The following is a 57,671-nucleotide window of genomic DNA, read 5'->3' on the forward strand; positions in this document are numbered from 1 at the left end:
TATGGGGAAGCTTTTAGGCATGCTATGGAGCAAGGGGATTGGGATTTGCGTAAGGTAGATCCGCAAGCATTAAAAACTTCGCAAGCTACGTTGGTGTTTGGACAGATGAATGAATCACCAGGTGCCAGAGCACGCGTAGCGCTTACGGGTCTTTCTATTGCAGAGTATTTCCGTGATCAAGAGGGCAGTGGCAAGGATATTCTTTTTTTTATTGATAATATTTTTCGTTTTACGCAAGCTGGTTCAGAGCTATCTGCTTTATTAGGCAGGATGCCTTCTGCAGTAGGGTATCAACCTACATTGGCTACAGAAATGGGTGCTATGCAGGAGCGTATTACTTCTGTTAGAGGCGGCTCTATTACCTCTGTGCAAGCTATTTATGTACCAGCAGATGACCTGACGGATCCTGCGCCTGCAACTACTTTTACTCATTTGGATGCTACTACAGTGCTTTCTAGAAAGATAGCTGCCTTGGGTATTTATCCGGCAGTAGATCCTTTAGATTCTACTGCTAGGGTGTTAAGCCCGGAAATAGTGGGGCAACTGCATTATGATACGGCACATAGGGTAAAAAAAATGTTGCAGCGCTATAAAGAGCTACAAGATATTATAGCTATTTTAGGCATGGATGAGCTTTCAGAAGCGGATGCACAGCTGGTTTATCGGGCTAGAAAAGTACAGCGTTTTTTATCGCAGCCTTTTAATGTAGCAGAAAAGTTTACAGGCATTAAGGGAGCGTCTGTGCCTATAGCGGATACCATTAAAGGCTTTACGATGATCATGGATGGCACATTGGATCATCTGCCGGAAACTGCTTTTAACTTGGTGGGTGGCATTGAACAAGCTATAAGCAAAGGAGAAAAATTGCTATCAGAAGGGAATAATGTGGTTGGTTTATAAATCCTACTTGCTGTTTAGGGGGAGTGTTTTTGCATATATTTTTTTTCTTTATTAAATTTATTCGTAAATTTCGAAGGATCATTGAATTTTACATTAGGATATAGCAACAGGCAAAAGAAGGATAGCTGAATGGCAATAGCTTGGGAAGTGGTGGGGGTGTTTATTGTTTAGGTCTTAAAATGACTATTTTAATGTTAACTTAACTATTTAAATTACATCGGAATGAATTATAAATTTTTATCTTTTTTAGTGCTGATTATTTGCATGCGGACAAGCGTAAAAGCTGACGTGGCTCCTGAAGCTGCTCCTAAGGCAGCGGCTGTTTTAAAAATTGGCTATGTAGATGTGGGTTATGTTTTGGAGCAGTTACCAGAAGCTAAGAAGCGTGTAATGGATCTTACGAGTTTTGACAAACAAATGGAGAATCAAGTTAAATCGAAACATAAAGAATTTCAGGAAAAAATGGCTTCTTTTCAAGAGGAAAAGGATAAGCTTACACAAGCGCAGCAGAATCAGAGGCATGCAGAGCTAACTAAGTTACAAGAGGCTGTTCAAGAGCTTTGTATGACTGCTTCCCATAAAATTCAGCAGAAGCATCATGAGCTCATGGAGCCACTTCATGCACGTATGCGAGAGGTTATTCGTAAGGTTGCAGAGGAAGGTTCCTATACCTTTGTTTTTTCTAAAGAAGCTTCAGGAATAAAGGAGTCTGTGTTACTTTTTGCTCAAAAATCTTTTGATCTTTCTGAGCTTGTGTTGGAAAGACTAAAAAAAGAAGCGCCCCTTGTAGTAGAAGCCAAGCCACCTGTAGTAGGCGATCGAAAGGATACGAAGGCCCCTGCTAAGGCTGCTACAGAGAAGAAAAAGTAAAAAAACAATTCCTAAGGAGTAGAAGAGGGCATTTTGTGGTGCGTAAGTTGTTTTTTTTTGGGTTAATTTTAGTGGTAGGTTGCGTGTTTATACGCTCTTATTACAGGAGTAAGAGGTCTATGCCCTATATGCAGTCATCTTCTCTGGTTGCTCAGGTAAGTAAGCAATGCTTATATGCTGCTGATGTGGAGGAAGGGTTGCCTGCTGATTCTTCTGAAAGGAATATAGCTATAAACCGATATGCTGAAGCATGGGCGTGTAAGCAGCTGTTGGTCGCAGAAGGTATGAAGCATTCTTCTTTTCAACAGCAGCTTATGCCGGCAATAGAGCAGCAAGTGGCTACCTATAAGGAAGATCTATTGGTACATCATTTCTTAGATGATCGGGTCAAGCGTGCTTCGCATAATGAAGTATCTTTGGAAGAAATCACAGCTTACTATAAGGGCAAGCAGGATGATTTTATGCTTAATCATGCTATAGTAAAAGGTCTTTTCCTGGTTATCCCTAAACGAACCCGTGGTGTTAATGCTGTCAAGTCTTGGATGCTATCATCCAGCGCTGCAGATCGTAAAAAATTAAAGGATTATTGCAAGCGTCATGCTCAGGTGGCTTTATTAGAAGAAGATAAATGGGTTTCATGGGAATCCATTTTAGCACGAATGAACTATTATCCCTTGGGCAGTAATGATCCCACTAGAGTGGTAAAAACTAATAAATTTATTCATGCGGCCGATCGAAAATGCCTCTATTTACTAAAGATAAATCAATATAAGCTAGCAGAAGAGAAGGCTACCGCGCCATTAGAAGTAGTGGCTGATCGAATCAAAGCAATTATATTGCATAAAAGAAAGTTAAAGCTTATTAAAGAGATTAAAGCTAATCTTTTACGAGAAGCTAAAAAAAACCATACATGTGTTATTCATGTTCAGTAAAAAGAAATTACGTTGTTTAGTTGTATATTTTTTTGCTTCTGTGTTACTATTCATGCAGGGGCATGCTTCAACGCTATTATTGGATAAAGTGATTGCTACTGTGGACGAAGAGCAGATCTTATATTCTGATTTAGAGGGGCTATGTGCACAATTAGAGCTTGAAGGAAAAGCAACAGATCCTGCTGCAAGAAGAAATCTATTACATCAGTTAATTTTGAGTAAATTGTTTTTAGCGAAAGCACGTATAGAGGCGATCAAGGTAGAGGAAGCAGTTATTCAGCGGCAATGTGATGCTTATCTAGCAGTTTGGATCAAACAAGCAGGTTCTGAAGAGAAGCTTGTAGCGCATTTCCATAGGCCTATTAAGCAGATTAGGGCGATGTTAAAAGGTGATTTGGAGGAACGTGCTTTAATGGCTGAAGTAAAGCGCAAGCTTATAGAGCCGGTGGTAGTTACACCCTCTGAAGTGAAGGATTATTTTGAGAGATTACCCCTAGACAAGCGTTCTTACTATCCTACTGCTTTTGAGCTATTGCAGCTGGTTATTTACCCGAAGGTAGCACCCGCTAATTTGGAGGCGGCCAAGCAGAAGCTTTTGGCCATAAAAAAGAAATTAGTTGCAGATCCTACTGCTTTTGCTGCTTTAGCCAAGGCACATTCAGAGGATCCTATTTCAGCTTCTAATGGAGGGGCATTAGGCTGGGTAGCCATGGGTACATTAGATCCTGCTTATGAAGCAGCAGCTCTTTCGCTTAAGGTCGGTGCCATAAGCGATCCTGTATGGTCTTCTTTTGGGTGGCATCTCATAGAGTTATTAGGACGTAATACAAATCAATACAATACCCGTCATATATTGCATATGGTACACCCTACGCAAGAGGAGATTGATCTTACTGAGGTAGAATTGAATCAAATTAGAGAAAAGATCGTACAGGGTACATTAACCATGGAAGCTGCCATACAGCAATATGCAGAAGACAAAAATAACCCGCATGTACCTAGTTTAACAGACCCTAGCAAGGAGCAAGAGCGGATTTCTGCTGCTTTGCTGCCTGTTGATTCCTTGGACCCAGCAGTATATTTTGCTGTTGAAGGACTTCAAGTGGGTGAAGTAACCAAGCCCCAATTTATCCATAACTATCGTAAGCCAGCTTGGCGGTTGCTTTATGTAAAACAAAAAGTGGAAGCACATGCGATGAATTTAGTACAAGATTATGCCATAATCCATGATCGTTTGCTACAAGAAAAGCAGCAACAAGTACTTCAAAAATGGGTTCAAGATGCGCAATCAACTTTTATTATTGATATTGACCCAGCCTATCAGTTAAGTGATGGGTTATAGCTACTAAGGGGTTTAGGTCATCATGGGCATATGCTATGCCTCATCAATGTGCGATTGTTAACCTTTAATAGCAGCAGCTTAGTTCTTTAGTTATTAGGGGTGAGCTCAGTTCTTGCTTATAAACCCAGTAGCCGTAATCTTTCGCGCTCATCTTTGCTTATAAACTTATCAGCTGGAAAAATGGAAGGTATGGAAGGTATGGAAGGTATGGAAGGTATCCCCCTTTTGCTTGTATAGCAAAGAGGGATACCTTTACTTCGTGTTGCCCATTGCAATGGTTAATTAGGTATTAAACCTATCTATAATAGTGAGTAGTTCGTCCCCATAGGTTCTAGTAAGTTTTCTGCCTGGTACTATACTTTTTCTTTCGTATAGAGCAGTGATCTCTCTTCTTATCTCTTCTTTTCTCTCCTCATTGAGCTCCCCTCCCATATACGTTAATAAATCGGTGAAATGTTTTTTAGCTTTTTTGCCCTGTAGTGGCAACACCCCCTCTAACACACAAGCACCTAATACACTCTCCCCATTTGAATCTTTTTCAAAGAGTTCCTTAATGACTCTGCTTTTATCTTTTTTTAGATAGGCATGGCTCAATACGGTATTTAGCTGGTTGGAGCTGGCGGCTGTATGCAAAAATGTCCTATTTTTTGTGTCCTTTGACCACAACTTATCTATATTGCTACTATTTCTGTCTAGTATTTTTTTTACGATTGCCTGCTTATTGGTTTCAATAGCCAGCTGTAGGGGGTTCTGCCTTGTTTTAGGCAATGCTGACGTACTATCTAATTTCTGCGCCTCTACATTGTCTAACAAATATTGGACTATCTCATGTTTCTTATTGCTAAGAGCATAGGCCAATGATTTACCCTTGTTCCCCGCCTCATTGACGTTAATGTATGGACATGCTAAGAGTTTCTGTAGTATGTTAAGCCTCCCTTGTTTTATAGCTAAACCTACTGCTGTTAACCCATCCTTTGCTATATTGTTTGGGAAATCACCATAGCGATCTGCCTTATTATTCTTGTTTTCCTGAATGATCCTTTCTAAGATCGCCTCAACTTTTTCCATATCTCCTTCATTGACCGCTTCATATAAGTAATTGTTTTTTTTGGGCGTAGTTTGGCTAATATCTGGAATTTTCTCTATCTGGTAGCGAGCGCTTGCTAGTTTTATTGCTGATGTTTTAGGTGAGCCTTCCCTGGTACAGGTTCTTGCCTGTAGCAGACAAACCAAAGATGCTATCCACAATACGCGCGTGTAGTGCAACCAGCCAGTAAGTTGTCCTATGAAAATAAGTCCTTTCCTATCAACTTTTTTATTATCTTTTGTCATTATCAATTGTTATTTAAAATTGTATATTTTTTTGATATTGTGTTATTAAACGTTTTTTTGAGACAGGCAGAGCCCTCTTTTCAGTTTCATCGCTTCTCTATAAACGTGTCCCATTCCTATTTTGGATTGGAATAACTTGTATATTTTTAAATCATATGGATTAACTGTTTAAAATGTTAGAAGAAGCATTATAAATCCTACTTTGCGTCTTATGCGTCTTATTTTTAATATATCAATATTGCTGTATAAAACAAATCTTACTTGTGGTTAGAGCTATTATCCATTATATGGAGCTATTTTTTATCTGGATGAACGTTATTTATGTCTAAACCTATTGTATTAACGCCGTTGATGCGGCAATATTTAGCTATTAAAAAAAAGTATCCCCATACTTTATTGCTTTTTCGTGTAGGGGATTTCTATGAAACTTTTTTAGAAGATGCCGTTAAAGCCAGTAAGATTTTAGGCATTGTACTAACCAAGCGATCTAATGGTTCGGCAGCTGGTGTAGATTTAGCAGGGTTTCCCTATCATTCCTTGGATCTTTACTTACCCAAGCTGGTAAAGGCAGGTTGTCGGGTGGCCATTTGTGATCAGCTAGAAGATCCAAAGCAAGCCAAAGGCATTGTCCAAAGAGGAGTAACAGAATTGGTAACCCCTGGTCTTTCTTTTCATGATGCTGTTTTAGATAAAAAATCCAATAATTATTTAGCTGCTATCGCTTTTGGAAAAAAGCTATGGGGTGTTTCTTTTTTAGATCTTTCTACAGGGGAATTCTTTGCAGCGGAAGGTTCACGTGATTACGTACGGCAATTATTACAACGTTTTGCTCCTTCTGAAGTGCTTTTTAATAAAAAGCAGCAAAGCATATGGGATGATTTTGCGCAAAATGATTTTGCCGCCTATGGGATAGAAGAATGGGTATTTCAAATTGATTATGCCTATGATTTGCTCAATACACATTTTGGAACCCTTTCCCTAAAAGGTTTCGGTATGGCAGACTATGCTACGGCCCCTATCGCAGCAGGTGCCATTTTATACTACCTAGCAGAAACGGAACATAAAGAAACCAAGCATATTACCGCTATAGTACGGCTGGATGAGCAGCAGTATGTTTGGCTCGACCCTTTTACTATTAAGGCCTTGGAACTACTTGTACCGCAGCAGCCCAATGGCACAGCGTTGATTGATATATTGGATCAAACCGTTACCCCTATGGGGGCACGGTTGTTAAAAAAATGGTTGCTATTCCCGCTTAAAGAGGTGAGCGCTATTCAAAAACGATTGGATACAGTTGCCCATTTTGTAAATAATCCAACTATAACAGACTTATTAGTAGATACGCTCAAGCAAATAGGTGATCTAGAACGGCTTATAGCGAAGGTAGCAGTAGGGAGGGTTAATCCACGTGAGCTCATTGCTTTGAGCAAGGCGTTAGCGCAGCTACCACCCATACAAAAAGCCTTGCAGCAAACCTCCTTTTCGGAGCTAGCGCAATGGTCCATTCAGTTTCATGATTGTCAAACTTTGGTACAAAAAATTCAGCATACCATCGAGCAAAACCCACCCCTCCTTACGAATCAAGGCGGTATCATTAAACAGCATGTGCAAGATCAGTTGGATCGTTTGCGTGCCATGGTGCATACAGGTAAAGATTACTTGGTGCAATTGCAGCAGAAAGAGAGTCAGCGAACCCATATTCCCTCTTTAAAGGTAGCTTACAATCGTGTATTTGGCTATTATTTGGAAGTCCCTCATGCCCATCAAGATAAGGTCCCAACAGATTGGATACGCAAGCAAACATTGTCCAATGCAGAACGCTATATTACAGAGGAATTAAAACAATACGAAGAAAATATTCTAAATGCAGCGGAGCAAGCACAGCTTTTAGAGCAGCAGCTCTATCAAGCATTGGTAGAAGAGACAGCCACATATATGCTCCCTATTCAACAAAATGCCAAATTGCTAGCTGAATTGGATCTTTACCTTTCTTTTGCTAGGCAAGCTTGTGCCCACCGTTATAGCAAGCCTATAGTAGAAGATAGCGCGTTGCTCATGCTGCAGGGAAGCCGACATCCTGTTATTGAGCAGCGGTTGCCAGTAGGGACTTCCTATGTGCCTAATGATGTCTGCTTAAATCAGACAGATCAGCAAATAATGATTATTACAGGACCTAATATGGCTGGTAAATCAGCCTTATTACGTCAAGTTGCGTTGACGGTATTAATGGCACAGATAGGTTCCTTTGTACCAGCTACTTTGGCTCAGATTGGTCTGGTAGATAAATTATTTACTAGGGTAGGCGCATCAGATAATCTAGCACAAGGCGAATCTACCTTTATGATGGAGATGACAGAAACAGCCAGCATTATGCATAATCTCAGTGACCGTAGTTTACTACTCATGGATGAAATAGGAAGAGGCACGAGTACGTATGATGGGATGGCCATTGCTTGGACGTTGGTGGAATATTTACATAACCACCCACGCTATAAAGCTAGGACTCTTTTTGCAACACATTATCATGAATTAAGCTCGTTAGCGGAGGAACTTCCTGCTGTAAAAAATTACACCGTAACGGTAGAAGAAATAGCAGGAAAAATATTATTTTTACATAAATTAACTCCAGGAAGTAGTGCGCATAGTTTTGGAATTCATGTAGCGCAAATGGCAGGTATGCCTCTTCGCATTGTGGAACGTGCTACGTTACTACTGCAGCAGTTATCGACTAGGAACGAAAGAAAGCACCCACAAAAGGAGAGAGAGGAGGATCCTTTGGCGCACACAATAGGCAAACAGCCACAAGAGGGAAGCGCCTATTTGCATCAGCTGGAAGCTGTATTGGCCGCAACCGATATCGATGCGCTTACACCATTAGACGCGTTGTTAACGTTAAGAGATCTTAAGGGTATGCTTAAAAAGTAAAAAATAGCTGTAAAAAGGAACAATTATTTTGATAAAAATGGATGTTTGATTAAATTGGCTTGAGTTACATAAATAGAGATAAGCGAGAATAGCTCAGTTGGTAGAGCACGACCTTGCCAAGGTCGGGGCCGCGGGTTCGAGTCCCGTTTCTCGCTCATCATTCATGAAAGCTCGCTGTATAGTCTTTGCCAGGATGGTGGAATCGGTATACACGCAAGACTTAAAATCTTGTGGCTTTGGCCATGCGGGTTCGACCCCCGCTCCTGGTACGTTAGTAGCTACTACTCCACCGTGTGGGCTTTTAGATTTTACCTTTGTATTTGTTAAACGGCTATCCTTGGTGCTATAAGGAGAGGTATAAGCTTTAACATTACGTTTGTCCTATTTTCTTACGGTAAGATAGTATGGTTTATATATAAAAATAATGTAAATTTACCCCAGCAAGGTCTTTAGATTTTTATTTAATCGTTATCCTTATCATGCAAAACCTATCAAACATGGTCAGTAGGGTGGGTTCCATTTATTTTAAATTAGTATAGTCGTGAATGTAGTAGGAACAAAGGCTCCTATTTTTAAAGCAGCTGCTGTTATAGAGGGGAATGCTATTGTAGCTGATTTTTCATTGGAGCAGTTTTTAGGGAAGCAGGAAGTTATTTTCTTTTTTTATCCCAAGGATTTTACTTTTGTTTGTCCCACTGAGCTACTTGCTTTTCAGCAAAGTTTACCGCAGTTCCTAGCGCGTGGAGTAGCATTGGTTGGTTGTTCTACCGATACAGAAGAAACGCATCTTGCCTGGTTGCGTACCCCTAAAGCTAAAGGTGGCATTGCGGGTGTAACCTATCCTTTGGTTGCTGATACAAGTAAGACGATTGCCGCTAATTACGGTGTCCTGGGAGGAAACTGGTATTGCGATGAAAACAATCAATTGGTTTATACAGGATTGCCCGTGGCATACCGTGGTGTATTCTTAATTGATAAAGGAGGTATTATACGTTATGTAGCGGTGAATGATCTGCCACTAGGTAGGCAGGTAGAGGAAGTGCTTCGTATAGTAGACATGTGGCAACATGTACAGCAGTTTGGCGAGGTTTGTCCGGCCAATTGGGTAAAGGGAAGCCAGGCGATGAAAGCTACGCCGGAAGGCGTAGCCAATTATTTGGCTTCGCATATAGTGTAGGATGTTGTTTGCACTTTTAATACTTATTTTTTAACTAAACTTAGAAATTTTAATGAGCTCTAAACAAGAATTCGGTACGGTACGTGGGTTGTTATGGCCTATTCATGGCCATGAATTGCGTAAGTTTTTCCCGATGGCTTTTATCTTTTTGTTGATATCTTTTTGCTATGCACTTACACGTTCCCTTAAAGACATGAATATGCTTTCAGGTGTTAGTGCTACCACTATGTATTTCCTAAAAGGGTTGGGCGTTATGCCTAGTATGATTCTCTTTACGCTTCTTTATGGTAAGGTTAGTCGTTCCATGGACAGAGATGGTAGATTCAATGCTGTTATGCTCTATTTTTTAGTGTTTTTCGTTTTTGCGCTTACCTATCTACTACCTAATAAGGAGCTCTTACAGCTGCAATTTTCAGAATCCTTTCGGGCGCAGTGGCCCAGACTTAAGGGCGTATGGGAAATGCTTGCCCATTGGCCTATTGGCCTATTTTATATCCATGCTGAAGCATGGGGAACTTTTGCCATAGGCGTCGTGTTTTGGACGTTTGCAAATGAAATTACTGCTATAAATCAAGCCAAAAGGTTTTATAGCTTTTTAATTATTTTTGCTGCGTTAGGAAGTATTGTGGCTGGATTAGTGTTAAAACTAGAGTCTGTTCGCGCTAATTTTGACCAAGGGTTAAAGTTCGTAATTGGGGCCATTTGTTTGATTTTGATAATGTATAGATACTTTAGTGCTGCTATCAAGGCCAATCCAGCTTACTATCAAGTTGAAAAAAAACCTAAAAAAACAAAAATCAAGATGCCCTTTATGGAATCTATGAGATTTTTAGCTCGTTCTAAGTATCTTATGTTAATTTCTGTATTGGTAATAGGATATGGTTTGGTTATTGCTCTTTTTGAAGGTGTATTAAAGTCGCAAATGCAGAAATATGTTGCTACAACCGGTGATCAGTCTCTTTATTCTGGCTTTTATGCGGATCAACAGATTGCAGTAGGTTTGGTTTCTATTTTGTTTACCTTTTTCTTTGCTCGGCCTATTTTAAACAGAGGATGGACTTTTGCTGCCTCCACTACACCGGTTGCCGCATTGGGGATGACATTTTTATTTTTTACCTTTCTCTGTTTTGGTGATTTCTTAGATAAGTTTCTGCAAAAATTTCATATAACGGCTTTGTACATGTCTGTGCTGGTTGGGATTTATAATGTAGTATTTGTGAAGTCAGTCAAATATGTTTTATTCGATCCTACTAAGGAAGCGGTCTATATCCCGTTGGACGAAGAAACCAAAGTTCGTGGAAAAGCGGCGGTAGATGGGGTAGGGTCTCGTTTGGGAAAAACGTTGGCATCCTATTTAATTATGGGGATGTCTGCGCTATTTGGAGGGGGGGATATTGCGAATATTCGTATGCCTATTGTGCTTATGATTATAGTTGTTATTATGATTTGGTTAACGGCTGTAAAAGCTTTAGGAAAACTAAAAGCAGAAGCTGAAGTAAAACATGAGGCAGACCGGACAAAGGCATAGGAGGATATGGCTAGGCTATGCTTCCTTTATGGAAAGGAAGCATAAATGTGGGCGGCCTTTGTAATTAAACTTTTTGTTTGGCTAAACAAAGAAAAATATAGTATACTTTTAGCTACTAGGAATCAATTTAGCTTCAAGTTTTATGGCTTCTTTAACCGCACAGTATCATTTTTTAGAACGCGAAAAGTATTGGCAATGTTTTTGGGAAGAACAAAAAATTTACAATTGGGATCCAAAAATTGACCGGCAGAATACTTTTGTGGTAGATACGCCACCCCCTACCGTATCAGGCCAGCTCCATATAGGTCATATTTGTAGCTACTCTCAAGTTGATTTTATCGTTCGATTCCAGCGTATGATAGGAAAAAATATATTCTATCCAATGGGATTTGACGACAATGGGTTGCCTACAGAAAGATTGGTAGAAAAGCAATCAGGCATTCGTGCCGTAGATATGTCCCGTGCAGATTTTATTGCTTTATGCCACAAAGTCATTACCATAGAAGAGGATAAATTTAAAAAACTCTTTAAAGCTATGGCCCTTTCTGTTGACTGGAGCTTAGCCTATCAAACCATTAGTCCGCTATCTCGTAAGCTTTCTCAGCTATCTTTCTTAGCGCTCTTAGCTAAAGGTGAAATATACCGGAAAGAGCAACCCATATTATGGGACCCTGTGGATGGGACAGCTTTATCTCAAGCTGATATAGAGGAAAAAGAACGGAGCTCCTATATGCATCATGTTCTGTTTTACCAAGAAGGTACGCAAGCAGTTTTACCCATTGCTACTACCAGGCCGGAATTGCTGCCTGCTTGTGTGGCGCTATTTTATCATCCTGATGATTCACGTTATCAATATTTAGCGGGTAGCTATGCCATTACCCCTATTTTTGCCATACGTGTTCCTATTTTAGCAGATAGTCTGGTACAGCCTGATAAAGGAACCGGGTTAGTGATGTGCTGTACTTTTGGAGACCAAACGGATATGCTATGGTGGCAACAGCATCAATTGCCTACCTCTATTATCCTCAATAAGCAGGGTATTATTACGGCAGACCATGCTGGTCCTCTTCGAGGGTTATCGGTAGCAGCGGCACGGGAAAAAATAGTTCAGATTTTAAAAGAGCAGCATGTATTAACCCATCAAGCCGCTATCCAACAAACCGTAAAATGCGCAGAACGTTCTGGTGCTCCGCTAGAGATTCTGACCACTCCCCAATGGTTTGTACGCACTATGGTACATAAGGAGGCTCTACTCGCTAAGGCGCATGCGTTGCAATGGCATCCTCCTATTATGAAGGATAGGTTAACGACATGGATTAGTAATCTCTCATGGGATTGGTGCATCAGTCGGCAGCGTTATTTTGGCGTTCCTATTCCTGTTTGGTATTCCAAACGGCCAGGGGAAGAAGGCAAGATTTTGCTACCCACTATAGACCAGTTACCAGTAAATCCATTGGAAGATTTGCCGGTAGGCTATAGTAGGGCAGAAGTAGAACCAGAGTATGATGTGATGGATACGTGGGCTACCAGTAGTATTTCGCCTCAACTTTCCACGCACGCCATTGATAAAACATTTAACATAGATTATAGCAGACATAACCAGCTATTCCCCATGGATGTAAGGCCACAAGCCCATGAGATCATACGTACTTGGGCTTTTTATACCCTGCTCAAGGCCTATTTGCATGAAAATACGATCCCTTGGAAAAATATCATGATTCATGGCTGGTGCTTAGCGCCAGATTTAAATAAAATGTCTAAATCCAAAGGCAATACTATATTGCCCGAAGCAGTATTGGCTCACTATGGTGCCGATGCCATACGCTATTGGTCTGCTACCGTTCGGCTCGGTGCCGATACTTGCTACGCGGAAAATATAGTAAAAAATGGAAAGAGGCTCGTTACTAAATTGTGGAATGCCGGTAAGTTTATTGCCCAACATTTTAACAACCTATCGGATTGCTTCTTTACCGATCCGTTGTCTGCCCATTCCATTACCCATACGCTAGATAAATGGTTATTGGAATCCCTTTCTCTATTAATCAAGGAGGTAGCGCATTGCTTTCTTACGTATGATTACGCGGCCGCACTTGCCCTAATGGAGGCGTTTTTTTGGTCTCTTTTTTGCGATGATTACTTGGAGATAAGTAAAAAAAGAATTTATAATGAGATAAAAGATGATTCAGCGGGTCAACAAAGCGCCCTGATTACCCTTTATCATACTTTTTATAGCTTGTTGCAGCTTTTTGCGCCTATAATACCGCATATTACAGAAGAACTTGCCCAGGGAATCTACCCTCATAAAGGATCCATTCATCAAAAAGGCAATTGGCCGATTCTATCGTTCAATGATCTTTTAACGCAGGAACAGCGCAATCAAGTTCAATGCCTGAGGGAAATAGTTGGCCTAGTACGTAAGGCTAAAGCAAATCAACAATTATCCATTAAAGCACCTATTCAGCTATTGGCTATTGAAGGAATGGATTTAGCAAGCGATTTATGCCAAGAGCTTACAAACGTTACCAACTCCCAAGAAATAATAGAACATCGTAACTTACCCGATAATAAGGGCCTATCTTTACAAGGAGAAAGCTGTAGGATACAGCTCATTTTTGCATAACAAGGATACTTACTGTTTAAATCTGTTCGTAGCATAAGTATTGTTTTTACTTTTTTCTATATTTTATTTTAGCTCGTTTAACTAACTTCATTTATTTACAGTTTTACAGTAATGTAAAGCGTTAAGCAGGAGCATCAAGCAGCATGGATCATAGTAGTATTCCAATGCGTATGTACAAGAGCCCTTTTTTTGCGGTTGTGCTTTTGCATGGATTAGGCGGGCCTATAGATGAATTATCGGCTATTGCAGCTAACATGCACTCTGCTTTTGGCAGTGGTATACTGATCATACAACCTTCCTGCCGGGCAAGGCAGCTTTCTGTTTATCTGTCTACTGTCCAGCAGGCTAAAAAAGTATTTCTCTATATACAAGCTTCGATTAAATACCATCAACAAAACTATAGAAACTTTCCACTTATCATCATTGGCTATAGCCATGGAGGGGTCTTAGCAACCATTTTAGGAAAGTATTATAGAGAGCATCTAAATATCAATGGTATTGTGCTCATCAATGCGCCATTGCGTGGGGTTTCCCTTTTAACACGTACGCTTGTGGAAGTCAAAGGATTCCTATCTGAGGCAAAGGAGGGATTACAGCTTGTTGGCTATAAGCCAAGCTGGATACATAGCGTGCTCATAGCAAGAGGCCTATGGCCTTTGTTATTAACCTGTTTAAAGCCCTCTTTTTATATTTCCTTTCCCTTGTATGGGTTAAAAGATCTACATCCAGAAAGTAAATGTATAGAAGCAGTGCATGATTTTATATACAATGGGGCTTATGGGATCCCTATTGTATTGCTTAGCAGTTATCAGGATAATTTTGGAAAACTATTTAACATGCATCCCTCTATGCAAAAGCATATCGAAGCAGTGGAAAGACTAAACCATGCCTTTGCCCAATACGTAACCGGAGATCCATTGGGCAAACACGATACCTTAATTGCCCTATCTAGCCAGCTGTGTAATAATTCAGATAGGGAGTCTGTTATTTCCCCCTATTCTTCTCGTATGCCTATCAAAGGTAAGGTTTATAAGGACCTTATTCATGCCCATAACTTAGTGGCCATACACCCTGCACTATTTGTACAATGTGGGGAAAGAATAATTTATGCGCATCAAGTTTTAGCTGATATTATAGTATTTATTAAGGATACAATAGAAGCACTATAAAATGGTACTATTTTCGCTATCCTTTTCGCTACTCAGCCTGAAACTGGCAATAAGTTTTTGGAACGTAAAAGGCCCACGTTCTAGTCATGACCATAGAGCTATTTAACTTCACCACAATGCTATTCCAGAACGCATGTTAACTAACAGGATCTTTTACGTGGTGGTATGGTCTCATATAGCGTGAAATGTGTTTCTCTAAACTTTCTATATCCTTCCATGTAAACGATTTCTTCTGGAGTAGCTAATTTACCTGTTTTAATTTTTTTTGCCATTTCTTTTAAGCCACAGGGAAGTGTAGGTAGTGCAATAAATTCATCCAAGGCGCATTGTACACACTCTTTTCTATAGTCTAATATAAAAAAAGGGTATTTGAAACGAGTAGAGCAACTGCGATTACAGTGCAGTAAATCTTCCATTAATCTTACTGAAACGTGACCCCAATAATAAGCGCCACAAACGCTTCGTATAAAATGGGCATATGCTTCAGGGGAAAGTTGATGCATAGCAAAAACAACTAAGCGTTTCTCCTCTTCATTATGAGAGGCATCTGTTATAAATCCTATTGCATCATCCTTGGAACCCTCTATTCCAGTCTCATAGTAATAATCTGGATGATCTAAAATCATTAAAAAATCAGGAATATAATTAGGATGAGGCATACTTCCACCATAGAAATCAGGCCTTAACCTCTTCTGCTCTCTATTTGCTTTATGGATAATCTCAGGAATGGGAATAGGATAACGGTAATTGTAATAAGTACTTAATCCTTTTTTCTTCCACTCTTTTAGCAATTCACCAGATAGGATTCTTTTAATTTGAAGTGCAATAGGCGTGGTAGTACCTATTTCTAACTGAACTCTCTTTAAAAAAGATTCAATTGCACCATTCTGATACCCTATAACTAGTGGATGTATCCGTAAAAACTCAAAACACAATACCATTTGAAATAGGGAATCGCTAAATAGTTTTTGTTTATAAAGTTTATAACATGCTTTTGCAAAAGATAAATAATGATCCTCTCCTAATTTTTCTAGCCCATATATAGCTATTTTCTTTTGTTTTTCAGAATGATTACTATCACTCAAGTAAGCTATTGCGTTTTTCCAGTAGTAACAGGGATGATTGTATATAGCTGCAAAATCCTGAGACTGAAATAGATCTTCCGGTTCCTTCCAAGAACCAACTTTTGCTTCTATGGCCAGCACTTTATTTGAAAAGTGAATGCATGTTCCCCACTTACATCCATTCACTGCAATATCAACAGGTTCTTGATGTTTTTTATAATCAGGACAATGACATAAGTAATCTCGCCAGTTTATAAAATCCTCTCTGCCAATAGCATGGTATATAGGAAAAAGAATGCTCATATAATACAGTACAGAAAGGAAAGAGATTTTTTTTATTTGCATAACTAATTAATTAAATCCGTCATAATCATTTACTTAGTCTTGCTCTCTTACGCAAGCACAGCATTTGATTCATAAAAGCATCAAAAGCATCAAATAAACATGAGACCTTATTGATCCATATACCTTCTTACAGTAGCCTCGCCTCTAGGGAGATTAGGGTCATTAGCCCGTAGGTAAACCTTTTCTCTACCTGCTGCCACAACTTCATAACTACTGACAGCAATGCCACAATGCCCACTAGCATTTTCATTGGGTTGATCAAACGCTTTTGCTATAACGTCTCCAGGTTGCCAAGTCTCGTTACTGCCTTTATATTCCCAATTTTTAATCCTGCTAGAACTTGCCCAATCTGCAGCTCTTATAGGGTAGGTCCCAGTAGAGTCTGTTCTTGTAGGTGGCGTTATGCCTGATTCTTCCAATACGTCATGTACAAACTTATTACATTTCCAACAGTTAGCTGGAAAGTTATCTTTCTTTTCACCATAAGCCCAATCTGTATCTCCCACGTGACTTTTTGCAGTAGTAGCAAGCTTATCGCTTTTTATACTGAAATTACGCTTATCATCACTAAAACTGGATCTTATTGTCCATTTAGTATTCATATCCATATGAATACTCCTCTTATTACAAGCTGTAAGAACAGCTGAAATAACAATCGCATTTATTATTCGAAATATTGAATGACGCTTCATAGCTTACTATATATTTAAATTGTTAACGTGAATTCGGAATTATAGAAGCCTTTTCTATTGATAATAGAACTTCATAAAAACCATAATAAAAATAATTTTTTATAAAAATTAAATATTTAAAAATCAATGCATTTAAAAATACGCTCCGCTAAAATAATGATTTAAAATTTGGGGAAATATAAATATAAACGTCTTTTAATTAGTTATTATTTGATATATTTTTAATTTTGAACGCACGTTGTTGGGTCATTTAGAATGCTACCCTATAGTTGGTAATATATAACAAAATATAAGTATAATGCAAGATTAGCTTAACCTATTCCGTTTTTAATAATAAGCTAAATTCGGGATGGTTTTGTTGTGTAATATATATATTTATAAGTTGACTCTAAAGAGGAATAACTCCTGGTCTAAAAGAAGCACTAAAAAGAAGATCTGCTATTGAGCCACTACTGCTATGGTGATCCCAAAGCTATCACTACTTTTATTATATAAAATAATTTCATACAATAAGAGCTTTGCTACTTAAGAGGATCTATAAAATAGCTGTTTTCGTTTAGGTTAAATGGCTAATCCAGCAAAGGCTAAGTTATGGTGGTGGGTAGCAATAGGTGGATATTTCTTAAACTTTCATAAAATAAAAAGATTGTGCGGAGCAAGATAATGCAATTAGGGAGATATGGGGTTATGCTATTTGGTATGCTAATGTTCATTGGCTGTAGTAAGCTCAATAATCAGGCAAGCAGACAAACCAGAAAAGCAGAAAGCACAGAGGAAAGAGAAAGCTTAAGATCTCAAGGAAAAATAACAGTTCAAAAAAATAAAAAAAGGCAAGTGCAGTGGCAGAAAATGTTCCGCTAACAAAACCATCAAGAAAATTACACCTAAAACCCAAAAATACAATTGTTCAAACAATAAGCATAACGCCAATACCATTACTAATGACGTCAGTAGCATTACTAATGACGGCTGGATTGGTATATAAAACATATGACGACTGTAAACAAGATTTAGCACAAAATATTACAAGGACAATAAATAAATATGAAAAAGAAGTAGCAAAATGGAAGAATTTGTATGAGGGGGAATCACAGAAAGTAAGCACAATGAAAAGGGAACTAGCAGCGTGCAAACAGCAAGGGGAGTCCGCATCAAAAAGGGATATGGGAAAAGAAGAAGCCTTACATATGCACCTAGAAAGAGAAGCACAGAGAAAAAGGGAGGAAGAAAATAAAATTTTTCCGTTAAAAAAGAATTAGATATGTGTCTGGAGGAAAAGGAAGAATTCAGAGAAGCGGAATTGGTATATCAAGAGAACGCCTCATTCTTCGCAATAAAATTAGCAATGTGCGTAGAAGAAGTACATATGTGCCTAGAAAAAGAATCACAGAGAATAAGAAAGGAAGAAAAAGAAACGGAATTAGCAAGCCGAGGAGCTACTCTAAATGAACCCTTTGCCGTTAAAAACACATCACAACATATGTTCTTAAAAAGCGAGGGACTACATTTGGAACAGGAAAGACAACTAACAAAGGTTATGCTGCGTCATCAAACTGCAGAAAGGAAAGTAAAGGCAAAGCAAGAAAGGTACAGACAACAGCCGAGGAAGTAGTAAATAACTTGTATGCCTTTTAATTTCTCTCTAAATTGCATTGAGTTATAATTTAATAGATCTATACCTAATTTATATATTGTATATCTATGTGTTCAGTAATCTTTAAGCGATGGATAGGAGTTTTGTTATTTTGCTGTGTAGGGGGAAGGGGGCTCTGTTTGCATGCCCACACTATAAAGAAAATAAAGACGCCTCATTTTAGTTTACTATTTGATGCAGGCATGACGCATACTGCGCAGCGTATAGCCAATACGTTGGAAACCATTTATTGGCCGATATCTAAAACGTTAGGGGGGAGTCCTTCTCCTATACGTGTGTGGTTTGATACAGCGTCTACCTACAGCAATGGTTACTTTGCTATAGGGCCCCGTCATATAAGATTGTATACTCATTACACTGCTAATCCCTATTTTGTAGGGAATCTAGATTGGATAAGCTTCTTAAGCTTACATGAATTTAGGCATGCAGTTCAATATAATGTGCAATACCATAGCATCCCTTGGTTGCTTAAGCCGGTATATAGCTTAATGAATATGGTTCCATTTGTAGGGGTACCTCGTTTTTTTAGTGAGGGGGATGCGATTGGCATAGAAACGGCTTTTTCCAAGAGCGGGCGTGGGCGTTTACCTGGGTGGGACGTATGGTATAAGCTCCATTTGCTGGAGGATAGCAATCCAGTTAGTTTGGATCAGTTCTTGTTTGACTCTGTTCGCCATAGGTTACCGGATTATTACTGTTTAGGGTATTATTTAACCACGCATATCCGGCGTCACTATGGTCCAGAAGCCATACAAAAAGTGTATAAAAAAAGTATACGTGTACCTTTTTTTGGTTTTTACAGTGCGATACGGTCAGCTACCAATCGCTCCCTATTTAAAATATATAGGGAAATGACCGAAGAGCTGCGTCTAGGTTGGCAAAAACAGGTAAAAGGGTTACCTATTACACCTGTCACGCAGCTTACCGTTAAGAAACCAACAGATGATTTTGATTATATCAATCCATTTATGGATGCATCAGGGAATCTGCTAGCATGGAAGTCTGGTAGGGATATCCGCAATCAGTTGGTTTTGCTACGCCCCTCTGTTGCTACAGGCGCCAATGTGCCTCCTCATTCGCTGCCTACTTTGCGAGAGCAATCATTGTGTTACTGTCTTGCTTCTGAGCTTCTTGCGGCTGCTTTTGCGGTAGGAGCAGGTTGTACAGCTTGGTTAGAACCCTGGAAGCATGCCCTGACTTTAGCAGATTTAACAGGAGAACCATCGGATACCCCTTGTAGGATGCGTTTACAATATTATGACTGTAAGACAAAGAAAATAAAAACAATTGTAAAAAATTGTAGCTACAATGCTTTAGCCATTAGTCCCGATAAGCGTTGGCTGGTAGCGGTTGAGCCCAGTAGCAATGGGCAGCATCATTTGGTTATTTTAAATAGGGAAAATGGCAAGGTAATTAAGAAAATAAGCCATCCAGATGGGCGATATTATTTAACCCCTAGTTGGTCTGGAAACACCCATATAGTGGTTGCCTCAACCAAAGACCAACAAAACGCCATTATACAGGTAGAGGTGGCTACAGGTACAACAGAGACTCTTTTACCTAATGCCTATGAGCATAGGAATTCCCCTATAATTTATAAAGATTATTTGCTTTATAACAGTTCTTATAATGGCATAGATAATATCTATGCGCTGCATTTACCTACCAAAGCCTGCTTCCAGGTAACTTCAAGAAAGTATGGAGCCTATTTAGGGATGGTAGATCCTGTAAGGAATCAGCTTATTTTTAGTGATTGTGCTAAGGGAGGGATGGATATAGTTTCCATGCCTTTTGATCCGCTGTCGTGGCTTCCCTTAGAAAAGGTGGAGGACAGATCCGTTCATTACTATGCCCCATTGGTTATCCAGGAGAATGGAGCGGATCTATTATCTAAAGTACCGCATTCCCATTATCCTGTGCAGCCCTACCGTTTTGGTTCGGACAGCTTAAGTTTAGATGGCGGGAAAAGAGAAAGGAATAAAGTGATTCCGTTTGAGTTAAAAAGTTTACAGGAGCATTTCAAGTTATCTCCTTATTTCTATTATAATATTTGTACGCTAGCATGGATTGGAAATAAGTTTTCTCTTATAGGTATAGAGGATAATGGCAAACTGGAAGGCAAAGTAGGTATAAACGTCATATATAAGACTTCTTGGCCTTTATTATCCCTAGACATGGGTTGGCTATGGTACAAGCAGTCACTCGAAAAAAAGGTAGATGGAAAGCGATTGGAATTAGCTATCGGCTTTCCCTTCTATTTTTCGTTAGCTACTTCTAAAGCTAGCTTAATACTACGTGCTGCTGCTATCCTCAGGCCCCTACGAGAAGCGGTAAGAAAAGGAGAAGCAATAAAGTACCCCATAGATTTGTCCCCTTGGTATAGATTTGACTTGGGTCATGCCTCAACAAGAAGTGCAAAAGATATCCATGCTCCTTGGGAGCAAGAGTTATTTGTACGATATAAACATAGAATTACAGCGCCTACTATACATGCAAATGTAAAAGAATTGAAAATAAGATCAAATGCTTATTTCCCAGGAATTGGCATGCATCATTATTGCGGCGTTAATATGCAGTGGGTATGGGTATTGACATGGAAAGAAGAATTAATAAAAGTAATACAAAAGGAAGATTTTTCATATGAACCTGTTTTCCGTACTGAAAAACTAAGGCTAAGGGAGCCCCTATTAATCGGTGTAAACTATGGCTTCCCATTATGTTATCCAGAATGTGGGTTGCCTTTGCTTTTATTTATAAAGCGGGTACGCTGTGAAGCTTATCTTTTAAATTTAGACGTAAAAGAATCCGTAAGTAAGTTACAAGAGAAGGGTCCTTGGGGAATCAGCAAAGTAGGTATAAAGTTTCGTGTAGATTATGGGCTGTTATCTATTAAAGATAGGCCACAAATTCCTCATATTGAATTTAACTTTTTTATTAAAGGAGATAAGTGGTTTTGGGATAAAGCGCGTAAACCTGGTTTCAGTATAGAGACTGTATTATTCTAGTGAGGGGATAGGATTTATTTTAAAAAGGCATTCTAGGTAAGGAAGGTGTAGATAGGGGTGCAAATGAGCGTATTTGGTATTGGTGGTATGCGGTTATAGCCACCATAGCTGCATTATCTGTGCAGTAGGGCGTTGCAGGAATAAAAATTTCCCAATTGTATTGAGAGGCTAATATTTTTAGCTGTTGTTGTAAGTAGCTGTTAGCTGCTACGCCTCCAGCTAGCGCTACTACACCTGTATTGGTTTGCTGTACAGCTTCTACCAGCTTATCTAATAGCATACGGACCAGTGCTGCCTGAATACTGGCACAAATATCAGCCAAATGGGTTTCAACGAAGGCTGCTGATTTTTTTTGTATAAAAAGAGCAAAAGCTGTTTTAATGCCACTGAATGAGAAGTTCAGCTGTGGCATATGGGTGATGGGGAACACAAATGCATGCGGATTCCCTTTTTTTGCATAATGATCTATTAGGTGACCACCTGGATAGCCCATGCCCATTAGTTTTGCTATCTTATCGAAAGCTTCGCCTACTGCATCATCCTGGGTTTCCCCTAAGACTTCCATAGTGAGGTAATCTTTTACCCATACCAATTGCGTATGTCCTCCACTTACGGTTAGGCATACAAAGGGAAAACTTGGCACAGGGGGATCGATAAAGTTAGCCAGTATATGTGCGCGCATATGATGCACAGCGATCAAAGGAATATCGAGTGAAAAAGCCAAAGCTTTGGCAAAGCAGTTCCCAATTAAAAGCGCTCCTAGTAATCCTGGTCCTTGCGTAAACCCAATGGCATGTAATGCCGTTTTATTAATAGCTGCTGCTGCAAGGGCTTCAGTGACCACGGGCACTATATTGGCTTGATGTGCTCTTGCTGCCAGCTCTGGAACAACCCCGCCATATGTATGGTGTATGGGCTGACTGCTTACTACATTACTGATGATTTTACCTTCTTGTATTACAGCAGCAGCTGTTTCATCACAGGATGATTCAATAGCAAGAATAGTTAAAGAAGTAGATATCATACTATTTCCCCAAGATTAAGGTTTGAGTTAAGATGAAGCGGGATACTGGTACAGTTCAGTGTTTGGCTGTATGTCTTTTTCTCGCTTTGAAAACCATAAGATCCATCCTTTTTTACTAAATATCGATTAGATTTGATTATGAGCTATCTTCGCATCCAACTATTTTTTTGTTGTTTGCCTGTATGTTGCATCCAACTATTTTTTTGTTGTTTGCCTGTATGTCTTTTTTTTCGATTTGGAAACCATCTGGTCCAGTTTTCTGCTTTAAATAAAGAATCTTTCTGATACTGAGGTACAAATATGTCTAACAACTTGCTGACGTATTCATCTATTTTTGATCTGTCTTGGAATTCTTGGCTTGTTGTGCAATTATTAGAAGTCACCTTACCATAATGTTGTTCCATCTCTTGCAGGTTTGCATTGTTTAGGATCTCTGGTGGGAAGCAGCCCCTTTTGTAAGGGTCAGATATTATTCTCAGAAGCAGATTGTTTTCTTGAATCAAATATTTACTCTTATTTATGATATCCTTAGTGGCATATGGCAATGGAAGAGGCTCAAGGTTTTGGAGTTTTTCTTCAATTTCTATTAAATCAACTATTTGCTCAATTGCCTCTATTAATCCCATGGCCGCATCCTGATTCCTTTCGTTACACCATTTTGCTAATGTTGGCTTAATTAAAGATATTGAATTTGATGAATCGTTAGTATATGCCAAATTCATTAAAAGTGCTACGAGTTTCTCTAGTTGCTTTATTCTTTCTGTTTGGTTATTACTCGTTTTTTTCCATATTTTGTTGATTTCATCAGGGATGCTTTTGTATGTGTATGGATGTTGTGGTCCTAGATTTTTCCAACCATAAAACATAACCGTTCCATTTTTTTTATAAGTAAATGCAACTGTTGGGTAGTTATCTCCATTTTCCTTTCGGATTCGGATTTTATTTCTCCTCCCATATAAAGTAGTTTCATTATTGTTGCTTGTGCTGTTGTAACGATGCATTAATGTTCTTATTTTCTCATTTGTAGCCAGCTTATTTAGCCTATCCGTGCAATCGTTCTGACACGTTTGTAAAGTAGTATCTGAAGCTTCTAATGAACAAAGTGTAGTTGTGTCTACATCCTTTGTTGCAAATAAAAAAGTAGAGAAGCTTTTATGAAGTAGGGTGCGTATCTCTTCTATTTGAGTCTTTTGCTTATCCCAGGTTTCCGCACACTGATCTATCGCCAGACTATTTACTGGTGTTAGTTGAGCAGAAAGTAGCCCCAACAGCATTAAAAGTGTAATTATGTTAATATTTTTTTGAGATTCTACTTTTTTTGTATTACCTGGGAGAAAGGTAGGCGTGGCCTCTTCTTTTTTGCTTTGTGGCTGCATGCCTAGCTGATCACTCCGAACGTTTTCACATCCAATCAGAACCAATATGAAGCTATAATAGATCAGAAATTTCCATAATCTTATCATCTTTACCTTGTTTTCCATAAGTGTATAATTTATTGTTTATGTTAAAAATATGTTTTCTTATTAATAAATCTGTAATTAGGCTTATGTTATTTCGATGTAAATAGCTGTATAATGGTTAAGTTTCTGCTTTATCTAATTATGTCATACTTTTGCGTTATTTTACGCTTATATTATTATAATTAATTTTTATAACTTAAATTTATATGGGCCACAGCAAAGGCATTATTCCTCCCTGTAACTTATCCCACTACTTTCTAGACTAACTTGATTGGACCTTACACCTGAAGAGATGTAGAATATATTTATATATATAACATTGATTCACAATCATATGCACCTATTCTAATGATACCCAAAAAAGAATTTTCATTGTTTTGTGTTATGGGGGAGAAAGCTATTTCTCCTATTTTGTTTAGACCTTTGTGTAAGTCTTTCTTCTGTTTGTCTTTTCTTCCTTTGGGCCTGTTGACCGTTTTTGTTTGATTTAGAAAGTTGAAATTCCTCTTTATTACAATTTGATTTTTCTAGTTCATTTGGTGTGACAAAACCCTTTTTGTACGAGTCACATAATAGACTTCTCAGAAATCGTCTTTTGGTCAAAAGTACGGGATGTTCATTTGTGATCTTGTGGATAGAACACAAGCGTTCTTTATTAAGTGAAATAATCTTAAGCTTTTGGAGTTTTTCTTCAATTTCTATTAAATCAACTATTTGCTCAATTGCCTTTATTAATCCCATGGCCGCATCCTGATTCCTGTTGTTACACCATTTGTCTACTGTTTGCTTTTTTGAAGATATTTGAGAATCGTTAGTAAATACACGATTCATTAAAAGTGCTACGAGTTTCTTCAGTTGCTTTATTCTTTCTGTTTGGTTACTACTCTTTGTCTCCCATATTTTGTTGATTTCATCAGGGATGCTTTGAAAAATCTTGGATGAATTTTGTGAGCGTATATCTATATCTCTCCAACCATAAAACATAATCGTTCCATTTTTTTTATAAGTAAATGCAAATTTCGGGTAGTTATCTCCATTTTCCTTTTGGATTCGGATTTTATTATCCCTCTCATATAAAGTGGTTTTATTATTGTTGCTTGTGCTGTTGTAACGCTTCATTAATTCCTTTATTTTTTCATTTTTAAGCAGCTTATTTAGCCTATCCGTGCAATCGTTCTTACACTGTTGTAAAATAATAGCATTTGAAGCTTCTAATGAACAAAGTGTAGTTGTATCTACATCCCCTGTTGCAAATAAAAAAGTAGAGAAGCGTTTATAAAGTAGGGTACGAATCTCTTTTATTTTAACCATTTGATCAGGCGTGCTTGTCATAGAGTTATGCATAGGCTCACTCCCTACTGGTGTTAATTGAGCAGAAAGTAGCCCCAACATTATTACAAATCTAATTATCGTTTTGTTTTGATATTTTGCTTTTTTTGTATCACCTGAGCGGAAGATATGTATGCTATTTTCTTTTTTGCTTTGTGGCAGCATGCCTAGCTGACCACTGCGAACGTTTTCACATCCAACCAGAACCAATGTGAAGCTATAATAGATCAGAAATTTCCATAATCTTACCATCTTTATCTTGTTTCCCATAAGTGTATAATTTATTATTTCTGTTGAAAATATGTTTGCTTACTAATAAATCTGTAATTAACCTTATGTTATTTTAATATATAAATAGCTTTTAATGGTTAAACTTCTGATTTATCTAATTTTTCTCCTTGAGTTATTTCTACTACGCTTATAATTTTTATAACTTAATTTTATATAGGCCACAGGAAGGGCATCTATTCTTCCTGTAACCTATCCTAGCACTTTCTCTATTAAGACTAACTTAATTGGACCTTACATCTGAAGAGATATAAGAGTATACTTATATATATAACTTGCCTCACAATCATATGCGCCTATTCTAGTGATACCTAAAAAAGGCTTTTCGTTGTTTGCTATTATGGGAGAGAAAGCTATTTTTCCAATTTTGTTTAGACCTTTGTGTATGTCTTTCGTCTATTTGTCTTTTCTTCTTTTGGGCCTGTTGACTTTGCATAACTGCTTCCTCATATTGCACATCATCGTATTCTGCTATTGTCGATGATGGAAAGGTGCTACTAGAAAAACCCGGTGTCGTTGTCGTTGTTCTTTCTGTTGTGGATTCCTGGGGTCTCTGCTGAATTATGCTCTTAAAAATTTCCTTGAATTCCAGATATTTCTCCAGACATCTTCCTTGGTGGTACAATTGAACGCTTCCAGTTATAAAAGCATTGGTCCTTTCTGGATTCTCTGTACAAGCCTGTTCTTCAGTGAATTTTATTATATGCGCTGCTATCTCTTTGAGTTTTTCTTGTTTGTCTGCATTGTTGTTTTCGTTTGAACAGAATTTGTTTGTAATGTCTGGTAGGCCTTCGTAATGTGTCTTTCTTGTACATGTATTGTCTTTGTCAAACTTGCTTGGTTTACAGATACTTTTATCTATTTTCAATGTATGATAAACACTTGTTTGGTTTGGGTATGTTTGTACGAATGGAACCTTCGAATAGGTACATGGTACCGTCGAACCATCCTTCGTATTTTCAGGACACTTGAGGGTTGGTAGTGAGTTAAAAAAATATTCTTGTGAGTCTAGTTCTTCCTTCGGGACCTCCTTGTTTGTAATTCCCATAAAATCCTGTGCACCTTTAAGGTTAGCTATACATTTTTCCTTACATTCTGCAGGGCGATCTATTTCTTTAGTACAGTCGGTAGTTATATTTTTAGGGTTAGGATCTTGATCTGTGTCCCTAATAATATGGTTGAAACAAGAGGGAACTTTCCCAGTATATTCACAAGATAACCAACGATTAATGTTCCGTATCATATCGGCATAGGTAAAGTTTTGACCCAAATGAATTTGTATAGGAGTTGGGCATTTTTCATATGCGGTGAAGTTGATTTCTTTTATTATATTAGACTCTTCCGTACTAGTACTACTCAGTTGTATTTGTGATGCAGCCAACAGAGCCAATATAAGTGTTGTTATTTTAGGAATACCTGCTGCTTTGGTGTTTTTTTGAAATGTTGTTCTTCTTTGAGGTCTTACGTTTTCTATTTCTTCTGTACTTTCTGCTTCTCTTGGTTGTCTCTTTGCTTGATTACTAAGCTTACTACAGCTAATGAGCGCTAGTGTAAAAAAACAACCCATATAATATCTCCTTAATTGTGTCATTTTGTTTTTCATAATTATTGACATTTTATAATTTATAAAAGGTTTATGCAATACCCTGCTGTTACCTCATCATCATACCATATATAGATAGATGCATGCTTAACTAGCACTTACTTTAGTTTTTAATTTTAATATTGATTTTCAAAATAAATAGGATTATTTATTGATTTTCTTTTTTGTCAATGAAATATTACTTTTTTATTCATGTTATATTTAAGTGATAATGAGAATATAAGTAGTATATATAAGATATCCAAATCTTTCCGAGTAGAAACCACAGCAAATACATTTTTTGTTCCTTATTAGGTTCCGCTTTTGTTTGGTTGTTTTATCGAAGTAAGTTGTTGCTATCAGAAGCCTTACAAGCCTATGGCTAAACAGTTTCTCTTCTCAGAGGAGAAAAATATGCTTATTAGGTTTGATTTTTGATGTTATAGGGCTAGGAATTTTTAATGTTTGGAGACCTGTATAAAGTTGTGTAGGCTATTGCTTCCATAGGATGTTGCGTATAGGTTTGAGCAAAGCCGTATATAACAGGTTCCTGAACTACGGAACCAACTTTTAATGCTTCCAAAGATACGTTCTATCTTATAACGTGTTTTTGCTACCAATTTATTAAACCGTTTGGCTGTAGAGGATAGAGGATTATTTCTAGTAGCTTGCTTCTGCATAGCTGATTTTAAGTTTTTTTCTTTAGTAAAGATTCATTAGGTAATCCGCTATAGGCTTTATCTGCCTATACCCTGTTGCCCGATTGCAAGGCTACTTTATCCAACAAAACCTCTAAAGGACTACTATCATGGCTAGAGGCTTTTGTGGTACGGACTGTTAGAACCAATCCTTCTTTACTTTTCCACTAGGAGGTGTCTCTTAATAGCCATAGTAAAGCGTATGCCCTTTTTTTGTCCAACTTGCTTCTGGATCTACACCTTTTTGATAACTTTTGGATATGGTTATAGTTTCATTTTCATGCAGGTCATAGCTTTTTTCCCTTTCGGTCGTCTAGGGGTAGGTAGAGGTAGTAGAAGCATCCACAGCTGTTGAGCCGTATTGCACGCATACACTATGATTAGATAGCTGATCAGTAATGATTTTTAATAACTTTTCTAGCGCCTTTTTCTCTATAAGGGTAGTCCTGAATCTGTTTAATACCCTGTGATCTGGAACAGAATTAGCCATTGAAATACCACAAAATCTACTAAAAGTGATGCGATCGTTTGCTTCTTTTTCTACTGGATAATCACTTAGCCCCTACCAGGTTTGTAGCAACAATATTTTAAACAAACGTAGTGGACTATAGGCGGGCTTGCCTGATACACGCAAGCCTTTAGGATCATACAAACGCAGGGTTTTGTCTACGAGTGACCATTGATTAACTTATTCAAAAGTATGCTTGCATTTACGTTGACTAGCTGTGCTATCTGCTAAACTTAATTGGCCACTTGGTTGGATTGCCTCAGAAGTATTCTAAAAAATCCTAAAAGTAATAACCTAAACCAATATAAATAATTAATTAAAGTTAACCTTTGACTAAAAATTAAAAGTGAATTTTTAGTCAAAATCTGTAAAAGCTATTGCAACGGCCTCAACATCTAAAAAATATTTTCACACAATCTTTTCCAGTGACCTTTGTTTAGCTAGTTAGCTGAGCGCAACCGTACGTTTTCTCTTTGTATAATGTATATTGTACTTTAGAGCAACTGTTTAGTATAAGCTTAATTATAATTTATTTTGGTCTTTTCTTAAATGCTTCTGTTTTACATGTTAAAAATAGATAAATAATTTGCATTTGATAATAGAATTAGATATACTAACCATATAGTTTCGTTTCATACTGTTTGTATGTTATCCTTGGCTATGTTTTTAACATTTGCTATTCCATAAGCTATTAGCACAGGATTTGGACCTCTGTAGGTCTACTATAAATTTTGTTGTTCATTGGTATATAATTACAAAATAAAATGAAAATGATACAGATCAGTATCCATTTGTCTCTACTGAGAAAATATTTCAAGCGATCTGTCCAAACCACGGTAATAAGTGTTATGCTGTTTGCTCTATGGAGCTGTCAACGGCATAATGCAGGAATGGGGAAAGATCGGGTCCTATTGCCAATAGATTTAAAAAGAGAGGAAATAGTAAAGTTAGATTCCACAATAGACAATCAGTTAATAGTGGAAAGCGTACATATAGAATACAAGTTAGCAAAAGATTTAGGGAGCATAGTAGATTTAATGGTATTACTTCCAGAAGTAAGAACACCATGGGAGAACAGGCTTAGAATGGCTGGAGCAGTTGGTACAGGGTTAACAGCAATAAGTGGAATAGCAGCTATTGCCTTTTATTTTTACTCATGGTATGTACAGAAAAACCAGGATGATAGTCAAACTGATCATACACAAGCATGCTTTTATCAGTTGCACCAGGCTATAGAGGGGTATGCGAATCATTTTAGGTCTTATGTTGCAAAGCAAAAGGGTCAACTTTATCATGAACCAAGCGAGGAGGGTACACGACCAGCTATGTTAACAAGGGTTGAAAGCTCTTTTCAAGAATGTTCGCGCCATGAAGCGGAATTATCAAGATGTCTCTCTACTGCTGTCCTTTATACGTCCTATGTGTATGACGTAAGCTGGATGTCAGGGCTATATCGTTTCTCTACAGCATTTGGTGTAGCAACGTTAGGCTGTTTTGCAGGGAAAGAATTTTTTGGCAGATCTACTAAGGAGAATCAACAAAATCGTGAGCTAATAGCGTTAAAAGAATGTACAATAGAAGCATATAAGCAGATAAAGGAAGCATGGGAGCGAAGCACACGTACTAGAAATACAGACCTATTGCATGCTAAAGCGAGAGCAGATCTAAAAAAATTCTTTGCTAAAGCATCTGAAGTCCTATGCTCTTTGGTAGGGCGTAAACAAGATTTGCTTACCAAATTACAAGATCCAATACATCATTTAGCAGTATACTGTGAAAAACATGATACATCCATAGCAGGAGATCAGTCCCATCGTGAAGTTTTAAAGGCGTGTAATTTCTGTATGCGTAAAGTATTGCGTAGGATAACCCCCGAAAAATCTAATATGTGTATAAGAATGAATGATATAAGCTCTCATGGAGATAGTGGTGACGATGAAAATTTTGCTTCCACTTCTCGTATAGGGGATTGATTGCAATGATGCCGTAGTTTATAGTTCTAATGTTTAGTATACACTAAGCGTGCTTATCCTTTTAAGCAATGTGCATGGGGAAGTTAAGCACAAGCAAAGGGGAAGCTACAGGGCTCTGTCCACTAAAGTGTGTAAATTATTTTTAAGTTTGTTAAATTTTATTTTCCAATTTAATTAAAAAATGTGCCATAGCCTCACTTCAATTTTGAATAGGCATAGTCCCCTTCCTGGTGATATAATTGATGGTTAAATATAAAGTTTTAAAAATAGCTACCTCATTAGGAAATACTCTTTTATTTTTGGTAACGTTACGCAATTGACTATTTACAGATTCAATAGCATTCGTTGTGTAAATAACGCTACGTATTGCGTTAGGGTATTGTAAAAATAACATCAGATTAGGCCAATTACCATGCCCAGACTTGGCTATTTGCGGGTATTGTTTATGCCATTTGCTAGCAAAAGTTTCTAATGCCATCAAGGCTTCTTCTTCAGTTACTGATGTATAAATTGGCACACCTTTTATTTCCAATTTGTCTATACCTAACGCGACATAGACTGCCTTATGGATGATGCACTTATCTTGTCTAACTTTAACTACAAAACAATCAAAAAAATAGCATAAACCGATTCTAAGGGACGATTTTGCCATATTTGAACATCTTCAATAGCAAAGTACTGTGATGTTACTTATGAGACTTTCACTAACATTTGCTCCATATAGCTCTTGTATTCGGATCTGAATATCTGATAGGCGCATGCCTTTAGCGTATAAAGATAAGATCTTATCATCCAAACCAGGAATTTTTGTTTGACGCTTGGGTAATAAAACAGGTTCAAAAGTGGACGCTCTATCTCTGAGAACCTCAACTGATATAACCCCATTATCAATAATAACTTCCTTGCTAGATAAGGCCATTACGTATATTTTCTGAATCATTACGTGCATACTTGTTATAACCTAAATGGTTACCCATTTCTGATTGTAAGGCTTTTTCTACAAGACGCTTGCTTACTTGTTTAAGTAAGTCGCCTGGATCAAAAAGGGTGGATAGGTCTACGCCCGAGCCTATCAGTATATCTATTATTGCCTTGCTTATCCCGTCTTTAGGTGTATCTTTTTTTGCATTGATTTAAATGTTAAAGTGTAAATAAATATTATAAAGACTAAAAAATATTTACACACTTAAAACGAAAGACCTTTTAGTAGTTGTTTAGTATAAGCTTAATTACAATTTATTTTGACCTTTTCTTAAATGTTTCTGTTTTACATGTTAAAAAGTATATAAATAATTTGTATTTGATAGTAGAATTGGATATACTAGCCATATGGTTTCACACTGTTTGTATGTTATCCTTAGCTATGTTTTTAACATTTGCTATTCCATAAGCTATTAGTACAGGATTTGGGTGCGCATAATTGTTCCCCACAATCGAAATTTCGTGCAATAATAGAAAAACATGGAAAAAATAGATCAAGACGCATCGAGAAATTCCGAGAGCTAGGGGTAGCCTTTTTAGATCATAAGGATATTGAAAATAATGAGGTTGCAGCTTCATTCTGTGATGAAAAAATAAAGCTAGGCATGCATCTGATAAGTGTGGGTGGGGAGTTTTTACATGTAGCGAACTATGAAGAAGTAATGCAAATTTTTAATAATTACCTTATGAAACTACCCCTAAAAAAGTGAAAAAAGCTACTTTTTATAGGTATTGGTTAAGGCGTGTAGGTTGGTACAATGGATTGAAGTTACGTTTTTCTTTTTAATGAACTTTAGGGAATGTGTGCTGGATATAAATAGTAAAAAAGATGATAAAAAATATGTGGAGATGTTTATTTTATTTTTTGGTAGCGGTAGCTATTAGTTGTGGTAAATACAATGGTCAATTAGGAATGAAATCCAGGGAAAAAACAGCGTTAAAAGTAACAGCAGTAGCAAAAAACGCAGCAGAGGAACTACCCAATCAACCAAAGAAGAAAAAGAAGAGTAAAAGAAAAAGCCAACCTAAAGATACATGGTGGGATAGATGGATTAATTTTTGTAGGTTTTTTTTTCCTATAATTCTCCTCACAGATTCAGTGCAAGCGCAATGTCCTATTAAATCTTGTGGTCTATTTAAAGGATATGGAAATGAAGGAACAGTTATTTCCCCCTTTACATTGCGCGTAAACGATAGTTTAAACAAAAATTACGTTGAGCAGCTTTTGGTAAATTATAGGAAAACTATGTATGATACGGTTAATTTTTGGTCGTATCCAGAAGAAATACGCGAAGAGGCATGTCATTTGTTTTCGGATAGAGACGTAGATATAACTCATACTGTTGATACTAGTAATGGGACGCAAGCAAAAGACACAACAAAGTGTTTCAATTATTCCCAAGAGTTAAAGCAGCTTTTTAAGCATACGATAAATGACATTCTAGACAAAAGAAATCTATGGGACCTTCATTATGAGAAAGCCGAGAGTAAGCCTAGGAAAAAACCAAACGAGTGTAGATTGCGAATTTCGAGGATAGGTAATAATGGTAAGTTGCTCAGCCTTTATCCTGCTTTGGTGGAGAAGAAGAAGCGTGATAATGTATCGGAAGGCTATACATGGGATGTCCATACATGGAGAGAAAACAAAATTAGAGGTAAAACCGATTTTCGTTCTTTCGATCTCCGTAAAAAATTGGATGACGGTAAGATTCGTGGACAGTATTACTATTCTCCACAAAATTTAATGCAATAATAAAAAAATATGGAGATGATAGATCAAGACGCATCAAGAAATTCCGAGAGCTAGGAGTAGCCTCTTTAAATCATAAAAATATTGGAGATGAGTGGAATATGGGTTCATACTGTGATGATGATATAAATCTAGGCATGCATCTGATAAGTGTAGGTGGGGAGTTTTTACATGTAGCGAACTATGAAGAAGCAATGCAAATTTTTAATAATTACCTTACGAAACTACCCCTAAAAGAGTGAAAAAAGTTACTTTTTGTAGGTATTGGTTAAGGCGTGTAGTTGGTACAATAGATTGAAATTACGTTTTCTTTTTAATGAACTGTAGGGAATGTGTGCTGGATATAAATAGTAAAAAAGCTGATAAAAATGTGGCGATGTCTGTTATTGTATTTTTTGGTAGCGGTAAGTTATTAGTTGTGGGAAACATAATGGTCAATGAGGCATGCAATCCAAGGAAAAAACAGCGTTACTATCCTCCCAAGTTTGGATAGCTATTTTACCCTAACAATATTGCCCAGAATGGGGTCGTTAGTCTTATAACATCAAAAATCAAACCTAATAAGCATAGAAAAAAATATCTATCGATCTATTACAACGGTCTCGAATTGTATTTGATAGTAGAATTAGCTATACTAACTATATAGTTTTCATACTGTTTGTGTGTATGCTATCTATAGTTAGCGTGTGTTTTTAGCAGTTGCTATGCCGTAAAATATCTTGCTCCAGGTTTGGGCCTCTGTAGGTTTGCTATAGTTTTTGCTATTCAGTTTAATATAATTATTACTAAAATGAAAATGATACAAACCAATATCCCTTTGTTTATACTTGGCACGTATGCCAAGCGATTTATCAAACAACCCATAACAATAAGTGTTTTCTTGCTTGTTTTATGGAGTTGTCAGCGACATAATGCAAGCATGGAAAAAGAGCTTAAAACGTTTTCATGCGAACAAGAAATGCAAAAGCTAAATCTCACCACGGTGGAAAATCAGCCAATAATGGATGATATAGAAAAAGAGAGCAATACAGAATGCGCATTAATGAAACGTTTAGAGAGGATAGTAGATTTAATGCCATTGCTTCCAGAAGCAAGAACGCGATGGGAAAACAGATTCAGAAACGCTGCAGCAGTTGGTACGGGATTAGCAGCGATAGGCGTAACAACAGCTATTGCCTATTGGACTTACCTATGGTATACACAAGAGGGAGAACACGCTGATAGCCAACTTAACAAAATACCAGCATGCTTTAATCAGTTTCATCATATTTTTGGTAAGTATAGGCATGGTTTGGAGTCTTATGTTAAAGAGCAAAGAGATAAAATTTATAATCAGCCAAGCAATGCCGATACACGACCAGCCATGTTACAAGAAATTGAAAGTGCTTATTTAAAATATTCAGACCAAGAAGCGGACCTGATGATTTGCTTTGATGCTGCTATTCGTACGTCTTATGATACAAGCTGGATGACACCACTTTATTATTTTTCTGCCATATCTGGTGTAGCAGCACTGGGCTGTTTCGTAGGAAAAGAATTTTTTGGAAAGTCTAGTATTGAAAACCAGCAAAATCGTGAGTTAATAGCGTTAAAAGAGCGTACAGTAGAAGCGTATAAACGGGTAGAGAAAGCATTGATAGAAGGTCAGCGGATTAGTGCAATAGGCTTATTGCACGATGAAGCGAGGAAAAGCCTAACGGAATTCTTTGCTCAAGCATCTGATGTCCTAGGCTATTTGGTAGATCGTAAGCAATATGCTTTATTAATCAAATTAAGAGATCCAATACATCGCTTAGCAGAAGCGTGTGAAGACCGTGCAACAACCATTTCGGGAAGTAGAGCCCATCACAAAGTTTTAGAAGCATGTTCTTCCCATATGGAGAAAACGTGTGATAAGATAGACTCAAAAATACTTCTAATGCAAACAATAATCAAGTATTCCCCGCTTACTTATAATGAAGCTGTCGGTGTAAGTTTAGCGTCCACTTCTCGTGAGGAATCCCTGTAGTTGGTAGGTATAAGGAAGATACAAGGGAAATTTTTTAAACAAGCAAGAAAAAGCTTGCGTGTAATGTGTTTCATACAATCGATTGTAAATAAAATAAGCTATTTGCTTCTATACTTCCGATTATATTTTTATAGGTATAGTAAATTATGTTTTGTTACCTTTTATAGTCCAACCCTATAGCGTAATATAAAACCATGCTTGAAGCCGTTACAATAGAAAATAGCAAAGATTTTGCTATACACTTAGTCGCATTTGTACCCCCTTTAGGCTATGTCACTTTAGCTTTAATTACGCTTACGCATTTCTATGTATAAGCGTAGCCGACTGATAATATCGTAGGCCAATACAATAGCGCTATTGGTGTAGATAAGCGGAAATAACGTACAGTTGGTTTTAACCATTGCTGCGCATATCATGCAAGCACTACTTGACATAAGCATAGAGCCAATGGTATGCCCCAGACTTATGGACCTATTTCGTTCATTTACAGGGAACGCTTGAATAATGATGCCATGTATTAAGGCAACAAATGGCGCCACACAGCTAGCTAATAATAACGAAGTTATTAAAGCCATAGAGGTTATTTGTTGGATAATAGCAATGCCCAACCCTATACTCGTTAAAATAACCCCCCACATGCTAACTTTGAATACGATAGCGTAATCCAATTTATCAGCTAAAATGCCAGAAATGAGCATACCAACCGCAAAACAAATGAATACCCCTGTAGTATGATAGCTTGCTATAGGATCCGAAATGTGCGGCAATACCTTAGATAAAAATTTTGGCATAAATAGGATGCTTATTTGATAAGCAACAGAAGATCCACCAGTTATACAAATAACCTTCCCAATGGTACGCCACTGCCCTTTAAGGAGATCTATTAAAGGATAGGTTATAGCTTGATCTTTTTTGGCTTTTTGAAAATCAGGTGTTTCATCAATTCTTTTTTGGTAGTAAAGTGTAATCAATGCCAGCGGTAAGCTGAATAAAAATGGGCAACGCCACCCCCACACTGGAAAACAAGGTAAGCTGCATATATGAACCATGCCTAAAGCAAACAATAGGCCCATTACGCAGGTACAACGGGCTAATGCAGAAGCAGTAGCTTTGTATTTTTCGCCCATATGCTCTATGACATAAATAGCTGCGCTATCATACCCCCCAGCAAAAAAAATACCTTGAACGAATTTACATAGTGTTAGCATAACAGGACTCCATATACCCATAGCAGTATAGGAAGGCAATAGGCCCATCAGCATGGTGGGAAAGAAAATCCCTATCGTGGTAATGTTTAATGCGATTTTACGGCCATATACATCTCCTATTTTACCAAATAACAATGCGCCTATGGGCTTGGCTATATAAGGTACTGCATAAATGGCCCAAAAATGAAGCATATGATTTCCATTAGTAGGAAAGAAATGTTGCATAATCTTAGAAGCTGCATGAATGTATAAGCTAAAATCGTAATACTCTACTATTATGCCCAAAAACGCCCCAATAAAACGTCTTCTTGGTAGTTCATGCATATACTTTACTGTTATTTGTATTTTTTATGTTTGCTAACGGAGGACGGATGTTGCGCTATAGTGCTGTAAGTATAAAGGCTGCCCCTTGGAAACAAAAGTTATTGCCATATAAATTGCGTACCTTACCCGTTGCGCTTATAAATATACATATATATATGGTCAAGTTAACGGTTTAATAGTAGAAAATTACGTAAACTTGTAAGATATGAACGGTTGCTTTGTTGGTACCAACGCTATGTTATAGCAAGGGAAGTTATGCTGGTAGGTTATGCACGTTGGCTAGGTAGTGGTAGTGGTATATACAGCTGTTTGTGCTCGTATATTGTCTTTAAAGCAGTGTAGTTAGTAAACTATAAAATTTTCATGATTGCAATTAATAACCTTTCCTATCGTTTAGGTAAACGTGTTTTGTATGATGATGCTGTTCTTCAAATTAAACCAAAAGATAAAATTGGCTTAATAGGTCCTAATGGCGCTGGGAAGTCCACATTGTTAAAAATTATTACAGGTAGCCTTATGCCCGATAGCGGTAGCGTTACAAAAAACAAAGAATGTACTATTGGGTTTTTAAATCAGGATTTACTGTCTTATCAATCTGAAGATAGTATCCGCCATGTTGCTATGGAAGCTTTTAAGGAAGCATTGATGATCCAAAAAAAGATAGAAACCCTATGCCAACAAATGGAAACAGCTTATTCAGATAATTTGCTAACAGATTTATCCCGTTTACAGGAAAATTTTGAGCGAATAGGTGGGTATGATATGCAATCTAGGGCAGAAGCCATGCTAGAGGGGATGGGTTTTGTTACCAAAGAATTAGATCGCCCGATTGCCACCTTCTCAGGAGGTTGGCGCATGCGGGTCTTATTTGCCAAACTACTTTTGCAGCAGCCTTCTTTATTGATTTTGGATGAACCTACCAATCACTTAGATGTAGTATCTATTAAATGGGTGGAAACCTATTTGAGCAATTATGAGCGTGCCCTGCTAGTGGTTTCTCATGATAGAAGTTTTTTGGATAGCGTTGCAACTAAAATCGTGGAAATAGAGGATAAGAAATGCATGGTATACGTAGGTAACTACAGTGATTATGAGCTACATAAAGAAGAAAGAAAGGAATCATTGCAAAGAGCTTATGCTAATCAGCAAAAGCAGTTGAAACATGCGCAGGAGTTTATAGATCGTTTTAGATCGAAAGCAAGTAAAGCTAAGCTGGTACAGTCGAGAATTAAGACGCTGGATAAAGTGGAAAAAATAGAAATTCCAACGGAACGTCGTAAAACGGTAAAATTTAATTTTACCATTAAACAGAACCCCAGTAAAATTATTGCTGTAATCGAGCATATCCATAAATCTTATGGTAGTGTAGAAGTTTTAAAAGATGCGGCCATTCAAATCGATCGAGGAGATAAAATTGCCTTAATTGGGGCAAATGGACGTGGTAAGACAACTTTGTTACGCATTATAGCCGGTTATGAAACAGCTGAAAAACAAAAAAGGAATTTTGGTAACCAAGTTGATATGTCTTTTTATGCACAGCATCAATTGGATTCGCTAAACATGTCGCATACCATTTTGGAAGAGTTAAGCCAATGCAATGGTGCGGATGCGGAACGTACCGAGCAAGAGCTGCGTGCTATGGCAGGTATGTTTCTTTTTACTAAGGATGATATATTTAAGAAAATAAACGTGCTTTCTGGTGGAGAGAAAGCACGGGTTGCTTTAGCCAAGGTATTACTCTCTCAAGCTAACTGTTTACTACTGGATGAACCTACTAACCATTTGGATATCGCTTCTATAGATAGCTTAGGGCAAGCATTGCAACAATATGCAGGTAGCTATTTATTTGTATCGCATGATCGTAATTTTATTCGCAAAGCAGCTAATAAAATTTGGTACATTGAGCACAAGAAAGTAAAAGTATTTCTTGGTGGTTATGACTCATTCCAAGAGCAAGTTACGCTAGCTTAATGCTGTGGAATAGGGGCCCTTTATACTAAGCGGGAGGCGCCTACTATTTACCATTGAATGGCCGTTTGTTCTGTTGCTTGTAAGTAAGCATTGGCTTTACTAAAGTGGTTCTTTCCGAAAAACCCTTTATGGGCAGCTAATGGAGAAGGGTGTGCTGATTGTAATATAAGATGTTTTTGGTTATCGATTAGAACTTCCTTCTTTCGAGCAAAATTTCCCCATAGCATGAATACTACATTTGTTTTGTGTTGAGCAATGGTTTTTATGACTGCATCTGTAAATACCTCCCACCCTTGCTTTTGGTGTGACCCTGCTTGACAGGCAGATACAGTTAAGGTAGCATTTAACAGTAGTACCCCTTGCTTAGCCCACCTATCTAATGAACCAGATGCAGGTAGTGGCGTGCCTATGTCTGATCGTAGCTCTATAAAAATATTATGTAAGGAAGGAGGAAAGGCTACCCCTGTAGGAACCGAAAAAGCTAACCCATCTGCTTGCCCTGCCCCATGATAGGGATCTTGCCCTAGAATGACTACCTTTGTTTTAGTAAAGGAGGATAGCTCAAAAGCTCTGAATATATTTTGGGCGCTTGGATAGATAGTGAAATGGCTATAAGCATTTCTTATATAGTTGATTAGCTTAATAAAATAGGGTTGCGTAAACTCCCCTGTAAGCATTTCTTTCCATGATGGTTCTATACGTACGTTCATCGGATGCATATACATTATGCTTTAATTTATAAAAAATTTGACAATGTCATTTACATTTTGTAAATTCAAGCACATGGGCTGAAAAAAAATTGGTTTTGCGATTTATGGAATTAAAACATTACGAAACAATATTTATACTGTCTCCGCTACTTTCTAGCAAGCAAATAAAAGTTTCCGTAGATAAGTATAGAGACTTTTTAATAGCGCATCATGCTAGCATCATTTATGAAGAAGCGATTGGTTTAAAGCCGTTGGCTTATCCAATAGCACATAAAAAAAGCGGTGTCTATCATCTAATAGAATTTGCGAGCCCCCCTGAGTTGGTTAAAGAGTTGGAGGTTACGTATGCGCGGGATGAGGAGGTATTGCGTTTTTTGACTTTTGCATTGGATAAACATGCAGTGGAGCATAATGCTAAGAGGAGATCGACAGAATCTGCTGGATAAAGAAACTAAAAAATAGTTTTATGACTTTAGTAAATGAATCAATCCAAAAAAGGGTTGTAACAAAGAAATTTTGTCGTTTTAAGCGTTATGGCATTAAATACGTCGATTATAAATGTGTAGAATTTTTAATGAAATTTCTTAATGAGCGAGGAGAAATATTGCCCAGGCGTATTACAGGTAATAGCTTAAAGTATCAAAAAAAAGTAGCTTGTGCCGTGAAACGTGCCAGGCAGCTTGCCTTGCTTCCTTATGTAGCGGATAATTTAAAGTAGATTTTGAAAGGTTAAAGGATGGAAATAATACTTAAAAGTGCATACAAAGCATTGGGGAAGAAGGGGGATATAGTTACTGTTAAGCCTGGCTATGGAAGAAATTATCTTATTCCGCAGGGTATTGCTGTGGTAGCCAATGAAACCAATAGGAAGGTTGCAGCAGAGGATGCGAGGCAAGCAGCTAGTAGAACCTTAAAGCGAAAAACGGATGCGCAGGCAATGGCTGCATACCTAACTACCATTAAGGTTGTCCTACGTGCTAAGGTAGGGGAGGGTGGTTATATATTTGGTGCTATTACACCGCTACAAATCGCGCAAGCACTCAAAGAAAAAAATGTTATGGTAGATTATACCAATATAAAACTGCCTGCGGCTATCAAGCAATTGGGCAGCTACCAAGCAACCTTGACCTTGCATGAAATGGTTACCTATACGCTGCATTTTGATGTGGTAGCTGCTTAATACGCTATACCTGCTAGCTGGAAAGGCTTTGGGCTTCTAATAGTGCGTAGAAGAGAATAATCTTCTTTAGCAACTCTTTTACAGCATCATTTTTTGTTTTTGTTTTTGTTTTTTATGATGCGAACTACGAGAAGCCCTTTTGCTTACTATACAACATACCTCTTTTGCATGTAAGGTCTGCCCTTCTGTTTTATTCCTATTAGGTCCCCTTCCCTTCTTTGTATGCGTATATAGGAAGTAGGGTGATCCTCCCCCCCCTTCTGTTAACCTATACATAAATTCAGATATCCCTACCAAGACAATAATAGCTAAATCCTTGTTGCTGTATCAAATTTTTATTTAAGATATTCCTTAAGTCAATAATAATATTTGATTTTAACATTCCTTTAGTTTTAATTTTTTCAAAATCTATGTTTTGAAACATATCCCATTCTGTTGCAATAATCAACGCTTCAGCTTCGCAGAGCGTTTCCTCTGGATTGCTAAAAAATTTGATGGATCCCTTCTCGTTATAGGTTAGCAAATCATATTTAGTTTTTGGATCATAGCCATGTATAATGGCCTTTTGTGCAAGCAATAATTCTATGATAGATAAAGATGGGCTTCCTCTCGTATCGTCTGTATCTGCTTTAAAGGTAAGTCCATACAAGGCTATGATCTTATTTTTGATGCCTCCTAGGATAGCTGTTATTCGGTTGACTATATAGGTAAACCTGTGATTATTTGCTGTTATAACGGCTGGTAAAATATGCGATGCTATACCATATTGATGAAAGCTCCTGCTTAAGGATCGGATATCCTTAGGTAGACAGGAACCACCAAATCCAGGTCCTCCTTTTAAGTAAGCTTCCCCAATTCTTTTATCTAAGCCAATCCCTAAAGAAAGGGCACCTAGGTCAGCTTTGGTCTGTACACAAAGGTCTGATAGTTCATTCAACAATGCTATTTTATTAGCTAAAAAAGCATTGGAGGCCTGTTTAATCAGTTCAGCAGTAGTAGGGTCTGTTAGCAGGAAAGGAATCTTTTTGTTTAGCAAAGGTTGGTAGAGTTTGGTTAGAATAGCTGTACAATGGGTATTATCTGCTCCTATAACAATTCTATCGGGATTTAAAAAATCATATAGCGCATTCCCCTCTCTAAGAAATTCTGGATTGGATACTACAGCATGGCATACATTTTTTTCTCTTAAATAATGGACTATCTTTCTGCTAGTGCCTACTGGGACAGTCGATTTAATTAGGAAAAGCGCCCCGTTGGGCACAAAGGCAATGATGCTATCGATTGCAGCGTATAGTGGTGTGAGGTCTATCGTTCCATCCTGGGAAGCAGGAGTTCCGACCGTTAAAAAGAAAATACGATCATGCCTTCTATAGTGCGTACCGAAATGCAGTAACTTTTTAGCATATAAATAATTTATTTTTTTCTGTACGTTTTTTTCATAAAGCGGACAAGGTCCATTTAATAAATCCGCTATTTTTTGAGCATCTATGTCTACACCATGTACAGTATGCCCTAATATTGCTAAGCCTACTGCCGTAATAAGGCCCACATACCCTATTCCTACAACCGTAATATACACTTTATATATTGATTATGAATTATTATCATGGTATAATTGGTATAATGGATGGTGCTTATAAGCTATTTTTTATCAATCGAGGATCCCTACTAAATTTTTAGTCATATCGAACAGATTTTGAACTAGTTTGGTGAATGTTTCATAATTTACGGTGTCACTGACATCTGTTGCCTTATGGTAATTCGGATTTCTAAGGCTTGCGGTATCTGTAATCATAATGGCTTCATAACCTTGTAACCAGAAAGATTTATGATCAGATCTTCCTATATCGGGTACCAGCCATTCAGGGACATAAAGATTTTGTATAGGGAAAGAAGGCCCTCCTTGACGATTGCAAGCTTTGCTACAGTCTTTTAAAAAGGATCTAGAATGCCAGTTGCTAACAAAATGTATATTGTTTGCAACATCAGAGAATCCTAATATTCTTTTAAAAAGGAAAGGAAAAATTGGAAACTGTTGACTACCCGGTTCATCAGAGAAATAGCCTATACTTTCCAGTGCAATCATTTTGATAGTTTCATTTTTCTTCTTAGCCTTAGTTGCATAATCCACACTGCCCATGTTAGGACCAAAACTTGCTTGCGTGTCTTGATCTTTACTGTAATCGCATTCTTCATTGGGAAAAAAAACCAGTTTTAAAGTTGAAACGTTTTCCCCTTGATACTTAGTCATATGACGCGCAATTTCTAAGAGTGCTGCCACGCCAGAGCCATTGTCATCTGCCCCAGGTGAATATTTTACTGTATCATAATGTGCTCCAATAAGTATAATTTCCTTAGTTGGATCGGTTCCCTCCATTACTACTTCTATATTGCGCATGATGAAATTTTCTCCATTATAGTTAGCTTCGTATGTATGCTCGGAAGGTGTTAAACCCATTTCTTTTAATGTATTACATATATAATCAGCTGCTTGGTCTAGCTTCTGATAATTAGCTTGATTTTCTATATTACGTATGCCAATCGTATCTGATAAATAAGCAATATGTTGCTTAAGACGTACTAGTAAATCAGCTGTATCAATTGATTTAACAGAATCTTCTACGTCAGTGGAAGTATTGGATATATTTTGAGCTGTCATATTATTAACTGGCACATAATGTTTAGTAGGAATTTTAGTTTGTAGCTGTTGGGATGTACAACAATATAAAGAACTATATACACAGAAAAATAAATAAATGTTTTTAAAGCACATAAAATAATAATGTTTAATTTAATAGGAATTTTAGTTTGTAGCTGCTATGATATACAACAATACAGCGAAGTTAAATATACAAAAATAAAAATGTTTTTACTATACATAACATATGTACAGTAGGTTGCTTTAAATTTTTTACAAAGCGTTAACGGGAACTTTCAGCATATAGCTGTACAAAAACCACTGATGCTATGAAAAAGGATCGATAGCATAGCCATAATAAAGATAAATGAGTAGTTGCTTATATTCTGATAATGTGATTAAATTAACAGCATAAGTGGAATTTTATAGCTTTGTATAAACAAGCAAAAAGCATAACTTAAGTTGTATTGTAATTATTATCTGATAGTGCTTCTAGTATAGTAATTTACCAAATTCTTTTGTAGTAAAATTAGCTGCTTCTCGTTGGTTTGCTATCTAAGTTTTCTGGGGAAGTAACATTATATGATCGGAATGTCTCCTAAAGGTTTCTTTTTGTTGGATGATGGCGCAGTATGTTTACTCCAATGCTACTGCATGATGGCAGATTTCCTTTTCCTGCTGCTATAAGCTAACCATTTGTTTCTCCTGAAAGCTGGGTTGATCCAACGATATGGCTAACTGTTCATTCTCCTTGTGTATTTTAAGCAACCATACTTTTTACTCCATACATACTATAGCTGTTTTTTGTTTGTAGCACAATTTGCTATTTGCTGATAGCTGCTAGCATGAATAGGCTCCTATAGAGGTGGTAGGGCGGCTATGGTAATGTTTATGGAGATAACAAATCTATATTATTGTTGTTCAGTGTTATGTATAAATCTCTCTTTCACATAACTATAGCATTATAGCTGACTGATTTGGCTGTTTGTTAAGCAACATACCAGCCTAAATAGGCATAGCTTATGCAAGCTAAGCGCTTATGCTACGCTGATAAGCGAACTGACTATTTTAATAAATCTACCAAAGTAGTCTTTGGAAGAACGCTACATATTTTTTGTCCATCTGGTGTATACATTGTATTGCTAGAGGCGAATAGCTGCGCTAATAGGGCCTCTATTTCTATTGCGTTAAGCGTGGTGCCATGCACTATGCTAGCCTTTTTGGCCAATGCCCTTATAAAACGTTCTGAAGGCGTAAGTACTAACTTGCTATTATGCCACTTAAATTGTTCTATTAATCCTTCCAGTAAAGGTTTAGGGGCATAGTGGCTTAATTCAATGGGGAACCCATAGATAATAATAGTAGCCTCTCCGAATGCTTCCATAACAAAACCCAATGTACGCATAATGGAAGCATGCTCTAATAGGATAACATGATCTACAGGGTTAAAAGTGAGATGCTCTGGTATAAGCAGTTGTTGAGACGCCCCATTTTTATGCTGAAAATAGCTGCTAAACTTGTCATATAAAATGCGCTCATGTGCAGCTTGCTGATCAATTAAAAGTGCACCAGACTGTAATTGCGTAATAAGGTAACTTCCGTATAATTGTAGGGTCTGTCCTGTTACAGAAGCAAGCGGGTCTCTGGTTGGGTTAGCGTTTGTTGCCTCTTCGGGATCTTTAAATAAAGTTTGCCAATTTGCTGTTGCTAAGGGAGATTTCTCCACATGATTTACTTTAAATTGTGCATATTGTTTTTCCCTTTCTAAAGACGTGAAAGGCGTTTTAATTTCTATGGGATGTGTTAAAGGCAATAACGTGTTGTTTACATTTTGCTCAAAATCTAAAGCATCCCCTATGGGATAGTTCGCTAAGCTTTTTCTTACTACAGCTTGTAATATAGCATAAAAAGTGGATTCATCTTGGCATTTAATTTCTGTTTTGGTAGGATGGACATTTACGTCAATAAGCTGAGGATTTATGCGCAGATAAATGGCATAAAAAGGAAAACTATCAGCTGGTAACCATCTATCGTAGGCCGTTCTAATCGCATGATTTAAAGAAGGGCTTTTTATAAATCTTTGATTAATAAATAAAAATTGTTCCCCCCTGGTTTTTTTTGCTTCTTCTGGTTTTCCTATGTATCCTTCTACGGTTACAATATCAGTAACTTCCTTACAAGGTAAGAGTTGTTTTTTATAGTTTTCGCCTAATAAATGTACAATTCTATGGCTTACCTTTTCTGCGGATAGTTTATAGATTTCTTTTTCATTATGGTAGAGTATAAAGCTGATATCTGATCTAGCCAGCGCAGCGCGCTGCACCTCCTCTAAGATATGTTTAAGCTCTATTAAATTTGATTTTAAGAATTTTCTTCGGGCAGGTACATTATAAAATAAATTTTTAACGCTTACTTTTGTGCCAGGAGCGGTAGCAATAGGGGTTTGCTTTTTTATTTGGGAAGCCTCTATAATGATTTGTGTCCCGACGGGTGCATCATGTAAACGTGTTTGCAATTCTACTTGAGCTATAGCTGCCATAGAGGCCATTGCTTCACCTCTAAAACCCATGGTCTGGATTTGATGTAGATCATCTATGGTGCTAATTTTAGAGGTGGCATGTTTCTCAAAGCACATTTGTGCATCTGTAGCACCCATGCCTACCCCATCATCTATAACCTGGATAAGCTGTTTACCCGCTTCTTTTATAACGATTGTAATCGTTTTACTAGCTGCATCTATGGCATTATCCAGTAATTCTTTGACAACAGAGGCAGGCCGTTGTATCACCTCTCCTGCTGCTATTTGGTTGACTAATAAATCGGATAAAAGGCGTATCTTATTGTGCATAAAACAAACTAAGGGGCTATTCCTATTCTTTTATACAATATAGTTTTTGATTTTTAATTTCTTGGCGTTTTTTCTCTTGTTTAGGCAAAATAAAGCTAGAAAAAGGGACACGTTTACGTTCAGGATAATTTTTGATGTGTTAGCCTAATAATGATAGGCTCAGCTGTATTCTATAAGAGAATGAAAAGCATTCAGGGAGAAAAATGGCTTAGGGTTTGGAAGGCATTAACCATAGCTGTAGTGACAGATAGTGTCAAACGTTTCAATTTAATTAAAAATAGTAAGGGATGTTAGGTTTTAGTGTGCGAAACATATTTCAGTGGATAGTAGGGGGAGGGAGTATAGTTGGGATGTTTTTATATAGCGTGTGCCATAAGCCCAATGTTTGTTTAGATCGTTCAGAGCGTTTGCTTCTTGTTAAGCGAGGGGTTACGCTTGAGCAGCTTGCGCTACAATTAAAACAAGAGGGGTATATTCAGCGGGTAACTACTTTTTTGTGGACAGCTTATCTATTGCGCTATAATCCTCAAAAATCAGCTGGCCACTATCGTTTGACCCATTGTATGAGCAATTGGGAGGCCATTAAGCAATTGCGGGCATCTATGCAGCATCCCGTGAAGGTTGCTTTTGCTACTGCTGATGGCATTCCCTCTTTGGTAGAGCAATTGGTTAAACGTACGGGTCTATCACAAAAAAGATTATTGGATCTACTCCATAATCCGCAGTATGTAGCACGTTATGGCTTCTCTACAGAGAATGTATTAACCATGTTTATCCCTGCTACTTACGAAGTATACTGGACCATTACCGAAGAGCAGCTATTATCCAAAATACATGCGCACTATACCTGTTTTTGGAACAAACAACGGCTCCATAAAGCAGCCAACATGTCATTAACACCCATTGCTGTCTCCATTTTAGCTTCCATTGTACAATCGGAAACAAATGATTTACAGGAAGCGAGCATCATTACAGGGGTCTACCTAAATAGGATCAGGCGCAAGATGCCTATACAGGCCTGCCCTACAGTTGCGTATGCTTTAAAAAAACAGCTACCTACTGTTCAAAGAATATTAGAGAAAGATATTGTGATAGATTCTCCTTATAACTCTTACCGCAGCATAGGACTCCCCCCAGGACCCATTACTTTACCTAGCGTAGCTATGATTGATGCAGTGCTCAATTATGTGCAGCATGATTATCTTTTTTTCTCTGCCAGAGAAGACTTTTCTGGTTTGCATTATTTTACTACTTCCTTTGCAGCGCATGTTAAAAATGCCAATAAATATAGAAAAGCACTAGATGCATTGAAAATCATGCGCTAATAGCAGGCTTCTATATGGGTTCCCCAACGGTTTGTTATGTTTCTGTAGAGGAAGGCATCTGTTTATCAATGGTGCCAATAGCTTTATACCAACAGATAGTGGTTGTGCATAAGAAAATGAATAGTATACCTGAAAGAGGTTGAATGCTGTTGGTATGAAAAAATTCTAATAAAGCAATTTGAATCCAAGCCGATCCTGCTTTCCCCAAGCGAGAACCTAATAGATCTACAATTGCTTTCCCTTTAATTTTAGCTTCTGGATCAAGTGGTATATAAGCCATTTGAGTTGTTTTATCAAAAAAAGCATATTTTGTAGCCTTAGCTATTACCATATGAATGGCGCCTAAAGTAGCGATGTATAAGATGAGTTGTTTAGACGTTAACCAATCGCTTAAAAAAGGAAAATGATACCGCCCGTAGCTCATTAAAAAAAAGAAGCAGCCTATTGCGCCGATCAGTAAGGGAGCGATTCGTGCCGTTATCTTCCATCCAAATTTGCGTAGAATACCACCACTTAAGAAAAACGAAAAGCAGCATGCTGTAACTCCTGTCCAGAAGCTTATAGAAGCATAAAAGTTTTGATAATCTGATTCTTTTGGGAATGCTTCTTTGAGATAAGCTTTACAGGTTCCCTCTACTATATTCATAGAGAGCCCACAAGCCACTGTGGCAAGCGCTATGCTTGCTAAGTATTTAGAAGTAGCTACATGCTTAAGACTTTGCCAGAGCGTTAGTTGCAACTTTTTCCTAGGAAGCTGTATGCTGTCTGTGGATAGCGTATGGCCTAATGTGTGATTAGCCAACCCGTAAATTAAAAGGATAGCCAGACAAAAAACAGCAACATAGCCTATTAATGCTTGTATGGTAAGTAAAAAATCATGGTTGCTGTACTTGTTGGTGTAGGTATTGATCAGGGGTGCTGATACAAGCAATGCCACATCTCCTGCTGTAATTAAGAGTGCATACAAACGCTTTGCTTCTTGCAGCGTACATACGCTGTTTACAAAACTCCAATAAAGCAGCATCAGCACTATTTGCCCCCATAATTCTGCTATAACAAAAAAAACTACATGTATCCAATAGCGAAATACAGCAACCCAATGTAGCTGTTTTCCGCCGGTATAGTGCTGTAGCCAATCTGCCGCAGCATCTGGTGTTAGCCTGTCCGCGTTAGGGTATAAGACAAAGCCATACAGAAGGATCAATAGTAGAAAAAAGGATACCGTTCCATAAAAGAGTGTGGACGGTTTCAGGCGATTGAATAGAGCCGCATACAATACCAAAACGGCGATGGAAAGTGGGAAAACAATAGCTCCTTTTATAATTGGAATAATTTCAGCAGCAGAATGATGAGCGGTAACTAGCTTGGTATCTTTGAGTGTGGCTAGTAAGGAGTAAACGAGAGAGATAAGAAATTTTAAGAGAATCAGTAGGGAGACTTTTTTTCTTTCTCTTTTTTTTATGGGAAAAACAAGCTGTAACCATCTTATAGCTCTTGGTGAAACTATGCCTTTAGTCATATGTGATCTTTTATTGGTATACTTTCCCAACAAGTTTAATAAAAATTAAGCATATATTCTATACTTGAGGATTGTCTTTATTCATTCTTAGTATTAATTAGGTGAAATGAAAATAATTTGATAAAACTGTACAGGTAATTGGGTTTCGTTTTTGTTATTTATAGCATAGACTTAGTCATACTTGCATTAAAAGATCAAGATAGGAAGCTAGTTTGACTTAGGCTGTAAAGCTTTAGCCTCAAGTGGTGTTTTAGGTACATTGCATAAATACGCTCTTCCCTCCAGGGAAGTTAGCGGGCATTATTTTCACTGAGCTTAGTATTTTAATTAATGGAAAGACGCGAAAAAAAGCTTATACAGAATCTTGGCCTCTCAATGTTCGCTCCTGGTCTTATTTAGGAAACCATGCGGGGAAGCGCTTAGCCAGCTATAGGCTTTTTGTAGAACATAAGGCTGCTTTTCACGATGCCTTGTATGGAGTTGGGTCAATGAGATGTTTTCTTTTCTATTGCCATTTTAGTGGAAGAAACAGCTGCCAAGGGAGCTGCGCATGCCTATGCTTTTACTAAGTTGCTAGCGCCTAAGCAGGGTACAAAGCCAGATTTAGCACTTACAGCCATGTGGAATCCTATGGAATCTACTGTAGCAGTGGGCAATGACATTACCATGGATGTGGACGGCGTGAAAACGATTGTTTTAACAGATCCCTAACCCCCTTTAGCAGCATCAATACCTATTGACATTACCTGATGATATTGCCGCAGGGAAGTCGTTGTTTATGGCAGAGGTTGCCCGCTTTCAGGATCATTTAAATAGATTAAAGCAATTGAAGCAGGATGCGTATAGCTTTAGTATTTTTAATGAGCCCTTTAGTGGAACGAACCCAACCGAAGCTGCTGCAGCAGAGTGTTCCGTATTGCATGCCATTGCGAGCTATCAGAATACGTTACATATCATATCATAGCTACATTACCATTGGTGTCATGCTTTTAGAGACAAAAGAGCCAACCAAAGGCTTTAAGAACTACAAGGTCTTTATTACGAAAGATGCAGGAGAGCACATTAACTATAGCTATAAAGTTGTTCCGGGAGCGTCTACACAAGCCATTGCCATAGATATCTTAGAATCGGAAGGCTACTTCTCTGATAGGTTAAAGCAAGCCAGAGATATTATAGATAACCCAGATAAATATAAGAGAAGTTTTACAGAGCATACAAAATCAACTAAAAAGCCAGTTCCTAAGCAACAGCATAGGAAGCCTGCACAATACATACCCAACAGCTTTTGTAAACGTTTTTGGGTGAAGGTATAGTGCTAGCTAGTAGTGATCCCATTAAGCAATAGTAAAAAAGTTGTATAAAAGGGCGGAAGGTAAAAGGATAGCCTCATCCGTTTATTGTGCTCCCGTTATGGGCCATTTTAGGGCAATAGAAGGAAGCGTATTGGGTGAATAAGTAATGTTACTTAATTTGTTATATGTAACCATAAAAATAGCACTAATTACAACTACCATGATTATACAAAAATACAAGCGTACTTTTTTGCCATCTGATTTTAAGTTAACAGATTGGTCTTCTGTTCAGCCCTTTTATGATCAGCTATTAGCCAGAGATATTCATTCAGTGGAGCAGCTAAAGGCATTGTTAACCGATTGGAGTGAACTAGAAGGTATGTTGGAAGAAGATGCTGGATGGCGCTATATTCATGCTTCCCGAGATACAACTGATCCAAAGGCAAAAGAAAATTATGAATATTATGTTACAGCTATACTTCCTCACTTAGAACCTGTTACTAATGAGCTACAGAAAAAAGTGCTAGCTGCAAAGGATCTCTCCTCTTTACGTCAAGAAAGTGCGTTTGATATTCTTGTAAAGAAAATTGAAAATAATATACGTTGCTATAGAGAAGAAAACATAACTATACAAACTGATATTCAATTAAATAAGCAAAAATTTGCAATTATTTCATCCGCCATGACAGTAGAGATAGCAGGTAAAGAGACTACTTTACAGCAGGCCGCTACGCATTTAGAGGATTTGGATCGATCCTTTCGGAAGGAAGTATATGATAAAATACAGCAGCGTAGAATGCAAGATAAAGATAAGTTAAATGAGCTCTATTCAACTTTAATTCGACAGCGGCATCAGCTAGCGTTAAATGCAGGTTTTGAAAATTTTAGGGAGTATGCTTTTGTTGCTATGCATCGTTTTGATTATACCCCACAAGATTGCTTTACTTTTCACGAAGCCGTTCGGGAAGCCATCGTTCCATTATTGAACGAGCTAGCGGCAGATCGGAAAAAAACGTTAGGGTTGGCACAGCTACAGCCCTTTGATCATGCAGTGGATAGAGCAGGGAGGGCACCCTTACGTCCTTTTGCTGATGCAGCTGAATTGATTGCTAAAGCTATTAAGGTATTTGAATCATTAGATCCTTGTGTAGCCAGCTGTTTGCGTACCATGCAGCAGATGGGGCATCTCGATCTAGATTCACGCAAAGGAAAAGCGCCTGGTGGTTACAATTATCCCTTAGATGAAACCGCTGTCCCATTTATTTTCATGAATGCCACTGCTACATTGCAGGACATGCTGACCCTATTCCATGAAGTAGGTCATGCGGTGCATTCGTTTGAAACACATATATTGCCTTTAAATGCTTTTAAACATTGCCCCTCTGAAATTGCAGAGCTGGCTTCCATGTCTATGGAGCTACTTACCATGCCCTACTGGTCCGTTTTTTTCCCTAATCAGGAAGATTTGCATCGGGCACAAAAGGAACATTTGATGCATGTTATGAGTTGTTTGCCCTGGATAGCTGCCATTGATGCTTTTCAGCATTGGGTATATACGCATCCTTATCATACCGTAGAGGAAAGAGCCCAGAATTGGGATCGCATCTTTTCTAGCTTTTCGGATACTATTACGGATTGGACAGGTTATGAAGAAGCAAAAGCCCATCTGTGGCAAAAGCAGCTCCATCTCTTTGAAGTTCCTTTTTATTATATTGAGTATGCTATCGCACAGCTTGGCGCTATTGGTGTATGGAAAAACGCACAAGCTAATCCTAAGCAAGCGTTGGCAGATTACTTAAATGCTTTAAAATTAGGATATACGCGTTCCATAGCCAAGGTATACCAAACAGCAGCTACCCGTTTTGATTTTAGTAGGGAGCATATTCATTCCCTAGCACAATTTGTGCGTAAAGCTTGGAATGACCTTACGGTATAGCATACAGAGCGTACGCATGCCCTGTGAAACAGTGGTGTAGGTGCAGGAGTGGCGCCGAGTGTATAGGCCGCGCTTCCCTAACTTACGATGGTCTGGGAGGGGCATCCTAAAAAAATAGCAAACGCTTGTTGTAGTTTTAAAAAAATTAGCTATATTTGTTTTAGTGGTCGATGAAAGAAACAGCTAGTTGTTGGCAAACAGGTTAGTTGTGGAAAATAGATCATACAGTTCTTTGAAATAGTGAAATAGATGTAGGTAAGGAAGCTTATTAATTATGTACTAGTTACGTATTAGTAGGCAGAGGGGAGTTGTGCGACTCGAAAAATCATTCCTGCTGGATATACAGTAGGGATAACGTTAATAACTATAGAAAGAAGAGTTTGATCCTGGCTCAGGATGAACGCTAGCGGCAGGCCTCATACATGCAAGTCGAGGGGCAGCGGGGCACTTCGGTGCTGCCGGCGACCGGCGGACGGGTGCGTAATGCGTATGCAATCTACCTTACACTGGGGTATAGCTTCCGGAAACGGGAATTAATCCCCCATATTATCTTCTCAGCGCATGCTGGTAAGATGAAAGCTCCGGCGGTGTAAGATGAGCATGCGTCCTATTAGCTAGTTGGTAGGGTAACGGCCTACCAAGGCAAAGATGGGTAGGGGTTCTTAGTGGAAGGTCCCCCACACTGGCACTGAGATACGGGCCAGACTCCTACGGGAGGCAGCAGTAGGGAATATTGGTCAATGGGCGCAAGCCTGAACCAGCCATGCCGCGTGCAGGACGAAGGCTTTCTGAGTTGTAAACTGCTTTTGTACAGGAACAAAAAAGCCTCTGCGGAGGTTCTTGAGGGTACTGTAAGAATAAGCACCGGCTAATTCCGTGCCAGCAGCCGCGGTAAGACGGAAGGTGCAAGCGTTATCCGGTTTTATTGGGTTTAAAGGGTGCGTAGGCGGTTTATTAAGTCAGTTGTGAAATCTTAGTGCTTAACGCTAAAACTGCAATTGATACTGATAGACTTGAGTTAAGAAGAGGTAAGTAGAATTTATGGTGTAGTAGTGAAATGCTTAGATATCATAAGGAATACCAATGGCGTAGGCAGCTTACTGGTCTTTAACTGACGCTGAGGCACGAAAGCGTGGGGAGCAAACAGGATTAGATACCCTGGTAGTCCACGCCGTAAACGATGATCACTCGATATACGCGATACAATCGTGTGTGTCCAAGCGAAAGCGTTAAGTGATCCACCTGGGGAGTATACCCGCAAGGGTGAAACTCAAAGGAATTGACGGGGGTCCGCACAAGCGGTGGAGTATGTTGTTTAATTCGTTAATCCGCGAGGAACCTTACCTGGGCTAGAATGTATTTTGCCATCCCTAGAAATAGGGAGTTCCGAAAGGACGGAATACAAGGTGCTGCATGGCTGTCGTCAGCTCGTGCCGTGAGGTGTTGGGTTAAGTCCTATAACGAGCGCAACCCTTTTACTTAATTGCCAGCACGTAATGGTGGGGACTTTAAGTAGACTGCCCGTGCAAGCGGGAGGAAGGAGAGGACGAGGTCAAGTCATCATGGCCTTTATGCCCAGGGCTACAAACGTACTACAATGGCATGTACAAAGGGAAGCTACTTGGCAACAAGATGCAAATCTCCAAAGCATGTCTCAGTTCGGATTGGGGTCTGCAATTCGACCTCATGAAGTTGGAATCGCTAGTAATCGCGTATCAGCAACGGCGCGGTGAATACGTTCTCGGACCTTGTACACACCGCCCATCAAGCCATGGGAGTTGGTAGAACTTAAAGACAGTGGCCGTAAAAGGAGCTGTTTAGAGTTAGACCAGCGACTGGGGCTAAGTTGTAACAAGGTAGCCGTACCGGAAGGTGTGGCTGGAACACCTCCTTTATAGAGTGTGTAGTGCCGCTCTCCCCTTACCTCATCTTTTTCTCTGTTTATACCCCTATTATATATTTTTACATCATATATTACCTGTACAACCTCTTTACTGTAAGCGTTATCTCTCTGTAAGCTTACATAAAGTGTATCGCATGTATAGTACTTTATAAATAACAATCCCAATTGTAAACCGATAGAGCCTCTTGCTTGCACTGTTTGGATGGTTTGCCATGCAATGGGATGTGTTAGCTGGTAATTGCTTGCATGTAGGTACGTACATTATCTAATCCCAACTGATCATGTGCAGAAACAAAAAAAATAGGCGGAAGGGTTGCCCATTCTTGTGCCAAGGTATGTAGGAAAATTTGATGGTTTTTGTGCACAATAGATTTGTTTTTTTTATCTGATTTTGTGAGTATAATAGAAAATGGAATATGATTTAGGCCTAACCAGCGCATACAAGTAAGATCAATAGGTTGCGGTGTAAGCTTAGCATCTATTAGTAGAAAAGTAGATAGCAGTTGGGTTCTATGCAAAAGATAGGCAGCTATCATTTTTTTCCATTTTGTTTGGGTAGTATGGCTTACCGCTGCCCATCCATAGCCAGGTAAATCTACAAGGTGAAATTGGTTATTTACCAGATAATGGTTGATACAACCTGTTTTCCCAGCTGTTTTGGATACTTTAGCTAACTGTTTTCGGTTTAAAAGTGCATTAATCAGGGAAGATTTTCCCACATTAGATCGACCCATAAAGGCTATCTCTGGCTTATGGTCTTGGGGGCATTGCTGGTAATGGATACTACTAGAGACAAATTGAATAGTATGGATTTTCATAGGGTATAGGGGATATAGGACATAACATGGAAATATACGCAAACGACTTTAATAAATAGAATTGTAAAGAAAAAAAGCAAGTCCATATATGCTAGTATAAAAACATATAACTATTTGAGTACAAGCAAACGTACGTCTCCTGCGCTAGTAGGCGTTGGGAACGCCTATTTAGTATAAGCTTAATTTTAATTTATTTTGGCCTTTTAAGTTATATATTTTAAATACTTCTGTTTTACATGTTAAAATGCAAATAAATAATTTGCATTTGGTAATAGAATTAAATATACTAATCATATAGTTTCATACTGTTTGTATGTTATACCTGGCTATGTTTTTAGCATTTGCTATTTCATAAGCTATTTTAGCCTAGGATTTGGGCCTTGGTAGGTCCGCTATAATAATTTTTTTATTCATTTAATATAATTACTAAAATGAAAATGAGGCGAGTCAGTATCCATTTGTCTATACTGAGAAGGTATGCCATGCGATCTTTTCAAACCACAGCAATAAGTGTTGTTTTGCTTGCTTTATGGAGCTGTCATCGGCATAATGCAAGCATGGGGGCAGCTATTCCTCTATTGCAAATGGATTCAAACAGAAAGGAAGTGGGAAAGTTAAATTCCACAATAGGCAATCAGCCAATAGTGGAGGAAGTAAATATAGAATATAAGTTAGCAAAAGATTTAGGAGGCATAGTAGATTTAATGGCATTGCTTCCAGAAGCAAGAACACCATGGGAAAACAGGCTTAGAATTGGTGCAGCAGTTGGTACAGGATTAGCCGCAATAGGTACAACAGCAGCTATGGCTTATTATATCTATTCATGGTATGTACAGGAAAGCCAAACGGATAAACAAACTGATAACCCACAAGCATGCTTTGATCGGGTTCACCATGCTATAGAGGCGTATAAAGATTTGTATGGGTCTTATGTTAAAAAACAAAGAGGGCTTCTATATTATGCCACAAGCGATGCCGATACACGAACAGCTATGTTAGGAATGGTGGAACGTTCTTTTACAGAATGTTCGCGCCATGAAGTGGAATTATCAAGATGCCTCTCTACTGCTGTTCCTGGTACGTCCTATGTGCATGACGCAAGCTGGATTACAGGGCTATATGGTTTCTCTGCTGCATTTGGTGCAGCAGCGCTAGGTTGTTTTGCAGGAAAAGAATTTTTTGGCAGGTCTAGCGTGGAGAATCAGCAGAATCGTGAACTAATGGCGTTGAAAAAGCGTACGTTAGAAGCATATGGGCAGATAGAGAAGGCATTAGGGGAACGTGCACGTGCTAGAGCTACAGATCTATTGCATGCTAAAGCGAGGGCGGACCTAAAAAAGTTCTTTGCTAAGGCATCGGAAGTCTTATGCTATTTGGTAGAGCGTAAACAAGATTTGCTATTTGCCAAATTAGAAAACCCAATACGTCATTTAGCAAAATACTGTCAAGAACACGCAGCATCCATGCCAGAAAATCAATCCTATTATGAAGTTTTAAAGGTATGTAGTTCCCATATGAATAAAGTATGGAATAGGATAACCCCTGAAAAATCTAATACAGATATAGGCATGAATGATCTGCGTTTTCATAGAGAGACTGGTGACAATGCAAGCTTGGCTTCCACTTCTCGTATGGAGTCTGATTGCAATGATGCCGTAGTTGATAGTGCTAATGTTTAGCATACACCAAAAGTGCTTATCCTTTTAAGATAAGAAATATCTATGGGGAAGTTGTGTACAAGCAAAGGGAAGCTATGTACCCTAATGTGTTTATACAATCAGTTGTATAGGCTATTTTTATATTATTCTTAAATGTAAATAGTGATGGTAAAAAAGATTATAAAAATGTGGAGGTGTGTGCTATCTTATTTTTTGGTAGCGGTAGCTATCAGCTGTGGCAAACATGATGGCCAATTAGGCATACAATCTAGGGAAAAAGCAGCGTTAAAAGTGACGGTAACAGCAAAAAATACAGCAGAGGAATCATCCAATCGATTAAATAAGAAAAAGAGGAAAAAGAAGGAAATTCAATTGAGCGATGTATTGTGGGATAGGTGGATTAGATTTTGCAGGTTTTTTTTCCCTATACTTCTCCTTCAATCTGCAGCTTCAGCGGGAGCACAAGTGGGAGAGCGATGTTGTCCTATAACTTGTGGTCTATTTGAGCCAGCTGTTACGTCTGGATATGGAGAACCTGGAAATGAAAGAACAGTTACGATCCCCTTTACATTGCCAGCAGGTGGTAATTTAAACGAAAGTTACGTTAAGTCGCTCTTATCTGATTTCCGTACTACGCTTAGTAAGGTTGATGTTTGGTCGTATCCAGAAGAGGTGCGCAAAGAAGCGTGTCACATATTTGCGGATCTAGACGTAGATATAACGTCTTCTACTCTTAATAGTACAGATAATAGTATAAAATGTGTTGAATATTTAGATCGGGTAAATGGGCTTTCCAGCCTGATAGATGACATTCTCTCAAGCGAGAAGCCGTGGGACATTCATTGGGAGCGATTAGAGAACTATCGCCGAAAAACAAAAGGTTGTAGAACAAAATTTTCGAGGAGGGGTGCAAATGGGACTGTATATTACTTCCATGCGGATGCTACCTTGGTGGAAAAGTCTGGTGATAATGGTGTGTGGAATTTCCATACATGGGGCGAAAAACAATATAAATCGGCTGATATTTCCGGTGAAAATCGTGCTATTCGAATAGAGGATAGTATGCATTATTATAGTCCACAAAGTAAATTTCGTGAAATAATAAAAAAACATGAAAATAATCCATTAAGGTTCATCAAGGAATGCCAAAAACAAGGAGGAGTCTTCTTAAAGAATCCGAACCTT

At 38.1% G+C, this 57,671-nt stretch carries 44 protein-coding genes, 2 tRNA genes, 1 rRNA gene and 1 pseudogene (2 of these 48 cut by a window edge); 30 read left to right on the top strand and 18 right to left on the bottom strand.

The features are described 5' to 3' along the window. The 4 genes from atpD to DK880_RS03320 form a co-directional block, all read left to right on the top strand. Positions 1-900 carry the 3' portion of a F0F1 ATP synthase subunit beta gene (gene atpD, locus DK880_RS03305; RefSeq protein ID WP_109997390.1) on the top strand. It extends 612 nt beyond the left edge of the window, so only the last 900 of its 1,512 coding nucleotides appear in the window; its start codon lies beyond the left edge, outside the window; the stop codon is at positions 898-900. 222 nt (positions 901-1,122) lie between these two features. Continuing rightward, the gene (locus DK880_RS03310) at positions 1,123-1,770 is read left to right on the top strand and encodes an OmpH/Skp family outer membrane protein (RefSeq protein WP_109997391.1); all 648 of its coding nucleotides are present in this window, start codon (positions 1,123-1,125) and stop codon (positions 1,768-1,770) included. Between the two features lie 128 nt (positions 1,771-1,898). Beyond that, positions 1,899-2,702, top strand: a complete 804-nt coding sequence (locus DK880_RS03315) for a hypothetical protein (RefSeq protein ID WP_162534154.1) — start codon at positions 1,899-1,901, stop codon at positions 2,700-2,702. After that, complete coding sequence (locus DK880_RS03320; RefSeq protein ID WP_109997393.1) at positions 2,692-4,044, top strand: peptidylprolyl isomerase; 1,353 nt, start codon at positions 2,692-2,694, stop codon at positions 4,042-4,044. Before DK880_RS03315 ends, DK880_RS03320 begins: the two co-directional genes overlap by 11 nt. Before the next feature lie 282 nt (positions 4,045-4,326). Here the strand turns inward: DK880_RS03320 and DK880_RS03325 are convergent, their stop codons facing one another. Further along, entirely contained in the window at positions 4,327-5,376 is a 1,050-nt protein-coding gene (locus DK880_RS03325; RefSeq protein WP_109997394.1) for an ankyrin repeat domain-containing protein, read from the bottom strand. Positions 5,377-5,697: 321 nt separating this feature from the next. Here DK880_RS03325 and mutS point away from each other — a divergent pair, with 321 nt between their 5' ends. The 7 genes from mutS to DK880_RS03360 all read left to right on the top strand — a co-directional run bounded on the left by mutS (position 5,698) and on the right by DK880_RS03360 (position 14,795). Then, entirely contained in the window at positions 5,698-8,301 is a 2,604-nt protein-coding gene (mutS, locus tag DK880_RS03330; RefSeq protein WP_109997395.1) for a DNA mismatch repair protein MutS, read from the top strand. A gap of 82 nt (positions 8,302-8,383) precedes the next feature. Then, positions 8,384-8,456 (top strand) — tRNA-Gly (locus tag DK880_RS03335). Positions 8,457-8,488: 32 nt separating this feature from the next. Next, positions 8,489-8,570: transfer RNA gene (locus tag DK880_RS03340), tRNA-Leu, on the top strand. A 272-nt stretch (positions 8,571-8,842) separates the two neighbouring features. Then, the gene (locus DK880_RS03345; protein ID WP_109997396.1) at positions 8,843-9,478 is read left to right on the top strand and encodes a peroxiredoxin; all 636 of its coding nucleotides are present in this window, start codon (positions 8,843-8,845) and stop codon (positions 9,476-9,478) included. Between the two features lie 52 nt (positions 9,479-9,530). Beyond that, complete coding sequence (locus DK880_RS03350; protein WP_109997397.1) at positions 9,531-11,006, top strand: Npt1/Npt2 family nucleotide transporter; 1,476 nt, start codon at positions 9,531-9,533, stop codon at positions 11,004-11,006. A 142-nt stretch (positions 11,007-11,148) separates the two neighbouring features. Beyond that, positions 11,149-13,626, top strand: coding sequence for a valine--tRNA ligase (locus DK880_RS03355; RefSeq protein WP_109997398.1), 2,478 nt, complete (start codon positions 11,149-11,151; stop codon positions 13,624-13,626). Between the two features lie 143 nt (positions 13,627-13,769). Further along, the gene (locus tag DK880_RS03360) at positions 13,770-14,795 is read left to right on the top strand and encodes an alpha/beta fold hydrolase domain-containing protein (protein WP_109997399.1); all 1,026 of its coding nucleotides are present in this window, start codon (positions 13,770-13,772) and stop codon (positions 14,793-14,795) included. Between the two features lie 140 nt (positions 14,796-14,935). Here the strand turns inward: DK880_RS03360 and DK880_RS03365 are convergent, their stop codons facing one another. Beyond that, the gene (locus DK880_RS03365; RefSeq protein WP_162534156.1) at positions 14,936-16,204 is read right to left on the bottom strand and encodes a hypothetical protein; all 1,269 of its coding nucleotides are present in this window, start codon (positions 16,202-16,204) and stop codon (positions 14,936-14,938) included. 107 nt (positions 16,205-16,311) lie between these two features. Then, entirely contained in the window at positions 16,312-16,896 is a 585-nt protein-coding gene (locus DK880_RS03370; protein WP_162534157.1) for a hypothetical protein, read from the bottom strand. Positions 16,897-17,837: 941 nt separating this feature from the next. On the opposite strand from DK880_RS03370, the gene DK880_RS03380 reads away from it, so the two are divergent. From DK880_RS03380 to DK880_RS03390, 3 genes are all read left to right on the top strand, one after another. Next, entirely contained in the window at positions 17,838-18,155 is a 318-nt protein-coding gene (locus DK880_RS03380; protein WP_162534158.1) for a hypothetical protein, read from the top strand. Between the two features lie 2 nt (positions 18,156-18,157). Next, positions 18,158-18,508 carry a hypothetical protein gene (locus DK880_RS03385; protein ID WP_109997404.1) on the top strand — a complete coding sequence of 117 codons (351 nt, stop codon included), beginning with the start codon at positions 18,158-18,160 and terminating at the stop codon, positions 18,506-18,508. Positions 18,509-18,597: 89 nt separating this feature from the next. Beyond that, positions 18,598-21,555 carry a TolB family protein gene (locus DK880_RS03390; RefSeq protein WP_109997405.1) on the top strand — a complete coding sequence of 986 codons (2,958 nt, stop codon included), beginning with the start codon at positions 18,598-18,600 and terminating at the stop codon, positions 21,553-21,555. 19 nt (positions 21,556-21,574) lie between these two features. Here the strand turns inward: DK880_RS03390 and tsaD are convergent, their stop codons facing one another. The 5 genes and pseudogenes from tsaD to DK880_RS03415 form a co-directional block, all read right to left on the bottom strand. Then, a complete protein-coding gene (tsaD, locus tag DK880_RS03395; protein ID WP_109997406.1) occupies positions 21,575-22,579 on the bottom strand; it encodes a tRNA (adenosine(37)-N6)-threonylcarbamoyltransferase complex transferase subunit TsaD in 1,005 nt (334 codons plus the stop codon). Positions 22,580-22,722: 143 nt separating this feature from the next. After that, a complete protein-coding gene (locus DK880_RS03400; RefSeq protein ID WP_109997407.1) occupies positions 22,723-24,060 on the bottom strand; it encodes a hypothetical protein in 1,338 nt (445 codons plus the stop codon). A 348-nt stretch (positions 24,061-24,408) separates the two neighbouring features. Then, complete coding sequence (locus DK880_RS03405; RefSeq protein ID WP_109997408.1) at positions 24,409-25,638, bottom strand: hypothetical protein; 1,230 nt, start codon at positions 25,636-25,638, stop codon at positions 24,409-24,411. A gap of 319 nt (positions 25,639-25,957) precedes the next feature. Continuing rightward, a complete protein-coding gene (locus tag DK880_RS03410; protein ID WP_162534161.1) occupies positions 25,958-27,247 on the bottom strand; it encodes a hypothetical protein in 1,290 nt (429 codons plus the stop codon). A gap of 439 nt (positions 27,248-27,686) precedes the next feature. Further along, positions 27,687-28,699: pseudogene (locus tag DK880_RS03415) on the bottom strand (IS5 family transposase). A gap of 515 nt (positions 28,700-29,214) precedes the next feature. On the opposite strand from DK880_RS03415, the gene DK880_RS03420 reads away from it, so the two are divergent. Next, positions 29,215-30,417, top strand: coding sequence for a hypothetical protein (locus DK880_RS03420; RefSeq protein WP_162534162.1), 1,203 nt, complete (start codon positions 29,215-29,217; stop codon positions 30,415-30,417). A gap of 199 nt (positions 30,418-30,616) precedes the next feature. Here DK880_RS03420 and DK880_RS05465 read toward each other — a convergent pair whose 3' ends face one another. Together DK880_RS05465 and DK880_RS05470 are read right to left on the bottom strand one after the other, a co-directional pair. Further along, complete coding sequence (locus DK880_RS05465) at positions 30,617-31,069, bottom strand: transposase (RefSeq protein ID WP_204082249.1); 453 nt, start codon at positions 31,067-31,069, stop codon at positions 30,617-30,619. A gap of 12 nt (positions 31,070-31,081) precedes the next feature. Further along, positions 31,082-31,357, bottom strand: a complete 276-nt coding sequence (locus DK880_RS05470; protein ID WP_204082250.1) for a transposase — start codon at positions 31,355-31,357, stop codon at positions 31,082-31,084. 466 nt (positions 31,358-31,823) lie between these two features. Between DK880_RS05470 and DK880_RS03435 the strand changes: the two genes are divergently transcribed. The 3 genes from DK880_RS03435 (at position 31,824) to DK880_RS03445 (ending at position 35,156) form a co-directional block, all read left to right on the top strand. Beyond that, the gene (locus DK880_RS03435; protein ID WP_204082251.1) at positions 31,824-32,108 is read left to right on the top strand and encodes a hypothetical protein; all 285 of its coding nucleotides are present in this window, start codon (positions 31,824-31,826) and stop codon (positions 32,106-32,108) included. Between the two features lie 119 nt (positions 32,109-32,227). Then, positions 32,228-33,151, top strand: coding sequence for a hypothetical protein (locus DK880_RS03440; protein WP_109997413.1), 924 nt, complete (start codon positions 32,228-32,230; stop codon positions 33,149-33,151). 787 nt (positions 33,152-33,938) lie between these two features. Beyond that, a complete protein-coding gene (locus DK880_RS03445) occupies positions 33,939-35,156 on the top strand; it encodes a hypothetical protein (RefSeq protein ID WP_204082252.1) in 1,218 nt (405 codons plus the stop codon). A 284-nt stretch (positions 35,157-35,440) separates the two neighbouring features. Here the strand turns inward: DK880_RS03445 and DK880_RS03450 are convergent, their stop codons facing one another. Continuing rightward, positions 35,441-36,688 (bottom strand): MFS transporter, encoded by a 1,248-nt coding sequence (locus DK880_RS03450; protein WP_109997415.1) that lies wholly within the window; start codon positions 36,686-36,688, stop codon positions 35,441-35,443. A gap of 363 nt (positions 36,689-37,051) precedes the next feature. Between DK880_RS03450 and DK880_RS03455 the strand changes: the two genes are divergently transcribed. Then, positions 37,052-38,659: an ABC-F family ATP-binding cassette domain-containing protein gene (locus DK880_RS03455; RefSeq protein ID WP_109997416.1), complete on the top strand. Its 1,608-nt coding sequence runs from the start codon at positions 37,052-37,054 to the stop codon at positions 38,657-38,659. A 47-nt stretch (positions 38,660-38,706) separates the two neighbouring features. Here the strand turns inward: DK880_RS03455 and ung are convergent, their stop codons facing one another. Next, the gene (gene ung, locus DK880_RS03460; RefSeq protein WP_109997417.1) at positions 38,707-39,369 is read right to left on the bottom strand and encodes a uracil-DNA glycosylase; all 663 of its coding nucleotides are present in this window, start codon (positions 39,367-39,369) and stop codon (positions 38,707-38,709) included. Between the two features lie 104 nt (positions 39,370-39,473). Here ung and rpsF point away from each other — a divergent pair, with 104 nt between their 5' ends. From rpsF to rplI, 3 genes are read left to right on the top strand one after another with little or no spacing between them, the layout of a single operon-like run. Beyond that, the gene (gene rpsF / locus DK880_RS03465) at positions 39,474-39,815 is read left to right on the top strand and encodes a 30S ribosomal protein S6 (RefSeq protein ID WP_109997418.1); all 342 of its coding nucleotides are present in this window, start codon (positions 39,474-39,476) and stop codon (positions 39,813-39,815) included. A 20-nt stretch (positions 39,816-39,835) separates the two neighbouring features. Further along, a complete protein-coding gene (gene rpsR / locus DK880_RS03470; RefSeq protein ID WP_109997419.1) occupies positions 39,836-40,087 on the top strand; it encodes a 30S ribosomal protein S18 in 252 nt (83 codons plus the stop codon). Positions 40,088-40,105: 18 nt separating this feature from the next. Further along, entirely contained in the window at positions 40,106-40,549 is a 444-nt protein-coding gene (rplI, locus tag DK880_RS03475; protein WP_109997420.1) for a 50S ribosomal protein L9, read from the top strand. Positions 40,550-40,627: 78 nt separating this feature from the next. Here the strand turns inward: rplI and DK880_RS03480 are convergent, their stop codons facing one another. From DK880_RS03480 to mutL, 4 genes are all read right to left on the bottom strand, one after another. Beyond that, a complete protein-coding gene (locus DK880_RS03480; protein ID WP_162534165.1) occupies positions 40,628-40,846 on the bottom strand; it encodes a hypothetical protein in 219 nt (72 codons plus the stop codon). Further along, positions 40,830-42,128 carry a UDP-glucose dehydrogenase family protein gene (locus tag DK880_RS03485; RefSeq protein ID WP_162534166.1) on the bottom strand — a complete coding sequence of 433 codons (1,299 nt, stop codon included), beginning with the start codon at positions 42,126-42,128 and terminating at the stop codon, positions 40,830-40,832. Before DK880_RS03485 ends, DK880_RS03480 begins: the two co-directional genes overlap by 17 nt. A gap of 72 nt (positions 42,129-42,200) precedes the next feature. Next, positions 42,201-43,208, bottom strand: a complete 1,008-nt coding sequence (locus DK880_RS03490; protein WP_162534167.1) for a M28 family peptidase — start codon at positions 43,206-43,208, stop codon at positions 42,201-42,203. A 1,042-nt stretch (positions 43,209-44,250) separates the two neighbouring features. After that, complete coding sequence (gene mutL / locus DK880_RS03495) at positions 44,251-46,035, bottom strand: DNA mismatch repair endonuclease MutL (RefSeq protein ID WP_109997424.1); 1,785 nt, start codon at positions 46,033-46,035, stop codon at positions 44,251-44,253. Positions 46,036-46,337: 302 nt separating this feature from the next. On the opposite strand from mutL, the gene mltG reads away from it, so the two are divergent. Next, the gene (gene mltG, locus DK880_RS03500) at positions 46,338-47,360 is read left to right on the top strand and encodes an endolytic transglycosylase MltG (protein ID WP_162534168.1); all 1,023 of its coding nucleotides are present in this window, start codon (positions 46,338-46,340) and stop codon (positions 47,358-47,360) included. 34 nt (positions 47,361-47,394) lie between these two features. On the opposite strand, the gene DK880_RS03505 is transcribed toward mltG, so the two are convergent. After that, entirely contained in the window at positions 47,395-48,879 is a 1,485-nt protein-coding gene (locus tag DK880_RS03505; protein WP_109997426.1) for an Npt1/Npt2 family nucleotide transporter, read from the bottom strand. 519 nt (positions 48,880-49,398) lie between these two features. Here DK880_RS03505 and DK880_RS03510 point away from each other — a divergent pair. The 5 genes from DK880_RS03510 (at position 49,399) to DK880_RS03530 (ending at position 54,001) form a co-directional block, all read left to right on the top strand. Then, positions 49,399-49,590: a hypothetical protein gene (locus DK880_RS03510; RefSeq protein ID WP_109997427.1), complete on the top strand. Its 192-nt coding sequence runs from the start codon at positions 49,399-49,401 to the stop codon at positions 49,588-49,590. 25 nt (positions 49,591-49,615) lie between these two features. Then, positions 49,616-49,843 carry a P-loop NTPase family protein gene (locus DK880_RS03515; protein WP_162534169.1) on the top strand — a complete coding sequence of 76 codons (228 nt, stop codon included), beginning with the start codon at positions 49,616-49,618 and terminating at the stop codon, positions 49,841-49,843. A gap of 19 nt (positions 49,844-49,862) precedes the next feature. Continuing rightward, positions 49,863-50,192, top strand: a complete 330-nt coding sequence (locus DK880_RS03520) for a hypothetical protein (protein WP_109997429.1) — start codon at positions 49,863-49,865, stop codon at positions 50,190-50,192. Positions 50,193-50,337: 145 nt separating this feature from the next. Beyond that, complete coding sequence (locus tag DK880_RS03525; RefSeq protein ID WP_239302509.1) at positions 50,338-52,107, top strand: M3 family oligoendopeptidase; 1,770 nt, start codon at positions 50,338-50,340, stop codon at positions 52,105-52,107. Positions 52,108-52,475: 368 nt separating this feature from the next. Further along, positions 52,476-54,001: ribosomal RNA gene (locus DK880_RS03530) — 16S ribosomal RNA — on the top strand. A gap of 236 nt (positions 54,002-54,237) precedes the next feature. Here DK880_RS03530 and yihA read toward each other — a convergent pair. After that, entirely contained in the window at positions 54,238-54,828 is a 591-nt protein-coding gene (gene yihA / locus DK880_RS03535) for a ribosome biogenesis GTP-binding protein YihA/YsxC (RefSeq protein ID WP_109997430.1), read from the bottom strand. A 431-nt stretch (positions 54,829-55,259) separates the two neighbouring features. Here yihA and DK880_RS03540 point away from each other — a divergent pair, with 431 nt between their 5' ends. Beyond that, positions 55,260-56,507 (top strand): hypothetical protein, encoded by a 1,248-nt coding sequence (locus DK880_RS03540; RefSeq protein WP_109997431.1) that lies wholly within the window; start codon positions 55,260-55,262, stop codon positions 56,505-56,507. A gap of 177 nt (positions 56,508-56,684) precedes the next feature. Then, on the top strand, positions 56,685-57,671 hold the 5' portion of the coding sequence (locus DK880_RS03545) for a hypothetical protein (RefSeq protein WP_162534171.1). It continues 129 nt past the right edge of the window; 987 of the gene's 1,116 nt are visible here — the first part of the coding sequence; its start codon is at positions 56,685-56,687; its stop codon lies beyond the right edge, outside the window.

It is taken from the genome of Candidatus Cardinium hertigii (genome assembly GCF_003176915.1).
GTDB lineage: Bacteria > Bacteroidota > Bacteroidia > Cytophagales > Amoebophilaceae > Cardinium > Cardinium hertigii_A.

Excerpts from the sequence above, each read along its gene's own strand:
- DK880_RS05465 (WP_204082249.1), bottom strand. The coding sequence starts at position 31,069 with ATGGCAAAATCGTCCCTTAGAATCGGTTTATGCTATTTTTTTGATTGT.
- DK880_RS03320 (WP_109997393.1), top strand. The coding sequence starts at position 2,692 with ATGTTCAGTAAAAAGAAATTACGTTGTTTAGTTGTATATTTTTTTGCT.
- DK880_RS03525 (WP_239302509.1), top strand. The coding sequence starts at position 50,338 with ATGTTACTTAATTTGTTATATGTAACCATAAAAATAGCACTAATTACA.
- DK880_RS03360 (WP_109997399.1), top strand. The coding sequence starts at position 13,770 with ATGGATCATAGTAGTATTCCAATGCGTATGTACAAGAGCCCTTTTTTT.
- DK880_RS03445 (WP_204082252.1), top strand. The coding sequence starts at position 33,939 with ATGAAAATGATACAAACCAATATCCCTTTGTTTATACTTGGCACGTAT.
- DK880_RS03420 (WP_162534162.1), top strand. The coding sequence starts at position 29,215 with ATGATACAGATCAGTATCCATTTGTCTCTACTGAGAAAATATTTCAAG.
- DK880_RS03355 (WP_109997398.1), top strand. The coding sequence starts at position 11,149 with ATGGCTTCTTTAACCGCACAGTATCATTTTTTAGAACGCGAAAAGTAT.
- ung (WP_109997417.1), bottom strand. The coding sequence starts at position 39,369 with ATGAACGTACGTATAGAACCATCATGGAAAGAAATGCTTACAGGGGAG.
- tsaD (WP_109997406.1), bottom strand. The coding sequence starts at position 22,579 with ATGATATCTACTTCTTTAACTATTCTTGCTATTGAATCATCCTGTGAT.
- DK880_RS03385 (WP_109997404.1), top strand. The coding sequence starts at position 18,158 with ATGTGTCTGGAGGAAAAGGAAGAATTCAGAGAAGCGGAATTGGTATAT.
- rpsF (WP_109997418.1), top strand. The coding sequence starts at position 39,474 with ATGGAATTAAAACATTACGAAACAATATTTATACTGTCTCCGCTACTT.
- DK880_RS03325 (WP_109997394.1), bottom strand. The coding sequence starts at position 5,376 with ATGACAAAAGATAATAAAAAAGTTGATAGGAAAGGACTTATTTTCATA.
- rpsR (WP_109997419.1), top strand. The coding sequence starts at position 39,836 with ATGACTTTAGTAAATGAATCAATCCAAAAAAGGGTTGTAACAAAGAAA.
- mutL (WP_109997424.1), bottom strand. The coding sequence starts at position 46,035 with ATGCACAATAAGATACGCCTTTTATCCGATTTATTAGTCAACCAAATA.
- DK880_RS03405 (WP_109997408.1), bottom strand. The coding sequence starts at position 25,638 with ATGGGAAACAAGATAAAGATGGTAAGATTATGGAAATTTCTGATCTAT.
- mutS (WP_109997395.1), top strand. The coding sequence starts at position 5,698 with ATGTCTAAACCTATTGTATTAACGCCGTTGATGCGGCAATATTTAGCT.
- DK880_RS03520 (WP_109997429.1), top strand. The coding sequence starts at position 49,863 with ATGCTTTTAGAGACAAAAGAGCCAACCAAAGGCTTTAAGAACTACAAG.
- DK880_RS03490 (WP_162534167.1), bottom strand. The coding sequence starts at position 43,208 with ATGACAGCTCAAAATATATCCAATACTTCCACTGACGTAGAAGATTCT.
- DK880_RS03455 (WP_109997416.1), top strand. The coding sequence starts at position 37,052 with ATGATTGCAATTAATAACCTTTCCTATCGTTTAGGTAAACGTGTTTTG.
- rplI (WP_109997420.1), top strand. The coding sequence starts at position 40,106 with ATGGAAATAATACTTAAAAGTGCATACAAAGCATTGGGGAAGAAGGGG.
- DK880_RS03400 (WP_109997407.1), bottom strand. The coding sequence starts at position 24,060 with ATGGAAAACAAGGTAAAGATGATAAGATTATGGAAATTTCTGATCTAT.
- DK880_RS03350 (WP_109997397.1), top strand. The coding sequence starts at position 9,531 with ATGAGCTCTAAACAAGAATTCGGTACGGTACGTGGGTTGTTATGGCCT.
- DK880_RS03380 (WP_162534158.1), top strand. The coding sequence starts at position 17,838 with ATGACGTCAGTAGCATTACTAATGACGGCTGGATTGGTATATAAAACA.
- DK880_RS03410 (WP_162534161.1), bottom strand. The coding sequence starts at position 27,247 with ATGACACAATTAAGGAGATATTATATGGGTTGTTTTTTTACACTAGCG.
- DK880_RS03365 (WP_162534156.1), bottom strand. The coding sequence starts at position 16,204 with ATGCAAATAAAAAAAATCTCTTTCCTTTCTGTACTGTATTATATGAGC.
- DK880_RS03440 (WP_109997413.1), top strand. The coding sequence starts at position 32,228 with ATGATAAAAAATATGTGGAGATGTTTATTTTATTTTTTGGTAGCGGTA.
- DK880_RS03390 (WP_109997405.1), top strand. The coding sequence starts at position 18,598 with ATGTGTTCAGTAATCTTTAAGCGATGGATAGGAGTTTTGTTATTTTGC.
- DK880_RS03505 (WP_109997426.1), bottom strand. The coding sequence starts at position 48,879 with ATGACTAAAGGCATAGTTTCACCAAGAGCTATAAGATGGTTACAGCTT.
- DK880_RS03540 (WP_109997431.1), top strand. The coding sequence starts at position 55,260 with ATGAAAATGAGGCGAGTCAGTATCCATTTGTCTATACTGAGAAGGTAT.
- DK880_RS03310 (WP_109997391.1), top strand. The coding sequence starts at position 1,123 with ATGAATTATAAATTTTTATCTTTTTTAGTGCTGATTATTTGCATGCGG.
- DK880_RS03370 (WP_162534157.1), bottom strand. The coding sequence starts at position 16,896 with ATGAAGCGTCATTCAATATTTCGAATAATAAATGCGATTGTTATTTCA.
- DK880_RS03315 (WP_162534154.1), top strand. The coding sequence starts at position 1,899 with ATGCAGTCATCTTCTCTGGTTGCTCAGGTAAGTAAGCAATGCTTATAT.
- DK880_RS05470 (WP_204082250.1), bottom strand. The coding sequence starts at position 31,357 with ATGATTCAGAAAATATACGTAATGGCCTTATCTAGCAAGGAAGTTATT.
- DK880_RS03450 (WP_109997415.1), bottom strand. The coding sequence starts at position 36,688 with ATGCATGAACTACCAAGAAGACGTTTTATTGGGGCGTTTTTGGGCATA.
- yihA (WP_109997430.1), bottom strand. The coding sequence starts at position 54,828 with ATGAAAATCCATACTATTCAATTTGTCTCTAGTAGTATCCATTACCAG.